Source organism: Pseudidiomarina aestuarii (assembly GCF_048263735.1).
Classification (GTDB): domain Bacteria; phylum Pseudomonadota; class Gammaproteobacteria; order Enterobacterales; family Alteromonadaceae; genus Pseudidiomarina; species Pseudidiomarina aestuarii_B.
Map to the genome: position 1 here is coordinate 345,896 of NZ_JBLXDX010000001.1, position 57,442 is coordinate 403,337.

Annotated in this window: 57 protein-coding genes, 5 tRNA genes and 1 other RNA gene (2 of these 63 cut by a window edge); 30 read left to right on the plus strand and 33 right to left on the minus strand. The window is 49.6% G+C overall.

Translation table 11 applies throughout. From position 1 onward, the window contains the following. The 8 genes from ACN0S4_RS01585 to ACN0S4_RS01620 all read right to left on the minus strand — a co-directional run. Positions 1–721: the 5' portion of a DUF692 domain-containing protein gene (locus tag ACN0S4_RS01585; RefSeq protein ID WP_417655992.1), read on the minus strand. Its footprint begins 116 nt before the window's first position; the window shows 721 of its 837 coding nt (coding positions 1–721); the start codon lies at positions 719–721; its stop codon lies off the left edge, out of view. After that, entirely contained in the window at positions 706–1,110 is a 405-nt protein-coding gene (locus tag ACN0S4_RS01590) for a hypothetical protein (RefSeq protein ID WP_417655993.1), read from the minus strand. The genes ACN0S4_RS01585 and ACN0S4_RS01590 overlap by 16 nt, the downstream gene beginning before the upstream one ends. A gap of 183 nt (positions 1,111–1,293) precedes the next feature. Further along, positions 1,294–2,592: a hypothetical protein gene (locus ACN0S4_RS01595; RefSeq protein ID WP_417655994.1), complete on the minus strand. Its 1,299-nt coding sequence runs from the start codon at positions 2,590–2,592 to the stop codon at positions 1,294–1,296. Between the two features lie 3 nt (positions 2,593–2,595). Further along, positions 2,596–3,207, minus strand: coding sequence for an energy transducer TonB (locus ACN0S4_RS01600; RefSeq protein WP_169930078.1), 612 nt, complete (start codon positions 3,205–3,207; stop codon positions 2,596–2,598). Between the two features lies 1 nt (position 3,208). Then, positions 3,209–3,610 carry an ExbD/TolR family protein gene (locus ACN0S4_RS01605; RefSeq protein WP_169930079.1) on the minus strand — a complete coding sequence of 134 codons (402 nt, stop codon included), beginning with the start codon at positions 3,608–3,610 and terminating at the stop codon, positions 3,209–3,211. Between the two features lie 12 nt (positions 3,611–3,622). Beyond that, complete coding sequence (locus ACN0S4_RS01610) at positions 3,623–4,147, minus strand: MotA/TolQ/ExbB proton channel family protein (RefSeq protein WP_169930080.1); 525 nt, start codon at positions 4,145–4,147, stop codon at positions 3,623–3,625. A 4-nt stretch (positions 4,148–4,151) separates the two neighbouring features. Beyond that, positions 4,152–5,519, minus strand: coding sequence for a MotA/TolQ/ExbB proton channel family protein (locus tag ACN0S4_RS01615; RefSeq protein ID WP_417655995.1), 1,368 nt, complete (start codon positions 5,517–5,519; stop codon positions 4,152–4,154). Next, positions 5,516–6,298: a DUF3450 domain-containing protein gene (locus ACN0S4_RS01620; protein ID WP_417655996.1), complete on the minus strand. Its 783-nt coding sequence runs from the start codon at positions 6,296–6,298 to the stop codon at positions 5,516–5,518. Before ACN0S4_RS01620 ends, ACN0S4_RS01615 begins: the two co-directional genes overlap by 4 nt. A gap of 360 nt (positions 6,299–6,658) precedes the next feature. Here ACN0S4_RS01620 and priC point away from each other — a divergent pair, with 360 nt between their 5' ends. Next, positions 6,659–6,952, plus strand: a complete 294-nt coding sequence (gene priC, locus ACN0S4_RS01625; protein ID WP_417655997.1) for a primosomal replication protein PriC — start codon at positions 6,659–6,661, stop codon at positions 6,950–6,952. 10 nt (positions 6,953–6,962) lie between these two features. Here priC and ACN0S4_RS01630 read toward each other — a convergent pair whose 3' ends face one another. From ACN0S4_RS01630 to ACN0S4_RS01645, 4 genes are all read right to left on the minus strand, one after another. Beyond that, on the minus strand, positions 6,963–8,057 hold the full coding sequence (locus ACN0S4_RS01630) for a tryptophan 2,3-dioxygenase family protein (RefSeq protein ID WP_417655998.1): 1,095 nt from the start codon (positions 8,055–8,057) through the stop codon (positions 6,963–6,965). Between the two features lie 145 nt (positions 8,058–8,202). Beyond that, positions 8,203–8,299, minus strand: an RNA gene (gene ffs, locus ACN0S4_RS01635) — signal recognition particle sRNA small type. Positions 8,300–8,378: 79 nt separating this feature from the next. Further along, a complete protein-coding gene (locus tag ACN0S4_RS01640; protein WP_417655999.1) occupies positions 8,379–9,125 on the minus strand; it encodes an enoyl-CoA hydratase in 747 nt (248 codons plus the stop codon). After that, positions 9,118–10,206, minus strand: coding sequence for a ketoacyl-ACP synthase III (locus ACN0S4_RS01645; RefSeq protein WP_417656000.1), 1,089 nt, complete (start codon positions 10,204–10,206; stop codon positions 9,118–9,120). Before ACN0S4_RS01645 ends, ACN0S4_RS01640 begins: the two co-directional genes overlap by 8 nt. A gap of 73 nt (positions 10,207–10,279) precedes the next feature. Here ACN0S4_RS01645 and ACN0S4_RS01650 point away from each other — a divergent pair, with 73 nt between their 5' ends. From ACN0S4_RS01650 to ACN0S4_RS01665, 4 genes are read left to right on the plus strand one after another with little or no spacing between them, the layout of a single operon-like run. Further along, positions 10,280–11,500: a methyltransferase gene (locus ACN0S4_RS01650; protein ID WP_417656001.1), complete on the plus strand. Its 1,221-nt coding sequence runs from the start codon at positions 10,280–10,282 to the stop codon at positions 11,498–11,500. A gap of 46 nt (positions 11,501–11,546) precedes the next feature. Continuing rightward, positions 11,547–12,146, plus strand: a complete 600-nt coding sequence (locus ACN0S4_RS01655; protein WP_417656002.1) for a peptidylprolyl isomerase — start codon at positions 11,547–11,549, stop codon at positions 12,144–12,146. Next, positions 12,143–13,501 carry an AmpG family muropeptide MFS transporter gene (locus ACN0S4_RS01660; protein ID WP_417656003.1) on the plus strand — a complete coding sequence of 453 codons (1,359 nt, stop codon included), beginning with the start codon at positions 12,143–12,145 and terminating at the stop codon, positions 13,499–13,501. The genes ACN0S4_RS01655 and ACN0S4_RS01660 overlap by 4 nt, the downstream gene beginning before the upstream one ends. A 2-nt stretch (positions 13,502–13,503) precedes the next feature. After that, complete coding sequence (locus ACN0S4_RS01665; protein ID WP_417656004.1) at positions 13,504–14,370, plus strand: ketopantoate reductase family protein; 867 nt, start codon at positions 13,504–13,506, stop codon at positions 14,368–14,370. On the opposite strand, the gene ribBA is transcribed toward ACN0S4_RS01665, so the two are convergent. Genes ribBA through glyA form a run of 4 tightly spaced genes read right to left on the minus strand, consistent with a single transcriptional unit; the run spans position 14,367 to position 18,337 of the window. Beyond that, positions 14,367–15,485, minus strand: coding sequence for a bifunctional 3,4-dihydroxy-2-butanone-4-phosphate synthase/GTP cyclohydrolase II (ribBA, locus tag ACN0S4_RS01670; protein WP_417656005.1), 1,119 nt, complete (start codon positions 15,483–15,485; stop codon positions 14,367–14,369). The two genes, ACN0S4_RS01665 and ribBA, sit on opposite strands and share 4 nt — an antisense overlap. A gap of 5 nt (positions 15,486–15,490) precedes the next feature. Next, positions 15,491–16,582 carry a bifunctional diaminohydroxyphosphoribosylaminopyrimidine deaminase/5-amino-6-(5-phosphoribosylamino)uracil reductase RibD gene (gene ribD / locus ACN0S4_RS01675; RefSeq protein ID WP_417656006.1) on the minus strand — a complete coding sequence of 364 codons (1,092 nt, stop codon included), beginning with the start codon at positions 16,580–16,582 and terminating at the stop codon, positions 15,491–15,493. 20 nt (positions 16,583–16,602) lie between these two features. Continuing rightward, positions 16,603–17,052 carry a transcriptional regulator NrdR gene (nrdR, locus tag ACN0S4_RS01680; protein ID WP_169930093.1) on the minus strand — a complete coding sequence of 150 codons (450 nt, stop codon included), beginning with the start codon at positions 17,050–17,052 and terminating at the stop codon, positions 16,603–16,605. 28 nt (positions 17,053–17,080) lie between these two features. Next, positions 17,081–18,337 carry a serine hydroxymethyltransferase gene (glyA, locus tag ACN0S4_RS01685; protein WP_417656007.1) on the minus strand — a complete coding sequence of 419 codons (1,257 nt, stop codon included), beginning with the start codon at positions 18,335–18,337 and terminating at the stop codon, positions 17,081–17,083. 166 nt (positions 18,338–18,503) lie between these two features. Here glyA and ettA point away from each other — a divergent pair, with 166 nt between their 5' ends. After that, positions 18,504–20,171, plus strand: a complete 1,668-nt coding sequence (gene ettA / locus ACN0S4_RS01690) for an energy-dependent translational throttle protein EttA (protein ID WP_417656008.1) — start codon at positions 18,504–18,506, stop codon at positions 20,169–20,171. Positions 20,172–20,219: 48 nt separating this feature from the next. Here ettA and ACN0S4_RS01695 read toward each other — a convergent pair whose 3' ends face one another. From ACN0S4_RS01695 to hemA, 10 genes are all read right to left on the minus strand, one after another. Next, positions 20,220–22,526 carry an acyl-CoA dehydrogenase gene (locus ACN0S4_RS01695; protein WP_417656009.1) on the minus strand — a complete coding sequence of 769 codons (2,307 nt, stop codon included), beginning with the start codon at positions 22,524–22,526 and terminating at the stop codon, positions 20,220–20,222. A gap of 63 nt (positions 22,527–22,589) precedes the next feature. Continuing rightward, positions 22,590–23,225, minus strand: coding sequence for a TetR/AcrR family transcriptional regulator (locus tag ACN0S4_RS01700; RefSeq protein ID WP_417656010.1), 636 nt, complete (start codon positions 23,223–23,225; stop codon positions 22,590–22,592). A gap of 69 nt (positions 23,226–23,294) precedes the next feature. After that, entirely contained in the window at positions 23,295–24,143 is an 849-nt protein-coding gene (gene kdsA / locus ACN0S4_RS01705; RefSeq protein ID WP_417656547.1) for a 3-deoxy-8-phosphooctulonate synthase, read from the minus strand. Positions 24,144–24,177: 34 nt separating this feature from the next. Next, entirely contained in the window at positions 24,178–25,425 is a 1,248-nt protein-coding gene (locus ACN0S4_RS01710; protein ID WP_417656011.1) for a DUF819 domain-containing protein, read from the minus strand. A 60-nt stretch (positions 25,426–25,485) separates the two neighbouring features. After that, positions 25,486–26,289, minus strand: coding sequence for a SirB1 family protein (locus ACN0S4_RS01715; RefSeq protein WP_417656012.1), 804 nt, complete (start codon positions 26,287–26,289; stop codon positions 25,486–25,488). A 60-nt stretch (positions 26,290–26,349) separates the two neighbouring features. Then, complete coding sequence (locus tag ACN0S4_RS01720; RefSeq protein WP_417656013.1) at positions 26,350–26,721, minus strand: SirB2 family protein; 372 nt, start codon at positions 26,719–26,721, stop codon at positions 26,350–26,352. After that, on the minus strand, positions 26,722–27,348 hold the full coding sequence (locus ACN0S4_RS01725) for a response regulator (RefSeq protein ID WP_417656014.1): 627 nt from the start codon (positions 27,346–27,348) through the stop codon (positions 26,722–26,724). 5 nt (positions 27,349–27,353) lie between these two features. Beyond that, the gene (gene prmC / locus ACN0S4_RS01730) at positions 27,354–28,202 is read right to left on the minus strand and encodes a peptide chain release factor N(5)-glutamine methyltransferase (protein ID WP_417656015.1); all 849 of its coding nucleotides are present in this window, start codon (positions 28,200–28,202) and stop codon (positions 27,354–27,356) included. Continuing rightward, positions 28,199–29,287, minus strand: coding sequence for a peptide chain release factor 1 (gene prfA / locus ACN0S4_RS01735; protein ID WP_417656548.1), 1,089 nt, complete (start codon positions 29,285–29,287; stop codon positions 28,199–28,201). Before prfA ends, prmC begins: the two co-directional genes overlap by 4 nt. A 12-nt stretch (positions 29,288–29,299) precedes the next feature. Beyond that, positions 29,300–30,553, minus strand: a complete 1,254-nt coding sequence (gene hemA / locus ACN0S4_RS01740) for a glutamyl-tRNA reductase (protein WP_417656016.1) — start codon at positions 30,551–30,553, stop codon at positions 29,300–29,302. Positions 30,554–30,662: 109 nt separating this feature from the next. Here hemA and lolB point away from each other — a divergent pair, with 109 nt between their 5' ends. The 6 genes from lolB to ychF all read left to right on the plus strand — a co-directional run bounded on the left by lolB (position 30,663) and on the right by ychF (position 35,696). Beyond that, on the plus strand, positions 30,663–31,298 hold the full coding sequence (gene lolB / locus ACN0S4_RS01745) for a lipoprotein insertase outer membrane protein LolB (RefSeq protein WP_417656017.1): 636 nt from the start codon (positions 30,663–30,665) through the stop codon (positions 31,296–31,298). Continuing rightward, the gene (gene ispE / locus ACN0S4_RS01750) at positions 31,298–32,170 is read left to right on the plus strand and encodes a 4-(cytidine 5'-diphospho)-2-C-methyl-D-erythritol kinase (RefSeq protein ID WP_417656549.1); all 873 of its coding nucleotides are present in this window, start codon (positions 31,298–31,300) and stop codon (positions 32,168–32,170) included. The genes lolB and ispE overlap by 1 nt, the downstream gene beginning before the upstream one ends. Positions 32,171–32,178: 8 nt before the next feature. After that, the gene (locus tag ACN0S4_RS01755) at positions 32,179–33,126 is read left to right on the plus strand and encodes a ribose-phosphate pyrophosphokinase (RefSeq protein WP_169930104.1); all 948 of its coding nucleotides are present in this window, start codon (positions 32,179–32,181) and stop codon (positions 33,124–33,126) included. Positions 33,127–33,324: 198 nt separating this feature from the next. Continuing rightward, complete coding sequence (locus tag ACN0S4_RS01760; protein WP_417656018.1) at positions 33,325–34,002, plus strand: 50S ribosomal protein L25/general stress protein Ctc; 678 nt, start codon at positions 33,325–33,327, stop codon at positions 34,000–34,002. 6 nt (positions 34,003–34,008) lie between these two features. Next, positions 34,009–34,602, plus strand: a complete 594-nt coding sequence (pth, locus tag ACN0S4_RS01765) for an aminoacyl-tRNA hydrolase (RefSeq protein ID WP_417656019.1) — start codon at positions 34,009–34,011, stop codon at positions 34,600–34,602. 2 nt (positions 34,603–34,604) lie between these two features. After that, positions 34,605–35,696, plus strand: a complete 1,092-nt coding sequence (gene ychF / locus ACN0S4_RS01770; RefSeq protein WP_169930107.1) for a redox-regulated ATPase YchF — start codon at positions 34,605–34,607, stop codon at positions 35,694–35,696. 104 nt (positions 35,697–35,800) lie between these two features. On the opposite strand, the gene ACN0S4_RS01775 is transcribed toward ychF, so the two are convergent. The 5 genes from ACN0S4_RS01775 to ACN0S4_RS01795 all read right to left on the minus strand — a co-directional run bounded on the left by ACN0S4_RS01775 (position 35,801) and on the right by ACN0S4_RS01795 (position 41,521). Beyond that, positions 35,801–37,171, minus strand: a complete 1,371-nt coding sequence (locus ACN0S4_RS01775) for a YfcC family protein (RefSeq protein WP_417656020.1) — start codon at positions 37,169–37,171, stop codon at positions 35,801–35,803. 96 nt (positions 37,172–37,267) lie between these two features. Continuing rightward, positions 37,268–37,687, minus strand: coding sequence for a group I truncated hemoglobin (locus tag ACN0S4_RS01780; RefSeq protein WP_417656021.1), 420 nt, complete (start codon positions 37,685–37,687; stop codon positions 37,268–37,270). A gap of 15 nt (positions 37,688–37,702) precedes the next feature. Then, on the minus strand, positions 37,703–38,548 hold the full coding sequence (locus tag ACN0S4_RS01785; protein WP_417656022.1) for a DUF3034 family protein: 846 nt from the start codon (positions 38,546–38,548) through the stop codon (positions 37,703–37,705). Next, positions 38,538–40,856, minus strand: coding sequence for a putative bifunctional diguanylate cyclase/phosphodiesterase (locus tag ACN0S4_RS01790; protein WP_417656023.1), 2,319 nt, complete (start codon positions 40,854–40,856; stop codon positions 38,538–38,540). The genes ACN0S4_RS01785 and ACN0S4_RS01790 overlap by 11 nt, the downstream gene beginning before the upstream one ends. Then, a complete protein-coding gene (locus ACN0S4_RS01795; RefSeq protein WP_417656024.1) occupies positions 40,856–41,521 on the minus strand; it encodes a methylamine utilization protein in 666 nt (221 codons plus the stop codon). Before ACN0S4_RS01795 ends, ACN0S4_RS01790 begins: the two co-directional genes overlap by 1 nt. Before the next feature lie 119 nt (positions 41,522–41,640). On the opposite strand from ACN0S4_RS01795, the gene ACN0S4_RS01800 reads away from it, so the two are divergent. From ACN0S4_RS01800 to ACN0S4_RS01830, 7 genes are all read left to right on the plus strand, one after another. After that, positions 41,641–43,011, plus strand: a complete 1,371-nt coding sequence (locus tag ACN0S4_RS01800) for a class II fumarate hydratase (RefSeq protein ID WP_417656025.1) — start codon at positions 41,641–41,643, stop codon at positions 43,009–43,011. Between the two features lie 89 nt (positions 43,012–43,100). After that, entirely contained in the window at positions 43,101–43,760 is a 660-nt protein-coding gene (locus ACN0S4_RS01805) for an SDR family oxidoreductase (RefSeq protein ID WP_417656026.1), read from the plus strand. Between the two features lie 154 nt (positions 43,761–43,914). After that, positions 43,915–43,991, plus strand: a tRNA-Met gene (locus tag ACN0S4_RS01810). A 17-nt stretch (positions 43,992–44,008) separates the two neighbouring features. Beyond that, positions 44,009–44,093 (plus strand) — tRNA-Leu (locus ACN0S4_RS01815). A gap of 29 nt (positions 44,094–44,122) precedes the next feature. Beyond that, positions 44,123–44,197: transfer RNA gene (locus ACN0S4_RS01820), tRNA-Gln, on the plus strand. A 31-nt stretch (positions 44,198–44,228) separates the two neighbouring features. Further along, a tRNA-Gln gene (locus tag ACN0S4_RS01825) sits at positions 44,229–44,303 on the plus strand. Positions 44,304–44,321: 18 nt separating this feature from the next. Continuing rightward, positions 44,322–44,408: transfer RNA gene (locus tag ACN0S4_RS01830), tRNA-Leu, on the plus strand. Between the two features lie 111 nt (positions 44,409–44,519). Here the strand turns inward: ACN0S4_RS01830 and ACN0S4_RS01835 are convergent. Next, positions 44,520–45,659 (minus strand): FAD-dependent oxidoreductase, encoded by a 1,140-nt coding sequence (locus ACN0S4_RS01835; RefSeq protein WP_417656027.1) that lies wholly within the window; start codon positions 45,657–45,659, stop codon positions 44,520–44,522. A 13-nt stretch (positions 45,660–45,672) separates the two neighbouring features. Beyond that, positions 45,673–46,026 (minus strand): DMT family protein, encoded by a 354-nt coding sequence (locus ACN0S4_RS01840; RefSeq protein WP_417656028.1) that lies wholly within the window; start codon positions 46,024–46,026, stop codon positions 45,673–45,675. 26 nt (positions 46,027–46,052) lie between these two features. On the opposite strand from ACN0S4_RS01840, the gene ACN0S4_RS01845 reads away from it, so the two are divergent. From ACN0S4_RS01845 to nadD, 11 genes are all read left to right on the plus strand, one after another. Next, positions 46,053–46,919, plus strand: coding sequence for a DMT family transporter (locus tag ACN0S4_RS01845; RefSeq protein ID WP_417656029.1), 867 nt, complete (start codon positions 46,053–46,055; stop codon positions 46,917–46,919). Positions 46,920–47,009: 90 nt separating this feature from the next. Continuing rightward, positions 47,010–48,467: a tRNA (N6-isopentenyl adenosine(37)-C2)-methylthiotransferase MiaB gene (gene miaB / locus ACN0S4_RS01850; RefSeq protein ID WP_417656030.1), complete on the plus strand. Its 1,458-nt coding sequence runs from the start codon at positions 47,010–47,012 to the stop codon at positions 48,465–48,467. Positions 48,468–48,483: 16 nt separating this feature from the next. Continuing rightward, positions 48,484–49,476 carry a PhoH family protein gene (locus tag ACN0S4_RS01855; RefSeq protein ID WP_417656031.1) on the plus strand — a complete coding sequence of 331 codons (993 nt, stop codon included), beginning with the start codon at positions 48,484–48,486 and terminating at the stop codon, positions 49,474–49,476. Beyond that, on the plus strand, positions 49,473–49,949 hold the full coding sequence (gene ybeY / locus ACN0S4_RS01860) for an rRNA maturation RNase YbeY (protein WP_417656032.1): 477 nt from the start codon (positions 49,473–49,475) through the stop codon (positions 49,947–49,949). Before ACN0S4_RS01855 ends, ybeY begins: the two co-directional genes overlap by 4 nt. Before the next feature lie 24 nt (positions 49,950–49,973). Then, positions 49,974–50,852 (plus strand): CNNM family magnesium/cobalt transport protein CorC, encoded by an 879-nt coding sequence (gene corC / locus ACN0S4_RS01865; protein WP_417656033.1) that lies wholly within the window; start codon positions 49,974–49,976, stop codon positions 50,850–50,852. Beyond that, positions 50,852–52,393, plus strand: coding sequence for an apolipoprotein N-acyltransferase (gene lnt / locus ACN0S4_RS01870; RefSeq protein WP_417656034.1), 1,542 nt, complete (start codon positions 50,852–50,854; stop codon positions 52,391–52,393). Before corC ends, lnt begins: the two co-directional genes overlap by 1 nt. 49 nt (positions 52,394–52,442) lie before the next feature. Then, on the plus strand, positions 52,443–52,637 hold the full coding sequence (locus ACN0S4_RS01875) for a hypothetical protein (RefSeq protein ID WP_169930123.1): 195 nt from the start codon (positions 52,443–52,445) through the stop codon (positions 52,635–52,637). Between the two features lie 95 nt (positions 52,638–52,732). After that, positions 52,733–55,318, plus strand: a complete 2,586-nt coding sequence (gene leuS, locus ACN0S4_RS01880; protein WP_417656550.1) for a leucine--tRNA ligase — start codon at positions 52,733–52,735, stop codon at positions 55,316–55,318. A 23-nt stretch (positions 55,319–55,341) separates the two neighbouring features. Continuing rightward, positions 55,342–55,848: an LPS assembly lipoprotein LptE gene (gene lptE / locus ACN0S4_RS01885; RefSeq protein WP_417656035.1), complete on the plus strand. Its 507-nt coding sequence runs from the start codon at positions 55,342–55,344 to the stop codon at positions 55,846–55,848. A gap of 12 nt (positions 55,849–55,860) precedes the next feature. Continuing rightward, positions 55,861–56,895 (plus strand): DNA polymerase III subunit delta, encoded by a 1,035-nt coding sequence (gene holA, locus ACN0S4_RS01890; protein ID WP_417656036.1) that lies wholly within the window; start codon positions 55,861–55,863, stop codon positions 56,893–56,895. Next, positions 56,892–57,442: the 5' portion of a nicotinate-nucleotide adenylyltransferase gene (nadD, locus tag ACN0S4_RS01895; RefSeq protein WP_417656037.1), read on the plus strand. The gene runs 106 nt beyond the window's last position; only the first 551 of its 657 coding nucleotides appear in the window; the start codon lies at positions 56,892–56,894; the stop codon falls past the right edge of the window. Before holA ends, nadD begins: the two co-directional genes overlap by 4 nt.

Consider the following 57,442-nt stretch of genomic DNA (forward strand, 5'->3'; position numbering starts at 1 on the left):
GCAATGTCGGGAATATACCGTGCTGTTGATAGGCAAACCTGAGTAAATCGAAAACTTCATCACGGACATCCGCGCCGTGCGTATCCACTAACAGGTCTGGAGCTTCCTCCGTGTGCCCGGCAATATGGCCATAGACAATTCGATCACTCGGCAATCCAGCAATGAAGTCATAGGGATCGTAGCGATGGTTTACACTATTCACGAAGACGTTATTGACGTCTAACAATAATTGGCAGTCGGCTTGTTCGAGCACTGAACGGATGAACTGAAGCTCGGATATTTCCTGCCCAGGGGCTGCATAATAGGACACATTTTCGAGAACCAAGGGCCGTTCGATGATTTCCTGCACACGCCGAACGCGCTGCGCTACATAATCAGCAGCTTCATCGGTAAATGGGATTGGTAACAAATCATAGAGGTGACCGTTCCCAGAGCAGTAGCTCAAGTGTTCGGAATACAGGGCAATGTCGAAGCGATCTAAAAATGCTTTTACCGACATAACTAACTGCTCGTCCAACGGGTCAAAACTGCCGATGGACAACGACAAACCATGCGTAGTTAAAGAGTAGCGTTCCCGTATGGCATCGAGTTGGCGATACGCATCATTACCACGTGGAAGCCAATTCTCCGGGGCTATTTCCCAAAACCCTACGGCGGGAGCCTCTGCCTCAACTTGTGACAGAAACTCCCTCCGTAAGCCAATTCCTACGCTGCGCCGCATTTACCCTCGCCGCATTTGCCTTCACCACACTTGCCTTCTTTAGCTTTGTCTTTCATTTTATCTTTGTGCTCGGCACCGCATTTGCCTTCGCCACATTTACCCTCGCCACACTTCCCTTCCTTGGCTTTGGCTTTCATCTTTTCTTTGTGCTCGGCACCGCATTTGCCTTCGCCACATTTACCTTCACCACACTTCCCTTCTTTGGCTTTTTCTTTCATCTTTTCTTTGTGCTCAGCTCCGCATTTTGCTTCTTGTTGCTGCGCGTCTTGCTGATAGCCTGCGGCGAGCACACTATAGCCGAACGGATTCGCTTCAGCAGGAAGTGACGTTGCTGCTGTTGCCAACAGCGCACCGGCTGCAATAGATAATGATTTGTTCATGGCTTTCATGATGATTTCCTTCTTTGTCCTGCGAAAATAACTTACGCTAAGCGCGTTTATTGAGTTTAGTCTACTGCATCAGTATAGACATTGCTCTTTATTCAAACCTTACAACACTTGCTACCGTTAAAAATCAGACATTAAAAAACCCCAGAAGTTGCCTCATGGGGTTTTTTCAATGACTCGATAAATCTACAGGTCTATGCCTTTATTACTCGCTTTAGAGCGAATGTAGTTTTCCCAACTGCGCGCTGTACGCGCTTGGTTGCGATCTTTCTTCGCTTCGAGCACATAACGCAGAGCATCTGGATACTTCGATTGATAGAAATAAGATTCTGCCAACGACATGTAAACAGGGCCTGGTTCTTCGATTCCGAAATCAATCGCTTTCAAATACGCATCAGCTGCGTTCGAGAATTGTTCGGCACGCAAAAATGCGGTGCCTTGACGACGATAAAACTTCGCTTTCTCTTCACGCTCTTCTTCTAATTCGGCTGCTTTACCATAGAGCTCAGCTGCCTTTTCGTATTCTTTCGCGATTTCGTAGCTGCTTGCGCCGCTTTGATAGTTTCGAGCCGTCTTCTCAATATCACCAGAATTCAGATGTTTCTCCATCAGCATTCCCGCTTTAAACGGAATTTCGCTGTTTGAGTACAACTGGACTAGTGCTTTGAATTGACTTTCTTTATCAAAATAACCAGCTAAATACGCAATCTCGAGTGTCTGTAATGCTTTATCGATCTTCTCTTCGAGCATGTAAAGCATGCCTAACTGATTCCACCACGTCTTCTCACCTGGTAAAACCTGCAGACCTTCCTCTAATACACGAATCGAATCACTATACATTTTCCGCTCGTAGTACGAAGCAACCTTCAAGATATACGGATTTTTATTTGGCTCTTCATAGTATTGAATCGCCATGTCCGCCGGCTTGATGATCTTGTCATACTGTTGCGTCTCATAGTATGCAGTAGCAATACGTGAAAACACTTCAGGGTCATATTCACCAGTAAACTGCAACCACTTACCGTAGTATTCCACCGCATCTGAATATTTCTCTAATGCTAGTGCAAGGTCGGCAGTTAGTTTCAACGCTGACGCTTGATCAGACCACCCGAGGGCATCGTAATCAGCCGCTTCTTTACTGACGCGATAAGCTTCTTCAGTGCGCTCGTCTGCTGCATACAAGTTACCCAAGAATCGCATGACATAAGCTCGATCAAACGGGTCACGCGGATCCGCTTCTTCTAACTCAGCAATTGCGCCCTTGATATCTTCTTGCTCGCTGTAAAGCTCAAAAGCACCCATGATGCGACGACCAACACGGTCAGAAACCGCTTGATTGCGTCGTGAGTCCTTCCGCGCTTGCACAGCTTCAGCAGACGGCAGGTTGTAATTAACCTCTTGCGCAACGACGGAGCTGGACCCCATCATCAACGCGCCACACAAAAGACTTGCACTTATCAGCATGGATAATTTGTTGTGGTTCATCGGTTATTGCTCCTGCTCCAAGTTGAAATCAAGCTGAACCGTTTGACCAGGCTGACGAACAGCCTTACCGTCTACAATCTTCGGCTTATACTTCCAACGTAATAGCGCTCGGCGAGCTTCTTGGTCGAAAACACGACGTGGCTCTGAGTCGATAACTTCGACGTCAGTTACACCACCGGTTTCATCGATCGTGAAACGCAGTAATACCCAACCATTAATACCATCGCGAGCTGCAGCTGGTGGGTAACGCGGATTAATACGTACAATCGGCGTCGCTTCACCATCAGTCATCATTCCACCAGCATCAAAGCCAGTTTCCGTACCACCTACATCGACTTCAAAACCTAAATCAAGGTTCATCCCTTCGTTGTCCGCGTTATCCGGCTCATTCGGCGGAGTTTCCGGCGGTTGAGCTGGGGGCGGCGGTGGCGGTGGAGGCGTCCGGCGACGCTGATCCACGTCTGACTCAGGCGGATTCGTTACAATCTCAATGACTGCAGACGGTGGAGGCGGTGCGTTACGCCCGTCTCCTCCGCTGATCAAGAATGCCATGAACGCAAACAGGAGGAACGTAGCTGCAGCACCTAATAGTATTGATACTATAAAGCGCACCATATTAATCGTCCTCTGCGGCTATGGATATTTTGTCAATACCCGCTTCCTTAATTTGATCCATGACTTCTACGACAACACCATGTTTGGCTTCTTTGTCTGCCTGAATCACTACGATATCAGTAGGCTGTTCTGCCAATAGGCGTTCAATGTTCGCGCCTACTCGCTCAACGTCAACCATACGCTTGTCCATCCATACTTCGCCATTCTCACGAATAGCAATAAAGATGTTGGCAGAAGGTTTCTTCTCTGCCTGACTCGCTTCCGGCTTGTTCACGTCAATACCAGCTTCTTTGACGAAAGAGGTCGTTACGATGAAGAATATCAACATGATGAACACGATATCGAGCATCGGCGTCATATCGATCGCTGCATCTTCCTCTTCACGAATACGTTTACTTGCCATAATTCTTCTCTCTTAATGATGTGGCAAACTGTCGATCAGCTTGTTCTTCGCACGTTTGACCCGCGCTTCGAGGCGTGTTGCGAAGAACATGCCAGACAGCGCTGCAACCATTCCCGCCATTGTCGGGATTGTCGCCATTGAGATACCAGAAGCCATCAAACGTGGATTACCAGTACCTTGTGTCGCCATTGTTTCGAATACTGCAATCATACCGGTAACAGTACCGAGCAGTCCGATCAAGGGACATAAAGCGACGCAGGTTTTAATCAAGAAAATACGTGCGTCTAATTTTTCAGCTGCTTCAGAAATCCATGCATCACGGATTTTGTGCGCGTACCAGGAGGTGGTGTCTTCACGAGCGTTCCATTTGGTGATGATGTCTTGCTTCACCTTTGGAAATACACCCGTGAGGAACCAAAACCGCTCTACCATGAGTGCCCACATGAGAAAGAGCGTCCCCATGACGATGTACAAGACATCGCCACCGGTACCCAGAAAATCCCTGATAGATTCCCAAAGCTCCATCAGGTAAATCATAGGATTACCCCTTCTTCTCCGCGTGCTGGGCAACGATACCCGCAGCTTGCTCATCAAGGACGTGGAAGATTTTCTTCGCACGGCCGTGCACTAAAGCATGTGCCAAAATCAAAGGAATTGCAGCAATCAGACCCATAGCGGTGGTTACCAACGCCATTGAGATGTCACCAGCCATGATCTTCGGATCACCAGTACCAAACAAAGTGATTGATTGGAAGGTACCAATCATACCGACAACCGTACCTAATAGACCGAGGAGAGGCGCGATAGCAGCAAAGATCTTGATGATATTTACACCACTTTCGATGGTTGGCGTTTCGCGCATGATGGCTTCATCAAGTTTCAACTCGAGGTTCTCTACATCAGTGTTCGCGTTCTCTTGGTAAACTTTCAAGATACGACCTAATGCGTTCTTCTCAGAAGGATTGCTGGTGTTTTTCAGCTGTGCACGGATTTTCGCACCTTGCGCGCTGAGTGAAACAATCTTGAAGACTGCAATAAGTAGACCGATGATCATGACGACGGTGATTACATAACCAACTGTACCACCTTGGTGATAACGCTCAGACAATGTTGCTTTCTGAGTCGCAAGACCAAGAATCTGGCCACGCGCAGGGTCAATGTAAACACTGGCAAAGCCAGACTCGGTGCTTAAGAAGTTTTCAGCCGCTGATAAGACGTAGCCTTCTGGCTGACGACCTAATGGCTGGATTTCTTCAGCTGTATCGTTGTAAACGAAGTATTCACCGTCAGATAACAAGTTGAACACACCGATACGAGTCACGTCACGAGTTTCGCTAGAACCGTCGAGCAAGGTTACTTCTGAGTTGAAAGTGACCACGCGGCCAGACTCTTTCATTTCAGTTAACCATGCTAACCACAGTTCTTCTAACTCTTGAATACGCGGTACTTCACTCGCTTCAGCAATAGATTCCAACACGTCTTCACGACCTGGGAACTGAGAGCTTACGATTGAAGTTGCAATACGACCGATGGTATCGCCTGCTGCACCACGTGCAACACCAACGATTTCACCTAAGGTACCCAAGGCGTTTTGCAGTTCAGTTTCTTTATTTGCCAAAGAAATTTCATTCTCAGCAAACTGCGCTTGTAAACGCTCACCACGAGCCTTCTCATCAGCCAACTGACGCTCAGCACGATTCAACAGTGCTTGCTTGTCAGCACGCTCTGATGTGAATTCGGCTTCACGTTCAGCATTGATGCGCTGTGACGAGGCACGGTTTTGTTGAACGAGTTCAAGGAGCTCATCCAGTGATTGCGCTTGTTGCTCTTGTGCATAAACTGCAACTGACGAGCCTGCAGCAAAGGTAAAGGTTGCTGCCACCAATACGGATTTCAGGAGATGTTTCATTCTGCACGCTCCGCTGCAAAGATTGGCAGTTTAATCAGATCAGGGGCGGTTTGCTTACGCGCCATACGAATTGCTTTGGTCAGATCGCCTAAATAAGCGTCATCCAGAGCATCCCACTCATTGGTTTCTTTGTTATAGATCCAGCCATTCGCTAAATCCAAAGATTGCGCCATCAAAGCAGCACGACCCAAGTGGAAAAAGTCTACTGAGATTTCTTCACCTTGGAAGCTCAGTTTACCTTCGTATGCAATCAAGCCTGAACCGTAGTCCATTTCAGCTTGGTATGCTTCTGTGATCTGGCGGAATTGCTCAGAAGTCGTGACGTTAGCGTTTTCCATGACGTCGCGAAGACGATCAACACGTGCTAAACGACGCTCTTTGTGAATTGGAATATCCAAGTTCACAAATTGCTCGAGCGAGTCGATCATTTTGTACATCAAAGGAACGACGCCTTGCTTCGTTTCTTCGATACCATCGATTTGACGCTGCAAAGATGCCAACGAGGCGTTCTGGTCATCGACCAAACGCTGTACGTGGTCATTGTAAACTTTTAAGTTTTCATATTCGTCTACAACAGCGCGATATTCGTATAGCAGCTCTTGGCTCTGCTCGTACAAAGAATCGATTTTCGTTTGTGAGCGGACATCAGCCGCATGGATTTTTGCTTCTTCGTTTTGCAACGTAGAAACGTCTTGAGCGGCAACGCTTGCGCTACCTGCAACCGCGAACATACCAACAAGGGCAGCTGCGACTTTGCTTTTATTGATTACTTTGGTCATAGTTCCCAACCAATTTGACTTAACTTTATGCAGAACGACACTACGTCGTCAGCATCCCAGTTATTTGAGTGACGAAAAGAGTTTAATCAACACTTGCAGCTATTGCAGCTAATAATAAAGCTGCAATAATGCTTCAATACTCCCACGATTGAACTGAACCTGTCAACAGCCGATATCGTATCCAAACAGACTATTTTAGCTTACTCAAAAGCTTCACAGATTTATAACAGAGCGTGGATTTACTGGAGCGCTACTGATGCATATTTGAACACTTGTATAAAACAAAGTTCCACGTCTTTACAATTTACTGACGGTGGTTGAGAACTGGTTTAAGCTGCAATGCAGAATTGGGAGACATTGATGACAACAACTATAGCGGTCGAGTTAATCCAGCGGCTTGAGCAAGCTCTGGGACAGTTTGAACGACAAATTAATGCGCTGCAGATCCATCGCGATAATTTCACACCTTGGTTTGATGATGATTTATTTCATGGGGACGCTGAACACCCGTTGGACTATCCACGTGAAATACGCCGTCATTTGCAGCGTTTAGAGCGCACTGAAGATGCGACTCAGCGAGAGTGGTTGGCCACCAAAGTCAGTGACCAACTCACCGCGCTGCACCAAGCACTGAGTCTCAAACAAAAGAAATAAATACTGCGCTTTAACGGCGTTTGGTTCGCGCAAAACCCAGTTCACTGCGTACCGAATTCGGCAAGTCTGGTAGTGCACTTTTGGGAAGTAAATAAGTGGCCATGGCAAAGAAGTCTTTAAATACCCTATTCTGCTCGGTTGTGCGTCTCAAATAATCATGCCCCGAAGAACCACCGGTCCCAATTTTCGTACCGAGCATCCGCTGCACCATCATGGCGTGCTTGTATCGCCAAATCGTCAACTTTTCATCTAATTCAGCAAATGCTGTGATGACTTGAAATGCCAATTGAAATGCAGGTTCCTCGCGATATTGAGTAATGAATAAGGCACTCAGCATAGCCGACTGCGACAATCGGACTGAACCTTCTTTTTGCAAGTCCATATAACGATTGTTATCGAACAGCGCTTCAAACATGCTTCGGTTGGACTCTAACGTTGCCAATTCCTGAGCCAGTTGTTCTTCACTACCTGAATTTTCTCGAATAATCGCTTCATCACGAGCAAAAGCGTCGGTAACAGCGGCCTGGTAATGTTCCCAAAAACGAAATTCCTCAAATTCGAGGAATGGCATCCGTGCTAACCAAGCGTCCACACAATCGAATAAACTCGGCAATTGTTCGAGCGCCTCGAGATGCTCTTGGTCTGCCGGTTTCAAGCGGTTGTAAAAAGACTCTTGATCAAAAGCTATGCGCTTGCCACGAGTAAGCCCGAGAATGATTTCGAGCTCTTTAAATTGAACACTTTGGAAACCGGATGCAGGTACAAGATAATCCCGAAACTCAAGGAATTCCTGCGGCGTCATCGTTTCAATGACACCAACTTGGTCATTCATCAAATCTTGAATCGTCAGAACTCGCTGCAACCGATGTCCAACCATGTACAAATCAGCATCACCTAATTCGGGTTGTTGAAACAAACGGTGAATCGAACGCAATTCATGAAGAACTTGCTTGAACCAGAGCTCATACACCTGATGCACAATAATAAACAACATTTCATCATGCGCCTCAGCACCATAGCGCGGGCTGTGCGGATTCTGTGCGGTCAATAACTGATCGAGCGAGAGGTATTCGCCATAATAGACGGGTTGAGGATTCTTGGGCATAACAGACTTCCCTGCTGTGAACGTAAACAGTGACAGGTGAAAAGTAACAGGAAACAAGCAAGAGCGCTATGAGCTAATGGTTAGTCGTGTGTAGCTCAAGCTATTCACTATTAACCATTCACTATTCGCATTGATTGGGTGGCGGCCCTACCAGCCACACCTCGGCACCCACATCCCCAACTACGGCTGCTCCCTTCCAGGCCTGACCGGGTTCGCTAGTTCGTGTTGCGAGGGGACCAATAGAGCCACCATAACGGCGCGCATTATGCAGTATTGCACCAGAGGACACAAGGCAAGCGCCCTCAACTGCTGGCTTTTTAATCAGCTTTTCTTTTTCATTCGCGCAGCGATAGCTGCTTTCGCTTCCGGTGACACCAGAGCTTTGGCAAACACTTTCGCTTCCCGCGCAATTCGATCAGCGACAGGTTCAGCCGGTTCCTTCATTAATTTCTTGGCCGCTCGAAGTCCAGCAACGGGTCGCTGAGCCAATGCTCCCGCAACATCTGTAACCGTCGCTTCAAGTTCCTCTGCAGCAACGACTCGGTTCACTAAACCATAAGTCAGCGCCGTACTGGCATTAATCGCATCACCTAGCAACAGCATCTCCGCCGCGCGTAAATGCCCAATTTGTTGCGGTAAAAGCAAACTGGACGCTGCTTCCGGCACCAAACCAAGATGAATGAAAGGTAACGAGAACTGCGCATCGCTGCTGGCATAGACTAAATCGCAATGCAGCAATATGGTGGTGCCAATGCCAATGGACAGGCCATGCACCGCCGCAATCACTGGCACTGATAATTGGCTTAGTGTATACAAAAACGCAAACGGTGGCGCTGAATCATCAAGCTTCTCAATCGCCAAAAAATCGTTCAAGTCATTGCCCGCTGTAAAACTATCGCCGCTACCGGTCAAGACGACCGCAGCGACGGATTCGTCCGCTTCGGCATCTTGCAAAGCAGCAGTCATCGCGCGATACATATCTTGAGTTAATGCATTTTTTTTATGGCTTCGGTTCAGTCGAATCCATACAACCGCATCGCGTTTTTCAACGGTAACAAACTCACTCACCACGTTTCTCCCAAGCTGCTTTGGTTTGCAAATGAAGCGGTAAGATCAAATCGAGTGCGCTTTGACCATTGCTAGGGAGTTGCATCGTATTGTCACGTTTTGGCGTGACACGCTGCCCCCACCGAATAATACCTGCGCCACAGGTTAACCCGCCACCGAATACTGCTGAGACAATGGTGTCTCCAGGTTTGACGATGCCCTGTTCAACCGCTTCACAGAATGCAATCGGTAGTGTTGCCGACGACGTGTTGCCGTACTTTTGAATATTGATAACCGTTTTTTCTTCCGGGACATTACACATTTTGGCGAGAAAATCGATCAACCGTTTATTCGCTTGATGCGGAATCAATGAATCAATATCAGCGGTCGTCAACCCGGTTTCAGCAAATACCTTTTCCACCGCAAGGCTCATGCCTTTAACAGCACGCTTGAAGATTTCCTGACCGACAAAATTAAACGGCATAATGCCGTCAAAACCAAAGCGGTCGAAACTCATACCAAACTCGAGGGCTAAAACATCACGAGCGTCCGCATCACAAGTGACATGGGATGCGAGTAATCCGACTTCTTCCGTGGTTGCCTCGAGTACCATGGCTCCAGCACCGTCACCGAACAGCACAGCGCTTTCACGTTGCGTCCAGTCGAGTACTCGGGTCAATCGTTCCGCACCAATAATCAACACTTTCTTGTGCACACCCGTGCGAATCGCTTGGGTTGCGTAGTGCATGCCGTACAGAAAGCTACTGCACGCTGCGTTCAAGTCGAAAGCTGCCGCATATTTGGCGCCGATATCGCGTTGCACAGCGGATGCCACGTTTGGAATAATTTCATCCGCGGTACAGGTACCGACAATAATCAGGTCCAGCTCATTGGGATCCAGATCGGCTGCCGCTAGCGCATTACGTGCCGCAACAGTTGCGAGATGCGAAGTACCAACATGGCTCACTCGGCGCTCTTCAATACCCGTCCGACTGCGAATCCATTCATCGGAAGTATCCAAGAAAGTCGCAAGATCGTCATTGGTCATAATCGCAGGTGGTAAGCATTTGCCCCACCCAGTAATCTCTGCATATATTTTCACGTGATAAAACCTATAGTCACTGGTCGTTTTTCGTTATCATAGCATGATTGTTCCACAGTGAAATGTCCGACCTATGCCAAGATCTCCTGCTCGTCCCCCGCGTCAGCCGAATAAATCGTCGAACCAAAGCGATACTTGGGTGCGCACCGCAGCACCACATCTCTGGGATAGCCCCAGCGGACGATTGGATCTAAAACGCTTTCCGCCTCGAAACAATGCCACTTTGCAGGCATGGGATGCCGGTGATACATGGTTACTCGAAAGCCTGAAAACTGCAGAGCGGCCGGCGCATCTGTTACTGGTCAATGATAGCTGGGGAGCGTTGTTGTGTGGGGCTCAACAGCAATTCTCACCCGCGCACTCGGTCGCCATAAGTCTACTTACCGATTCGTATTTAGCGGGCCAGGCCTATCAACAGAATACCGCAGCGAATGCACTCAAAGGTGCTTATTCGACGTTAAGCCCTCTCGAACCGCTTCCGCAGGACATCGACCATGTGCTGATGAAACTGCCCAAATCTCAGAGTATACTCGAACGCCAGTTAGCACAGCTAAGCCGCGACCTAGAGCCAGGAACTCCGCTGCAAGTGGCCGCCAAGAGTCAGTTATTTACACCAGGTGTTCGGGAACTTTTTGCGCAGTATTGCGATTCGGTTGAGGTCTCACTGATTCAACGTAAACATCGGTTGTTGACCGCACGGGTTCGAACCCAACCCTGGCCCGAACATGACTTTCAAACCACCTGGGAAGAACTGGGGTTAACACTAACCCAGCATGCTGGGGTGTTTGCGCGCAACCAACTCGATATCGGCGCCCGCTTTATGATTGAAGTCATGGAGCAACACCTACCGTCGCACCCAACCGCTTCGAAAGTCGCCGATTTGGGCTGCGGCAACGGTGTTTTAGGTTTAGTTTATGCGAAGTGGTATCCAGACGCTCAGATCACTTGGTTTGACGAATCGACATTGGCCGTTGCCTCCTGCCAAGCGAATATTGAACAGAACTTGGGCGCATCAGACCAATATCAAGTTCTTCTCGATGATTGTCTGAGCAATGTTGCGACGAGCTCCTTTGATCGCGTGTTGTGTAATCCGCCATTCCATCAAGAACACGCTATGACCGATCATATTGCGAAACAAATGATTCGTGATTCGCGCCGAGTGCTGAAACCCGGCGGTGAATTATGGCTAGTCGCTAACCGTCATCTTCCGTATTATTTGATTTTGCAAAAGACATTTCGACTGGTAGAACCGGTTGAACAGAATAGTAAATTCGTGGTGTACCGAGCGGTCTAAGTAGGATTATACGTTCGCCCACATGGTATTAGTGAAGGGAGTATTTATGCGCTATTTAGCAAAGTTAGCGGCCGTTCTAGCTGGACTCATGTTGATATCCTCCGCTACCTCAGCGAATGGAATTCAGCCAGATAATCCATTCCCACGTCTGCGTTTCGTGACCTCTCTTGGCAATCTCGAAATCGAACTAGACCGCTATAAAGCGCCGCTGACTGCGGAAAACTTTCTCGATTACGTCAAAGCGGGTAGTTACAACAACACGATATTTCATCGTTTAGTGCCCGGTTTCGTGGTGCAAGGTGGTGGTTATGACGAAAACTTTGAAGCCAAAACAGTCTTTAAAAAAATTCCAAACGAATCGGGCAACGGCTTGAAGAACGTTTATGGCACTATTGCGATGGCGCGTGAAAGTGACCCGCATACCGCAACGCGGCAATTTTTCTTCAACCTCAACGACAACACCTCCCTCGATCCATCGAGCAAAGGTTGGGGCTACACTGTTTTTGGTTGGATCGTGAGTGGCGAAGAAACGCTGGAAAAACTTGCGGCACTCGAATCAGTGCCCTTCGATGAAAAAACGCTCTGGCGAGATGTACCCAAAGATCCTCCGGTACTCATTCGTATTGAAGTTGTTCCACAACCATGACCGATTCGCAGACCAGCGCTGCACAACCTTGGTATCGAGACCTCGCTGTCTATCGCGAGGCGCGCGTCTGGCAAATTTTTGGCTTCGGGATTATCAGTGGTTTCCCGTGGGTCCTAATTGGCTCAATGTTGTCGGCATGGCTGCAGGAGGAAGGACTATCGCGGGGGTCGATTGGTCTCTTCGGTATCGTTTTTGTCGCCTATAGCATCAATGCACTCTGGTCTCCCCTTGTCGACCGCTTCCAGTTGCCATTGTTACATCGATGGCTTGGCGCCCGCCGTAGCTGGATCGTTTTGTGTTTGAGCGGTCTCGCCTTTGCAACTTTCTTTATGAGCACGCTCGATGTGCAAAGTAACTTATATTGGATAGCGGTTGCTGCTGTTGCGATTAGTTTTTTTTCAGCGACACAAGATGTCGCGATAGACGCCTTTCGAATCGAAAGTTTCGCAGCCAATGAATCGCGCCTGCAGTCAGCAGGAGCAGCCATGGCCACCGCTGGCTGGTGGACCGGTTATAGCGGTCTGGGTGCGATTCCATTCTACTTAGTCGATGGCGTCACCTACTCGTGGCAAGACGCCTACTGGGTTCTACTGGGTGTACTTGCGGTTCAACTGCTATTCGTCATTATGTTTGCTGAAAGCAAACGCTACCACGCCATTGCACCAGTTCGCGTGAAAGGTTTTCGCTGGTGGGCGTGGGTGCAACAAACCTTTGTCGCACCCGTGGTCGAGTTTTTCACGCGCAATGGCTGGCAACTTGCCACAGCGCTGCTGACTTTTGTCTTTGTCTTCAAGCTCGGTGAAGCCTTTTTGGGGCGGATGTCGATTGTCTTCTATAAAGAAATTGGCTTCACCAATGACCAGATTGCGACCTACTCCAAAGTTATTACTTGGTGGGTCACCATTGTTTTTGCGGTTCTGGGAAGTATTGTCAATATTCGTATCGGTATTGTTCGCGGTCTGCTCATTGGTGGTGCAGCTATGGCGGCCAGCAACCTCCTCTTTGCGTGGATTGCTCTAGTCGGCGCCGATACCGACCTGCTCCTCGCCGCGGTACTGATAGATGGTTTTACTAGCGCCTGGTCAACCGTAGCCTTTGTAGCCTTCATAAGCTTGCTCTGTAATCGCACGTTTACCGCATCGCAATACGCATTGCTGGCTTCGCTCGGTAATCTCGGTCGAACCTTACTCTCCTCCTATAGCGGTTTTGTGGTCGATTGGCTGGATGGGAACTGGAGTTTGTTCTTCATTCTCACCAGTGTCATGGTGATACCCGGATTGCTGATTTTGTTGGCGTTGCGAAAACGCCTAAGTGAACTCGAAGCCAATTATCATCGTCACCAAGAGGCTGATTAGGCATGCGTTGGTTGGTGTATGGTGAGGGAGCATTGAGTGGGTTGATTGCGGCAAAATTGCAGCAACAGCATCAATATGTCATGGTCGCTACCCGCTCTGGAACCCCCCCACAAGCCTTTATTCTGAATCAAGAAAGCACCATTGAGCTCAATGCATTCGACCCTGCTCAAACGCCTGATGTGGTGATTGCAGCACTCAAAGCCTATGACATTGAAACCTGGTTAGAACAGGCTCGACAACATGCTTGGTATCGCCAAATACCTCTGATCCTGAGCTATAACGGCATGCTCATAGCCGAGGAGTCTTTGTTACCCGCAAATAGTTTTCATTGGGTTACCACCCACGGAGCTTTTCGGGATGGCGCGCAGCTCAATCATGCTGGTCAGGGCGAGAGTTGGCTCGGAGCTCAGCAGCACGGCAGTATGTTTCCCGCGGCGATGCTGGCTACGTTAAATCGCAGTTTGCCGCCGTTTCACTGGCTACCCAATATTCAGAACAAACGTTGGCACAAGCTGGCGATCAATTGCTTAATCAATCCGTTGACGGTGCTGTATGATTGCAAGAATGGTGAATTACTCAATCACCCCATTGCTAAGCCGCAACAACAGTTAGCCAATGAGTTCGTTGCGCTCGCAAATCAATTGGGGATGCAGTGGACGGCATCTGAGCTAGTCGCAGATGCGCAGAAAGTCATTCAGGCAACCGCACAGAATCGCTCATCGATGCTAAGTGACATCATCCGTCAACGTCGTACTGAAATTGATTATCTGAATGGTTTTGTGGTTCAGCAATGCGAACAACTAGGGTTGTCTGCTCCCACCCATCGCTGGCTGTGGGAGCATGTCAAAGCGGTCGAAAGTCGCTTCTAACTCTCGTCTTCAATGAAGTCAACGACTTCGAGACCAAAGCCAGACAAAGCTGAATAGCGCTTCGGCGAGCTCATTAGATGCATCTGATGAATGCCTAAATCAGCCAAAATTTGCGAGCCAATACCGACATTTCGCGATGCGTTCGAGGCAGCCGCAGATACGCGCTTTTCACCGCGATCTTCAGCAGCGAAACTTTGCACTTGGTCCAAGATATCGGCAGAGCTTTGTTGACGACCAATCACGACCAATACACCACCATGCTCACCGATGTACTGCATAGCGTGACCCAACGGCCAGCTGCGCTTGGCAGCGCGCTCGGTAGCAAACAGGTCGTTGAAGGTGTCTTGCAAATGCACCCGCACATTGACCGGTTCTGCCGCTGAAATCTCACCGTTGACTAGCGCATAATGAACTTGGTTATCGATCGTGTCTTGGTAAGTGATCAGTTCAAATTCACCATGCGCTGTAGGCAATTTACAATGCGCTTTGCGTTCAATCGTTTTTTCTTTTAGCGAACGATACTCAATCAAATCAGCAATGGTACCGATTTTTAAGTCATGTTCCGCAGCAAATTTTTCTAGATCGGGTCGGCGCGCCATGGTGCCGTCTTCATTCAAGATTTCAACAATCACCGCCGCCGGTTCAAAACCTGCTAATCGCGCCAGATCACAACCGGCTTCCGTATGCCCCGCTCGGTTTAACACACCACCGGCTTTCGCTTTCAATGGAAAGATATGCCCTGGCATGACTAAATCAGTTGGCTTCGCATCTTTAGCGACTGCAGCTTGAACAGTGCGAGCACGATCGGCCGCTGAAATACCAGTCGTCACCCCTTCAGCTGCTTCAATGGAAACAGTAAAGTTGGTGGCATAGGGCGAGTGGTTTTGATCGACCATGAGTGGTAAACGCAGCTGTGTGCAACGTTGCTCAGTTAAGGTTAAGCAGATTAATCCGCGCCCAAACCGTGCCATGAAATTAATCGCTGCGGGTGTCACACACTCCGCCGCCATAATCAAATCGCCTTCATTTTCGCGATCTTCGTCATCCATCAGAATGACCATTTTACCTTGCCGGATATCCTCGATAATCTCAGCAGCGCTATTCAGCGTTGTCACGATGTTCATTCTCCTAGGCCAGCATCTGGCTTCGCTATAATGCGGATGTCAGCACCAATTTGGCGAACATCCGTGAAAGTACATAGAGGGGCGTCGGCAATATCGCTAAAAGTGGCTATGTCTACCAGTCCGCGACCTGTTGCACCGAAAAACTTAGGCGCAACATAGATCACCCACTCATCAATGAGGTTTTCTTGTAAGAGACTTCCAGCCAGCTCGGCGCCACACTCGGTCCACACCTCATTGATTTGGCGACGACCCAGTTCTACCAACAATGCCTGTAGATCCACCCGTTTGGCTTTGCTCGGCGCTGTCCATACTTCAACATGCTGGGGCCAATGCATCGCACGTTCTGCGGTTGTGGCTAAATGTACCAGCAAAATTGGTGACGGCTCTTGAAAGAGACTCGCAGTTGGCTCCAATAATCCTTGGCTGTCAATAATGACGCGTAACGGTTGCTGTTCGCATCGATCTGAGCGTGCGGTTAACCGTGCATTGTCACGCAACACCGTTCGCGCTGTACTCAAAATAGCACCGCTACGAGCGCGAAAATCGTGTACATCAGCCCGTGCAGCGCTACCCGTGATCCATTGACTGGCACCATTAGCTAAGGCGGTACGACCATCTAAAGTAGCTGCTAGCTTGCAGCGCAACCAAGGACGACCGCGCTCCATTCGACTCCGAAAGCCGCAATTCAAAGTTCGCGCAGCAGATTCTAAGACGCCCACTTCCACAGATATGCCCGCTGCCTTTAACTTTTCGACACCGCGCCCGGCAACCAATGGATTTGGATCCAATTGCGCAATCACCACATGACCGATTGCGGCATCAATCAATGCGTCAGCACAGGGAGGAGTACGACCAAAATGGCTGCACGGTTCAAGTGTCACATAAGCAGTAGCGCCGCGTGCCAAAGCACCTGCTTCACGCAGTGCGTAGACTTCGGCGTGGGGCTCGCCAGGGCGTTCGTGCCAACCTTGGCCAACAACTTGACCGTCGGCAACAATAACGCAGCCGACTTGTGGGTTGGGAGCAGTTGAGTAGAGACCACGAGCGGCTAAATCGAGAGCCATCTGCATGTACTGCTGATGTGTCATGAATGCGCCCCGTGAATCAATTAGTCGTTTAGCCGTGCAATCTCTTCGCCGAATTCACGAATATCATCGAATGCACGATAAACCGATGCGAACCGAATATAAGCCACTTTATCGATGGCCTTGAGGTTTTCCATAACCAGCGCACCAATCGCTTGACTAGTCACTTCTCGCTCACCAGTGGCCCGCAACGAAGATTTCACATTATTAATGGCCTGCTCCATCATTTCTAAGCTCACCGGACGTTTCTCCAGCGCTCGTAACAGACCATTTCGCAATTTATCTTCGTTGAACGGCTCACGGGTGCCATCCGTTTTAATGACGCGTGGCATAATCAACTCAGCGGTTTCGAAGGTCGTAAACCGCTCTTTGCAATCGGTGCATTCTCGGCGACGACGCACAGACGCGCCCTCAGCAACCAATCGCGAGTCGATGACTTTAGTATCTAACGTGCCACAAAACGGACAATGCATAGAGTTTCTCGTTCTTTAACGCTGACTGTTAACCGTATACCGGAAATCGTTTACACAACGCTTTGACTTCGCCGCGAACGCGTTCAATCACTGCATCGTTGCCGATATCGTCCAACACGTCACAAATCCAATTCGCGACTTGCTCTGCTTCCGCAACTTTAAATCCACGCCGAGTGATGGCTGGTGTTCCTAAACGCAAACCCGATGTAACAAACGGTGACCGCGGATCATTTGGAACCGAGTTCTTATTCACGGTGATGTAAGCATTGCCTAAAGCGGCATCCGCATCTTTACCGGTAATATCTTTATCAATTAAATCGACCAAGAATAAATGGTTCTGGGTGCCACCAGAGACAATCTTGTAGCCGCGTTCTTGCATGACACGAACCATGGCATTGGCGTTATCGAGCACTTGCTGTTGATAGGCTTTGAATGCCGGTTCCATTGCTTCTTTGAAAGCCACTGCTTTCGCAGCAATCACGTGACACAGTGGGCCACCTTGACTGCCGGGGAATACACCGCTGTTGAGCTTTTTGTGCAGTGCTTCATCGTCTTTGCCCGATAAGATCAAGCCACTACGTGGACCCGCTAAGGTCTTGTGCGTGGTCGTGGTGACGACATCTGCAATAGGAACTGGATTCGGATATAGACCGGCAGCGACTAAGCCCGCAACATGCGCCATATCAACTAAGAAGTAGGCTCCCACTTCATCCGCGATATCACGGAAACGTTGCCAGTCCACCACACCTGAGTAAGCGGAAAATCCAGCCACAATCAGCTTTGGCTTGTGCTCTAATGCTAGTTTACGCACTTCAGCGTAATCAATTTCGCCAGTGCTTTCATCTAAACCGTATTGCACTGCTTTATACAATTTGCCGGAAAAATTTACACCTGAACCATGCGTCAAGTGACCACCATGGGCCAGACTCATTCCTAAGACAGTATCACCCGCCTCTAGCAGAGCTAAAAACACAGCGGAGTTGGCTTGTGAACCGGCATGCGGCTGCACGTTGGCATATTTAGCGCCAAACAACTGTTTCGCCCGCTCAATCGCGAGGTCTTCGACCACATCAACGTATTCGCAACCGCCGTAGTAACGCTTGTGCGGATAGCCTTCTGCGTATTTGTTGGTTAACTGCGAACCTTGTGCCTCAAGTACACGTGGGCTGGTATAGTTTTCAGACGCAATGAGCTCAATGTGCTCTTCTTGGCGCTGAACTTCGTTTTGCATGGCTTGCCAAAGATCGGCATCATAATCGGCAATGGTCATTTCATGCTTTAACATCGGGGCTCCTGACATCTTGAGGCGGGTGCCGTAACGCAGGCTCAGTAGCGTTGGCACAATTCATTTAAGAAACTGGTCGCTAGTTTACCAATATACTTGGGTTAGCGCCAACTTCAGGGTTAAAATAGCGCCATTCAATTTGCTGCATAAAGGATTCCTTGTCGTTATGGCACAATACATCTACTCCATGTCGCGGGTGAGTAAAGTCGTCCCACCCAAAAAGACTATTCTTAAAGATATTTCTTTATCTTTTTTCCCTGGTGCAAAAATTGGTGTACTTGGTTTAAATGGTGCTGGTAAATCCACATTGCTGCGCATCATGGCCGGTATCGACACCGAGATTGACGGCGAAGCACGCCCACTTGCGGGTATCCAGATTGGTTACCTTCCGCAAGAACCAAAGCTCGACGAATCGAAAACGGTACGCGAGACTGTTGAAGAAGCCGTTTCTGAAGTCAAGAACGCGCTAGCGGAACTCGATCAAGTTTATGCTGCGTATGCGGAAGAAGACGCAGATTTCGACGCCTTAGCTAAGAAGCAAGGCCAACTCGAAGCCATCATTCAGGCGAAAGACGGACATAACATCGAGAACATGCTCGAACGTGCGGCCGATTCATTGCGCTTACCGCCCTGGGATACCAAAATCAAAGTACTGTCGGGTGGTGAACGTCGGCGTGTGGCGATTTGTCGACTGTTGCTGAGCAAGCCCGATATGTTATTGCTCGATGAACCGACCAACCACTTGGATGCGGAATCGGTTGCTTGGCTTGAACGCTTCCTGCACGACTATGAGGGTACCGTCGTTGCCATCACCCACGACCGGTACTTCCTCGATAATGTTGCCGGCTGGATTCTCGAGCTCGACCGTGGCTACGGCATTCCGTGGGAAGGCAACTATTCGTCATGGTTAGAGCAAAAAGAGAAGCGCCTTGAGCAAGAAGAGAAAGGTGAGCGAGCTCGTCAACGCAGTATTAAACAGGAACTCGAGTGGGTTCGTACGAATCCGAAAGGCCGTCAGGCGAAGAGTAAGGCGCGGATGGCTCGATTTGAAGAGTTACAAAGTGGCGATTATCAAAAACGTAACGAGACCAACGAGCTCTTTATCCCACCGGGTCCGCGGTTAGGCGATAAAGTACTTGAAGTGAACCACCTCAAGAAAGCATACGACGGTCGGGTACTCATCGATGACCTCAGTTTCAGCGTTCCAAAAGGTGCCATTGTCGGTATTATCGGCCCAAATGGTGCCGGTAAATCGACATTGTTCCGCATGATTACTGGTCAGGAACAACCTGATTCAGGGACTGTGGAGCTTGGTGATACCGTGCAATTAGCCAGTGTCGACCAATTCCGTGACAACATGGATGCGAAGAACAACGTGTGGCAAGAAATTTCCGATGGCCAAGACATTATTCGCATTGGCAATTTCGAGATTAACAGCCGTGCGTATGCAGGCCGCTTTAATTTCCGCGGCAATGACCAACAGAAAATTATCGGTGAGTTATCTGGCGGTGAGCGCAACCGCGTTCATTTGGCCAAACTGTTAAAGGCCGGTGGTAACCTGTTGCTACTCGATGAGCCAACCAATGACTTGGATGTTGAAACCCTACGTGCGTTAGAAGAAGCGTTATTGGAGTTTCCGGGTTCGGCGATGGTGATCTCGCACGACCGTTGGTTCCTCGACCGAGTGGCGACACACATCCTCGATTATCGTGATGAAGGTCAGATCAACTTCTATGAAGGGAACTACACTGATTACGAAGAGTACATGAAGAAAACTCATGGCGAGCAAGCTATGGAGCCCCATCGTACTCGTTACAAGCCAATTGGTGTGTAATCCGCATAGGGCGCTGTTGAACCAGCGCCCTATCTTTTTCTAGCGGTCTTAACGAGCCTCTTTCGGCTGTCTACGAAGCGTTTCTGGAGCAAACTGATCAACCGCTACCGCCGTGATCCGCAAGGCCTCACAGGCTTGCAATGATTCAGCGTCGGCGGCGTCAACAATCTTAGCTTCCAGCGCGGCGGCGACCAAAGCCTCGCCATTCAAATCCGGCGGAATATCGCCACGCTTTTCCGCTTTACTGAGCTTTTTATAGAGCTCACGATTCGTCTTCATGGCTCGAAATGCAAGTTCCATATGTCCGGTCACATCATTCGGGTCATCTTTCCAATAACACAGAAAGGTATGCCGCTCACGCGTCACGCTAGGTTCCATCATGCTCTCTGCGATTGCTTGATAGAGCCGATCTGCTGGGCGTTTATAGTGGTTCCCGACTGGGAAAATCAATAGCCGTAGTGTCCATGCCAACCAGCGATTGGGGAAATTTGCGAAGAATTCCTGGAATGCACGACCTATTTCATACAGATGATGCGTCAATGCCCATTTCACATAGTCATGATCGCCGGCCTGACGCCCTTCATCTTCGTAACGTTTTAGCACCGCTGACGCCATATACAAATGACTCAACACATCACCAAGCCTTGCCGAGAGCATCTCTTTACGCTTTAAGTCGCCACCCAGCGACAGCATGGCAACATCGGCCGTCAATGCCAGCGCTCGGCTCATTCGCGTGAGTTGTTGATAGTAGCGGCCAGTCCAACCGCTTACTGGTGATTTCACCCACCGCGCAGCCGTTAAACCCATCAAGAACGACCCGCCAGCATTCGCCAAACCAAAGCGAATATGCCGAAACAGTAAAGCGTCAAAATCGAGCAAACCCTGATCTTGATTCGGATTCGATGCAGCTTCCATTTCAGCAAGCACATACGGGTGGCAGCGCGTCGCTCCCTGTCCAAAAATCATCAAACTACGTGTGAGAATATTCGCACCCTCAACGGTAATCGACACCGGGGTGGCCATAAAACCGTGACCGAGATAATTCTTCGGACCTAACTGAATGCCTTTGCCCGCATGGATATCCATGGCTGCATCCATCACCTGCCGACCCATTTCGGTCATGTGGTACTTAGTCATTGCGGTGATCACCGACGGACTTTTCCCCGCCATCAACGCGGTAACCGTCAAACGCCGCATCGATTCCAATATATAATTGGTCCCACCGATTTTACCCATCGCCGCTTGGACGCCTTCGAACTTCCCTATCGGCAAACCGAACTGCCGGCGCACATAGGCATAAGCACCCGTCATACGCTCGCTCAGATGGCCAGTTGCTGCTGCTAACGCCGGCAACGAAATACCGCGGCCAGCCGATAGACACTCCATCAGCATTTGCCAACCTTTACCGGCATAATCGGGCCCACCAATAATCCAATCCAGCGGTACAAAGACATCTTTACCGTAAGTAGTCCCGTTCATAAATGCTTGATTCAGCGGTAAATGCCGCGCTCCGGTCTCAACGCCCGGATGATTAGTGGGAATCAACGCGCAGGTAATGCCAAGCTCTTTGTCATCGCCAAGCAGCCCATCTGGATCATAGAGTTTAAACGCTAGCCCTAATACGGTAGCGACGGGCGCGAGTGTGATATATCGCTTGTCCCAATTCAGTCGAATACCCACTACCTCTTTGCCGTCATGTTCGCCACGGCAAATGATACCGGTATCGGGAATCGAGCCGGCGTCTGATCCAGCTTCAGGCCCCGTTAATGCAAAACAGGGAATATCTTCACCGGATGCCAGTCGTGGCAGCCAATAATCTTTTTGTTCAGTCGTGCCATAGTGCGTCAGCAGCTCACCGGGCCCCAAAGAGTTTGGTACCATAACAGTCACCGCAGCACTAATAGAGCGCGTTGCGATGCGCGACACGATATGCGAATTCGCCGCTGGAGAGAAATCCAAACCGCCAAACTCGCGTCCGATAATCATCGCAAAGAACTTTTCTTTGCGCAGGTAAGCCCAGACCGCTTCCGGTAAATCACAGTCTTCCTGCACAATCTCAAAATCATCGAGCATGGCAAGCAGTGTTTCTAACTGATTATCGATGAAATCTTGTTCTTCAGGCGTGAAATGTGGTGCATTGGTCTGCAAAAATGCCTGCCAGTTGGGACGACCTTGAAATAACTCCGCATCCCACCAGGTATCGCCAGCTTGCATCGCTTCACGTTCTGTCGGCGACAACGGGGGCAACACACGCTGAAAGAAGGCAAACACGGGTCTCGTGATCAACGCGCGACGAATATCGCCGATGGCAAGAAGCAGCAGCAGTGCAATGAGAACAATAATTAAAATTTCCATGCATAAACCTCTATCGTCAAAACTACGACGGTATGACTGACTTCGTTATTCGGTAAGCATAGCTCAAGCAGGACTAACCGCGTCAACGCCACCGGCTAAAAATGGAATTAATTTATCGACAATTTGATCAGCGCGTACGGTCTCACCAAAGTCTGCTGCCGCAATTTCACGCAGTGCAGGACCCGACACTTGCGTGAATACCGTCGCTCCCAGCACAAAGTGCAACCGCCAAAACATGTCGACAGGGCTCAACTGGGGATTTGCCATATGCAAGACCGCCAATAAGCGCTCCATAACGGCACCGAAATGATCCATGGTATAGCGTCGCAAGTGGCCTTGAATCTCAGCATAAGCAAAACCGAGCAGGCTTAAAAAGAGTGTCGGGCCGCCCTTTCGCACACTACTCAACTGCTTGAGCGGCTCGCGAAAACAATCAAACACTTGCCGAGTGGAAATCAGGGGTTGTTGTTGTAATTGCGCAAGTTGCTGATCTAAGGCTGGCATGAACACTTCAAGATAGCGTGCCATCACCGCTTGAATCAGGGCTTTTTTTGAGCCGAAATGGTAATTGACGGAGGCGAGATTGACCTCTGCTAGGGCAGTGATTTGCCGCAGTGACGTTTGTTCAAAGCCATGTTCGGCGAATAACGCTTCTGCAGCATTGAGGATCTTATCTTTGGTGGTGGCACGCTTCGCCATAATTTACCCATACATAGTTTAAAACATGCGTTTTAATTTATAGTATGTTCAAAGGCGGCGCAAGCGTTGCTACGCGGAGCTCGTATCCAATGGTTGAAAACTTTTCACCAATTGATCAACTGCTTGCATTTGCTGCAAATACGGTTCGAGCTTATTGAGCGGTAATGCGCAGGGACCATCACACAATGCCTCATCCGGGTTCGGATGCGCTTCAATAAAGAGTCCAGCGAGCCCCAATGCTAAGCCTGAGCGAGCCAGCACGGCTGCTTGAGCTCGACGACCATCGGCTGAGTCCGCACGGCCACCTGGACGTTGCAACGCATGCGTTGCATCGAACATCACCGGCGCCATCTGCTTCATGTCATCCATACCCAACATGTCGACGACTAGGTTGTTATAACCGAAACTACTGCCCCGCTCGCACAAAATGACATTGTAATTATCCGCCTCATTAAACTTCTTAATGATATGACGCATTTCGTGCGGCGCTAGGAATTGTGGCTTTTTGACGTTAATCACCGCACCCGTTTTTGCCATCGCAACCACCAAATCCGTCTGGCGTGCTAAAAATGCGGGAAGCTGAATAATATCAGCCACTTCAGCAACGGCCTGCGCTTGGTGTGGCTCATGCACGTCGGTAATGATGGGTACCTGAAACGTTGATTTTAGCTCTTCAAATATTGCCAAACCTTTGTCCAAGCCGGGGCCACGATAAGAGTGAATGGAGGAACGATTGGCTTTGTCGAACGATGCTTTGAACACATACGGAATACCCAAGCGTTGGGTGACCTCAACGTAATGTTCAGCAACACGCATCGCGAGATCACGCGATTCCAAGACATTCATGCCACCAAACAGCACAAATGGTAATTGATTCGCAATACTGACATTGCCGACTTTGATGACTTGCGTATTAATCACTCTACCATTCCTCTCGTTAACGATCGGTCTCTTAACCGACCGCGATGAGTCGTAACACTTGACCACAGAAGTACGCGACGTAAGTACCTACAGCATAGCCTAGCACAGCAAGCAGAACGCCAACCGATGCCAATGAAGGATGGAACGCTGACGCGACCACGGGTGCTGATGCTGCGCCCCCCACATTGGCTTGGCTTGCCACCGCCATGTAGAACGTCGGCGCTTTAATCAGTCGCGCAACGACCACAATCAGACCAGCATGGATAATCATCCAGATGGCACCTAGTACGAAATACTTGGGCACATCGGCAATAGCCGTAATGTCCATGGAGAGGCCAATACTTGCCACTAAGAAGTAAATCATGACGGAGCCGAGTTTTGACGCGCCCGCACCTTCTAACTTACGCACTCGCGTAAACGACAAGGCAATACCAACAGCAGTGGCCACCATAATGACCCACAAGAATTTGGCATCCAAACTCATTTGTTTGAGCGCTGGATAATTTTCACCGATATAAGGTGCAATCAGATCCGCTGCAAAGTGACCAATACCAGCCGCACCGAATGCCGCAGCGAGGATGAAAATATATTCAGGGACGCCAGCATTGCGCTTATGTTCTGCCTCATAGTGCTCAACACGCTGACGAATATCGTCAATAGCAGAGACATCAGCACCAAGATTCGCATCAATGCGTTTGTGATTTGCAGCCAAGTATAAGAGCACCGCCATCCAGATATTGGCGATAATGATATCGACCGTCACCATGGCCGAAAAAATATCATTGCCGACTTCATAGGTCTCTTTCATGGCTAACTGATTCGCACCACCGCCAATCCAACTTCCAGCAATGGTAGTCATGCCACGCCAAACGGCTTCTGGACCATCGACACCAATGAGTTCAGGAAATATCGCCGAACCAATCAATAAGGCAATGGGACCGCCAATGAGTATGCCGAAGGTTCCCACAAAAAAGAGGACAACAATACGCCAACCGAGCTTGGAAATCGCTTTTAAATCAAGACTCAACGTAAGCAGAACCAAACAGGCGGGTAACAAATAGGTTTTCACAACCTTGGCGACACCGGATGTCTCACCGTTGACGATATCGAAGGTATTCAGTAAGGAAGGAATGAAGTAACACAACAATAACGCTGGGACGACGCGATAGAACTTCTGCCAAAATGAATGCGAGCTATTCTGTGTGTAGAATACTGCCGCGAGTATTAGCGCCAGCAACCCAAGAACGATTCCCTCATTCGTAATCAATGCCGTATCCATGGATTCTCCTTATTATTATTCTTAACTGGGCAAACGCATGTCTTCGGCTCAGCCGCTCCGTCAGTGGAGTGTATGAACCGGCGCTGACCAGGTTTCAAGCTGTAAGCGCAACAATTGTGCGCTGGGGTCATCGGGGCATTGTTCGACAAAATACTGGTAGTCGTCAACAGCTGCCTGTTGGCAATCAAGTTCTTCCAACACATAACCGCGATCGCGAATTTCATAAGGATCATCGGGCAGCACAGTCAGTAACATATGTACCGTAGTCAACGCATTGGCGAACTCATGATCATTAATAAAAGCATGTTTCAACTCAGTCAGATAGCGCACCAGAATCGTCTTCTGCTCAGCACTTTCGAGCAAGTCCCAAGCGAAATCAATTTCGTGGTCGGTAACATCTTCAAAGCGCTCTTGTACTTGCTGATCTTCAAGCAACTCGCCATTCATAGGATCGACAAAATAGCTGCTCTCTCCATGATCAAAGCGCAACAAGGGGTAACCGGGAAAATCAACCAAATCTAACTGCAGACCCGCGTAAGCACAGGCTTCTTGTAATAGGATAGCCATACTTACGGGGAGTCCAGTGCGATAACTGATGACCCGATCCAATAAAATGCGTTTCGCACCAACCACAGGCTCAGGCGCATCACTAAAACCGAGCTCTAAATAAAATTGCTCCGTGATGCGTTCTAATTTGTCCAAGCCAACGAGCTCTCGATTCTCTTCCGAGAGTTCTCCAATAAGCTGATAGTAATCGGCAACATAAGTGTCGCTGTCACTATGAAACGTGCGACTGACCTCCCACAGGATTTCTATGGTTGGTAAAATCTCACGCTCAACATGCTGTAAATACGAAAACTGCATTCAATTCCTCATCCATACACCAGCGACTACTTTCTATTACCTGTTCACTATTCACTGTATTTAAATCAAAGCGGTTTTGCTGAACGCCACATGAACCAAGAACATGATCCACGCTAATGCGCCAACGAACCCAACATAACGAATCCAGGCAACAGTGGCTTTCATGGCGATTATGCCGAACACGATATAGCCCACTAGTCCGATTAATTTGTTCGTCAACCATGGGGTTTCCCACGGCCATTGTTGCCAATGCAACAGCAGTCCGACAATCGATAGCAATAACAACGTATCGATAATGTGCGGAACAATTTTCACCCACTTCTTGGCGGCCATGCTAGAACCTGTAGCACGCCAGAAAAAGCGAACCACAAATAATAACACACTTACAGCAACGATGGTGACATGGAGATGTTTCAATGCTTCGTATGGCATTTATGAATCCTTGGTTGGTGGTTGCATCCATAACTCGAGTTCGGGCTGTTGTGATACAGCATCTTCCCAGCAGTCTGGATAGTTGGTTTGGAGTAATTGAGCTAATGCCGTCAACGTCTGTTCACGGCTCTGTAATTGGGCTTCAACGCGGATAATATCGCGATACGACCGTAATGCCGACATGACGCATGTGAATAGTTTCTGAGAGGTCAGTTCGGTCTTCGATTTGTAATCATTGATATCATAATTCAGTACCACGGTGCGTTCAGGCGCTTGCCCGGGTTGTCCGGTGCGTAAAATGATCCGCGCTTTTTGATTGTGTGCCTCATCGCGAATGAACCGAGCGACCTGCAGACCGGCATCATCGGTATCCATGACCACATCCAACAGGACAATGGCGATATCCGGATGTTGCAGCACAAGCTCCTCTGCCTCGGCCCGCGTATGTGCACTCAGAAAATGCAGTCCACGGCCCTCGAAACTCAACTCCATCAGAGCCAGTCGAGTGACCGCATGGACTTCTCGTTCATCATCAACAATGAGTACCTTCCAACCGTCCGCGTTCGAGCGCCGAGGTGGTACAGGCTGATTGTCGATCTCATCGGCAAAGATAAAATCGTTGGACATAGTCCTTACCTCTTGGGCGACCACCTGGTCGCAATTTGTCCGCAGGATACGCGTTCCAGATTACCATAATCTCGGCGACTGTGAACCTGCTCAAAACCGTTCTTCACCAGCAGTTCACGGACGGCCTCAGCTTGCTGCCAGCCATGTTCGAGCGCCAGCCAACCGCCGGGTTCTAAAAAATCAGCGGCCTGCTCCACAATCACACGTAAATCAGCCAACCCAGCTTGTTCCGCAACCAATGCTGAGGCTGGCTCAAACCGCACATCACCCTGTGACAAGTGCGGATCTTCGGCATCAATGTAAGGTGGATTGCTGACGATCAGATCGAACTGTTGACCTGTTAATGCGGTAAACCAATGACTTTCCAGCACCTGAATAGGTAAGTTGAGGCGACGACTATTCGAGCGTGCTAAAGCTACTGCCGCAGGAACTCGGTCGACAGCCGTAACGTTCCACTCCGCTCGCTCAGACTTTAGAGCCAGTGCGATAGCTCCCGTACCCGTGCCTAAATCCAACACCCGTGCTCGCCGCGGTATCTCGAATTCCAGCGCAGTCTCGACCAGCACTTCAGTATCGGGACGAGGAATCAACGTAGTGTTGTTCACTTCGATATCCAGTGACCAAAATTCTCGCGTCCCCAGCAGGTATGCAATGGGTACGCCGCTTTTGCGGCGTTGTACCCAGCGTTGAAGTTGTTCGAGTTCCGCCGCTGACAATTCTTTATCAGGCCAGGTGTGAAGGTAGGTTCGAGAGCGTTGCAAAGCAGCAGCTACCAGCACTTCGGCATCAAGTTGCGGGCTGTCACTGTCTGTGAGTTCCGATCGTACCCATTGCAGCGCTGCTTGAATGATCATTGCTGTTCGGAGAGTGCCGCCAATTGGTCTGCGTGATGCTCCTGAACAATCGCATCCAGCAGCAAGTCCAACGCACCCCCCAGTACCTCATCAAGCCGATACAGAGTCAAATTGATACGATGATCGCTGACACGTCCTTGTGGATAATTATAGGTGCGGATGCGCTCTGAACGATCACCGCTGCCCACCAATGAACGTCGGGTCGATTGCTCCTGTTCACGGACTTTATCGACTTCAGCTTGATTCAAACGTGCTTGCAATACCGACATCGCTTTGGCGCGGTTTTTATGTTGCGAACGTTCATCCTGACACTCAACGACAAAACCTGACGGTATATGCGTAATTCGAATGGCTGAATCCGTCCGGTTAACGTGCTGACCACCGGCACCTGAGGCGCGATAGGTGTCAACCCGCAAATCGGCTGGATTGATCTCAACTGCCTCAGCTTCAGGCACTTCTGGCAACACCGCTACCGTGCAGGCCGAGGTATGAACGCGACCTTGTGATTCCGTTTCAGGTACACGCTGAACGCGATGTCCACCGGATTCAAACTTCATGCGACCATAAGCACCGTCGCCAGAAACATGGGCAATCACTTCTTTATAGCCACCATGCTCGCCGTCACTGGCACTAACAATACTGACTTTCCAGCCTTTCTGTTCCGCGTACCGGCTGTACATCCGGAACAGATCTCCGGCAAAAATAGCAGCTTCATCACCACCGGCCCCAGCTCGAATTTCGAGGTAGCACGGATGGTCATCATTGGGGTCACGCGGCAATAACAAAATTTGCAGTTCATGCTGCAAGGATTCTAATTGCTCTTGCGCAGATTCCAGCTCGATCTTCGCCATTTCACGAATTTCAGCATCATCCTCTTGCAACATCTCTTTGGCGCCAGCTTCATCGCGCTGTGCCCGTTGATAGGCTGTAAAACAATCCACCAGCGCTTCCAGTTGCGAATACTCTCGCGACAACGCTCGAAACTTCTCTTGATCACCAATAATTTGTGGATCACTGAGGAGTTGTTGGACTTCTTCATATCGTTCAAGCAACGCTTCAAGCTTGCGAACGATGGACGGATTCATCATGGAGTTAACCTATTTCGAGTCTTCTTGATTGAGTTGTTGGAGTACAGCTAAGGTTAAATAATCGCCACTTGCTCCGGCATCACGCAGGAGCTTGGTCGGTTGATGCAGGAATTGCTTGGTCAAGCGTTGGCTCAATTCCTCGAGCACCTCACTGGGATCTTTCCCAGCCTGCAACTGCGTACGAGCGCGAGCCAGTTGTTCGCTTGCCATTGCTTCCGTACGTTGCCGAAAATCACGGATCACATCCACTGAGTCGAGGCTACGCAACCATGCTACAAAACCGCCTGTCTGCTCTTTGATGATGGAGCGCGCTTCCGCAGCAGCGTCTTCCCGATTCTTCAAATTTTCTGTAATGATGCCCTGCAAGTCGTCGACCGTGTAGAGATAAGCATCATTTAAATCATTCACTTGCGCTTCAATATCGCGCGGTACCGCTAAGTCGATCAGCAACATCGGGCGGCGCTTGCGGCTCTTCAATGCAGATTCAATCAAGCCCTTACCAATAATTGGCAACGTGCTTGCTGTCGAACTAATCACGATATCCGCTTGCGGCAATAACTCCGGTAGTTCACCAAGCGTATACGCCTGGCCACCAAATGTTGTTGCGACAGCTTCGGCGCGGGCCAAGGTGCGATTCGCCACCAATAACCGAGCAACGCCCTGTTCTTTCAAATGCTGTGCCGCCAGTTCAGCGGTATCTCCCGCACCAACAAGAAGCACAGTCGCACGATCCAGTTCAGCAAAAATGTGTTTAGCCAGATTGACCGCAGCATAGGCAACCGAAACGGCATTTTCGCCGACTCGCGTTTCACTACGCACCGTTTTCGCAACTCGGAAGGTTTGCTGAAACAGGCGTTCCAACACACCACCCACGCTAGTTTGGTTCTTGGCGAACTGATACGCCTGCTTCACTTGTCCGAGTATTTGCGGCTCACCCAACACCAACGAGTCGAGACCACTGGCTACTGCCATCAAATGTTCAATCGCGGCATCATCTTCATAGCTGTAACTGTGGGCTTGTAATTGTTCAGCGCTGATTCCATGGTAACCCGCTAACCACCCCATGAGGAGGTCGCTAGACACGTTGCCATGACAATAGAGTTCTGTGCGGTTGCAGGTTGATAAAATGACCGCTTCTTGCACACCCGTGTCCGCGCGCAGGCGCGCCAGCGCCTGATGCAGTTGCTCAGGCGAGAAGGCGACACGTTCACGCAAATCGACCGAAGCCGTTTTATGGTTAACACCCAATGCAAAAATGGTCATAATATCGGGAAAAGACAAGCCCTTCGCTACTGCAAAACGGTGGTAATTGTACGTGAAACCCCGCATGATGGAAAGCAATCTAGCGCCGCGAACGAACTGGACAACCCGAATGAGAAAGTTGTGGATAGGCATATGGATACTGCTGGTTGCAGCCTGTACCAGTATTCCAGAGAGTGAAATGCTTGATTCGATTCCAGCAATCGATCGCACCGCTTATCAGCGGCATCAACAACATCTTCAAACGATTGAGTCATGGCGGCTGCAAGGTCAGATTGCATTGTTCAATCTGCGTGACGACTCACGTGATGCCGTATACATCGACTGGCGTTGGTCACCATCAGCAACCTCGATGCGTTTCTCTCACCCGCTGAAAGGCACGCTGGCCCGCCTCGAGCAAACCAGCGCCGGTGCAGTATTAATCGATGACGAACAAAACGAGTACCGGGCAGCCACTATGACAACCCTGTTGCAAACCTATTTTGGGATCTCAATTCCCGTTGATGCACTCCCGGGTGTTGTGTTGGGCAGATTACCGCAGCGTGCAAAGAACATTACCGTCGTCCGGCCCGGCTCAACTGACGATGTGGTCGTTTTATCCAGCTACGAGGTGATTGCTGATCAAGAATCTTGGCGAGCCGAATTATCACTCTTTACCGCAGTCAATACCGTTTATGTGCCAAGCAGTATTGAATTAAACGCGACAGACTGGCGCATCAAACTTCGCATCACGGATTGGTCGCTATGATGACACCTTTAACGTTACCCGCTCCAGCCAAGCTGAACCTGTTCTTACATGTGGTTGGGCGTCGTCCTGATGGTTACCATTCATTGCAAACGCTCTTTCAGTTCCTCGACTTCGGTGATTCACTGAATTTTACTCCAATCGCTGAAGCAAAAGTAAGTATTCAATGCAGCCAAACCGACTTGGCTGGGCCAACCAATCTCGTCAATCGAGCCGTCGCTTTGGTGCAAAATGAATTCCCAGAACATTGGCGCGGACTCCGTATCGACATCGATAAGCGCTTACCAACCGGCGGTGGCCTTGGTGGCGGCTCCTCTGATGCTGCAACCACATTGTTAGCGCTACGGCACTTTTGGCAACTACCCGTGAGTGTGGCTGAATTGGCTCGTTTGGGACTGCAACTTGGCGCCGACGTTCCGGTTTTTGTGCACGGCCAGGCGGCTTTTGCCGAGGGTGTTGGCGAGCAACTCATACCCTGTCAACCACCATCGCCTTGGTATTTGGTTATCCATCCCGGCGTGTCCGTTAGCACCCAGTCGATTTTTCAGCATCCTGACCTACCGCGTGATTCAGCACTGATTCAACCACAGCACTGGACTTGGGAAAACACCCGCAATGACTGCGAACAACTGGTCCGTCATTTGCATCCTGAAGTTGCCAACGCCCTCGACTGGTTGGTAGAATACGCGCCGTCACGGCTGACCGGTACCGGAGCCTGTATTTTCGGACGTTTTAACAGCCAGACCGCAGCAACGGATACGCTTGCACAACTGCCTGCACCATGGACAGGGTTTGTCGCCCGCGGGCTCAATGAATCTCCGGTCTGCTCGCTACTGCGGCAGGCTTCAACTGTGAACCTGACCAAACAATATTGAGGTTTAGTGTGCCTGATATGAAGCTTTTTGCTGGCAATGCCACGCCAGAACTCGCCCAGAAAATTGCCGACCGTTTATACATCAAGTTGGGTGACGCCAATGTAGGTCGCTTCAGCGACGGTGAAATCAGCGTTATGATTAATGAGAATGTCCGTGGTTCGGATGTCTTCATCATTCAATCGACCTGTGCTCCAACCAACGACAACCTCATGGAACTTATTGTGATGGTTGATGCGCTCCGTCGCGCTTCGGCGGGTCGTATCACCGCGGTGATGCCCTACTTCGGCTATGCGCGTCAAGACCGTCGCGTTCGCTCAGCTCGAGTGCCAATCACAGCAAAAGTTGTTGCCGACTTCTTGTCTAGCGTCGGTGTTGACCGTGTTTTGACGGTTGATCTCCATGCCGAGCAGATTCAAGGCTTCTTTGACGTTCCGGTCGACAACGTATTCGCAAGCCCGGTTTTGATGGAACATTTACGTCAGCAAGCATTCCACAATCCGGTTGTGGTCTCACCAGACATTGGTGGTGTGGTGCGTGCACGAGCTATCGCGAAACTACTCAACGATGTCGACCTTGCCATTATCGACAAACGCCGTCCGCGAGCGAATGAATCTCAAGTCATGCACATTATCGGTGACATCAACGACCGCGATTGTATTATTGTCGACGACATGATCGATACGGGCGGTACGCTTTGTAAAGCGGCAGATGCACTGAAAGCCAACGGCGCGCGCCGCGTCTTCGCCTATGCAACGCACCCCGTCTTTTCTGGGAATGCCGTCGAGAACATTCGTGACTCGCAAATTGATCAAGTCATCGTCACCGATAGTATTCCATTAAGCCAAGGTATGAAGGCATTGGATAAGGTGCATCAGTTGACTCTTAGTGGCATGTTGTCTGAAGCGCTACGCCGCGTCAGCAACGAAGAATCCATTTCTGCGATGTTTGAATATTAAGATTCAGATAACCATTCGGTTTTGAGCACAAATAGCTCACAACATATCTTGAAAATAAAGGGCGCGAGTGCTAGTATTTCGCGCCCTTTATTTATGGGGTTTTTAAATCTGTAAGTTCATGCCGAATCGTTGGTCGCGACGAGTCGGCTTATATCAATTAATTACCGCAGCGTTCAGTCGCGGTATTGGAGTGACGTTATGTCTACAATCGATTTTACTCTGCAGGCAGAGCTTCGCACTGACACAGGGAAAGGTGCGAGCCGCCGCCTGCGTCGCGAAGACAAAGTGCCGGCAATTATTTACGGTGGCAAAAAAGACGCCGTTTCTATTACTTTGCAACACAGCAAAGTGAACAATATGGCTGACTACGAAGCCTTCTATTCTCACATCCTCACGTTAGTGGTTGATGGCAAGAAGCAACAGGTGATTTTGAAAGACGTACAACGTCACCCGTTCAAGCCAAAATTGACTCACTTGGATTTCCAACGTGTTGAGAAAGGCCAGAAGTTACACACCAATGTGCCACTTCACTTCATCAATGAGAAATCATCGATTGGCGTGAAGACAGAAGGCGGTGTTGTAGTTCACCATATTGCTGACGTTGAAATTCACTGTTTGCCACAAGACTTACCAGAGTTCTTGGAAGTTGATGTTGCGAACATGCACTTGGGTGACACCTTGCACTTGACCGATCTTGCAGTACCTAAGGGTGTTGAATTGGTTGAGCTCACTAAAGGTGAAGATCACGACCAAGCAGTTGTCTCTATCGTCGCTCCACGCGTCGAGAAAGAGGAAACTGATGAAGAAGAAACTTCAGCAGAAGTTCCAACTACGAAAGAAACTGAAGCGAAAGCTGAAGACGACGACGCCGAATAAGGTTTCATGTCAACCATTCGCTTACTCGTGGGCCTGGGTAATCCAGGCCCCGAATATTCTCAAACTCGCCATAACGCCGGCTTTTGGCTGGTAGAAGCATACGCTCGTCAATACGCTGTTTCCTTGCAACCTGAATCTAAGTTTTTCGGTCACACTGCGCGAATCCAACGCGGTGCTCTCGATTTACGATTATTAATGCCGATGACCTATATGAATCGCAGTGGTCAAGGGGTTGCAGCACTCGCGAACTTCTACAAAATTAAGCCAGAAGAAATTTTGGTCGCTTATGACGAATTAGATTTACCACCCGGTACCGCCAAGCTCAAGACAGGTGGTGGCGCTGGTGGGCATAACGGTATTAAAGATATAATTGCGCAGCTCGGAAGTCCGGACTTTCATCGCTTACGCATTGGTATCGGTCATCCTGGCCACAAGAGCAAAGTCACTGGCTTTGTACTCGGTAAAGCACCTGCACTAGAGCAGAGTTGGATGGACGATACCATTGCGCAAGCGTGCCGCAGCGTTGATTTGCTCATTGAGCAAGACATGCGTGCGGCACAACAGCACCTTCACAGTTTTAAAGCACAGAGCGAGAGCTAATCATGGGATTCAAATGCGGCATAGTCGGCCTGCCTAACGTCGGTAAATCGACCCTTTTCAATGCACTAACGAAAGCAGGTATTGAGGCGGCTAACTTTCCATTCTGTACCATTGAACCCAATACGGGTGTCGTTGCCGTTCCTGACGAGCGACTGAATCAATTGGCTGAAATTGTGAATCCACAGCGAATCGTCCCCACAACCATGGAGTTTGTGGATATTGCGGGTTTGGTTGAAGGTGCTTCCAAAGGCGAAGGCCTAGGCAACAAATTCTTAGCGAACATTCGTGAAACCGATGCAATTGGTCATGTCGTGCGCTGCTTTGAGAACGACAATATCGTTCACGTGGCAGGTCGAGTCAGCCCATCTGCCGATATCGAGATTATTAACACCGAATTGGCTCTTGCTGATTTGGATAGTGTTGAGAAAGCCATTCATCGTCAAGGCAAGAAAGCAAAAGGTGGCGATAAACAAGCAGCTGCTGAAATAGCCGTTCTGCAGAAGCTATTACCTGCTCTCGAAAATGGCGATATGGCGCGTTCAGTAGCATTATCAGATGATGAGCGCGCAGTCATTCGCTCCTACAATTTATTGACTCTGAAGCCAACCATGTATATTGCCAACGTCAATGATGACGGCTTCGAAAATAATCCATACCTCGATGAAGTTCGCGCTATCGCGGCTAAAGAGGATGCGATTGTGGTTCCCGTTTGTGCCGAAATCGAATCGGAAATTGCCGAGCTAGACGAAGCTGAGAAAGCTGAATTTATGACAGATTTAGGCTTAACCGAACCAGGTTTGAATCGTGTTATTCGCGGTGGCTATCAACTGCTGAACCTACACACCTATTTCACCGCTGGCGTAAAAGAAGTGCGTGCATGGACCATTCCAATTGGCTCTACAGCACCTCAAGCAGCTGGAAAAATCCACACGGATTTCGAGAAAGGCTTCATCCGTGCCGTAGTCGTCGGATTTGATGATTATGTTCAGTATCGTGGTGAGCAAGGTGCGAAAGAAGCTGGTAAACGCCGTGAAGAAGGCAAAGAGTATATCGTCAAAGACGGCGACGTCATCCTGTTCCGGTTTAACGTCTGAAAACACAGTGAACAGGTAACAGTGAACAGCAAAGACTAAAAAGAGCGCTCTTTTTTGGCTTGGCCTTTTCTATTCACTGTTCACCATTCACTGTTCACTTTCTTTTAGTAACCAATACTGACGGCGATGAGTAGCGCTACCGCACAGGCTGCTAGCAGTTTCAGCATCAACGGCGCGACAAACTTAAACCAGCGCTCGTAGGGTACTCCAGCGAGGCCCAGAATCCCCATCAAGACCGGGTTCGTCGGTACGATCATATTCATCAAGCCATCACCCATCTGAAACGCCATAACGGCGACTTGTCGACCAATACCTGCAGCGTCAGCAATCGGAACCATAATCGGCATAGTCACAAATGCCTGCCCGCTTCCGGATGGGATAAAAAAGTTGAGCATGCTCTGGATGACGAGCATTGCCACCGCACCAAAGTGACCACCCAACGCTTCAACCGGCATTGATAAATAATAAATCACCGTATCCAACACTTGGCCCTGTTCCAAAATCATTGCAATAGAGCGAGCGAAGCCGATCAATAAGGCAGTTGCTGTCAGTTCTGCCGCACCTTCACTAAAACGTTGGGCAGCGTCGCCACTTGGCATTTTGGCGACAATCGCTGCAAACAAACCAAAACCAAGAAACAGCGCACTTAATTCAACCAGATACCAGCCATGTACTTTGATACCCCAGACGAGAACACCGAGTACGACAACGAACCCAGCGAGAATAATTTTGTGGCGATTGGTCAGTGCTGGATATTCGGCAACTGCCGTGCTGTCTTTAGACTGTATATCAGCGAGGAACGAAGCGGATGGATCAGCAGCTACACGTTTGGCGTAGCTGTATACGTGGTGGAACCCGATAGCGATGAAAAATGGCCACAATATCAGCCGATATTCTAATCCTGAGGCTGGTGGAACTTCCGCAATAGATTGCGCGATGAGCAAAGTAAACGGGTTAAACAAAGATAAGCCGTAACCAATACCGTAGCCGACGATGAGAATCCCCATCGCAGTAATCCCATCAAGCTTGAGCGCTCGACACAGGGCCACAAGCATCGCGACAAAAATGAGATATTCTTCAGCGACACCAATGAGCGCGGAGAATATACCGAAAGTCAGCATGCCACCGAGAATCAACCAGCCGGTCTTATCCGCAAATTTTTGCAGTAAGATTCCGATTACTGCGTCCAACATCCCAGTTGCTCGCAAAATCCCCATCACACCGCCAATCAGTAGCACAAAGAAAATTACTCCTTGGGCATCAGCTAATGCTTCTGGAATTACGAGTAGAAGTTGTAATGGACTCAGATAGTCAGCATCGTCTAGTTGCGAGTAACTACCTGGCACAACAGTAGTTTGGCCGATGTCATTGACAGTGCGTTCAAACTCGCCAGAAGGAATGAGCCAAGTCATGACTAAGGCGGCGATCATTAAATAGGCCATCAAGACCAGTGTGTGGGGTACCTTGATTCTCATCTATCTTCCCTGTTGTGATAATAGCTACGAACTATCAGTGAATGGTGAAAAGTGAACAGTTAACTGTTTACCGTTCACTATTTACTGTCAGTTTCATTAGAGGCCCACGACTTCGGGGTGCATTTCAGCCAACGCGGCAAGCAGCCGATTCTGAGTGGTCACCGGAACTTCTTCTTGTTCCATTGCGGTCATCAAGTCTTCGACTAAGGCGTTGAATTCTGCGCGGGTAATATTCATTCCCGTATGGACAGTCACCATATCTTCACCGGTGTATTCACAGGGTCCACCCGCAATCACACAAACCTGTTCGGTCAGCAGTCTATGCAAGCGCTCAATATCGGTTTTTTCGAAGTGATGAATAATACGATCGTCGCTCGCTATTTCAAGTACAAAGGTTTCCATCAGTTGGCTGATGCCAGCCTGTCCACCGAGTTCTTGGTAGAGTGAGTCATCGGCATGACTGGGAGCACTTACACACAGGAGCGCGACGGCAAATAAAATGCTTTTGATAGACATAGTCTCGATTCCTACTTAAAACGTTGCTTGCAAAGATAAATACCAACCCGTTTGATCAGCGAGACCAGCAATGGAATCGAGATCAGCATAAGCCGCGACCACACTCACCGATTTAGTCGGGAAATACGCGACAAAAATATCATACCAATCATGTTCTTCCGCAAAACCCAAGTTATCGGGTTTGGTCCGATATTCAGCGCCAACAGCCCAGTTTCTATTGATAAACATACCCACAGCAACTTCAGGTTGTAACTCGTAGTCATCGTTTTGGTCCCCCCCAAAGCCTAGCAACCCGATTTGATTCGCCTTGGTCGCTCGCAGTGTGATGTTGGCAAGCCACGTCCGATGAAACGGACCATCCAGCCAAACTTTGGCGGCGCTTAAATAATAATCCGTGCCCGAGTCACTTTGCGCGCCAACGGCCGAAGGCAACGCAAACGTGCGATTCCGCTTGTGCTGTAAACCCACGCTGAACTGGGGCAAATCACCATAGATTAAATCACCGGCGACACGGTATTTCACACCAAAGACGTCTTGTTTCAGCTCACCACCAATAGTGCTTAGGTCGAAGGTTTGCTTCGCTGCTGAGAGCTCAATTCTATTGTCATAACTCAGACTAACACCCAACACGCTTAACCGAAAATCATCAACACTGACTTCGGTGACCGCTGCAGTGGCGCCCCACTGCCCTTCTTCCGCGTAACTCGACAGTGTTGCCCACGGCACAATTCCACCACCTGCGCTGCCTTCAATGGAAGTAGCGCCACCCGTCGCGATGAATCGACCTTGATCCGCCACAGCGGGCATCGCAACGAGCGTTGCAGATACCAGCAAACTAGAGATGAGGAGGTTATGTCTCATGAGCTAATCCTTGTTGATAACGTCGTGTCCATTGTTCGAATTCAGTCGCGGTCAATGGCCGACTAAAATAAAATCCTTGCATAGTTTGACAGCCGAGCTGTTGTAACCAACGCCATGCAGCTTCATCTTCCACACCTTCAGCAACGGTTGTCAACTGCATATCTTTGGCCAGTGCCAGCGTCGAGCGCACTATCGTTTGGTCGGCTTGACTGTGTTCCAATTCACGAATAAATGAACGATCCAGTTTTAATTCGTCGACGGGCAGACGTTTCAGCTGCGCCAGCGAGGCATACCCCGTGCCATAGTCATCGATGGAAATCCGCATACCGCTGCTGCGCAATTCGGTCAGACGCTCAATAGCTTGTTCAATATCAGCCATAATCGCCGACTCGGTGACTTCTAAAGTCACCGATTCAGGTTTTAAGCCACGTTGTTCAATCAATCCACGAATAAATGCGGGTAAATCATCTTGCTGCAGATCAATCGCAGAAAGGTTGATCGCGACCATAAAGGGTAAGCCAGCCTCATGCCACATTTGTAGCTGGTCCAGTGCAGCAATACAGACCCATTGCGTAATGCGATGAATTTCGCCCGTTTGCTCAGCAAGTGGAATAAACTCATCCGGTCGAATAATACCAAATTCTGGGTGACGCCAACGGATCAGAGCTTCAGCACCAATGACCTCGCCTGAAGCCACATTTAATTTCGGCTGGAAGTGTAACTGTAGTTCTTGCTTATCAACGGCGTCAGGAAGCGCTTGGAGGATGCGTAGTCGATGCAGATAATCCTCATCCATACCCTCGCGGTACGCTAAAACCGGTACTTTTTGCTGCTTGGCCTGAGCGGCACACATTTGCATACGACGGACTAAGGTATCGAAGCTATCGCCATCATCGGGGAAACGCACGACGCCCGCGCGGAAATGCAATAAATAACGTGAGCCATTTAGATTGAATGGTTGCTCTAACTGGCTCATCAGCTTGATAACGAATTCGCGCCAGTTGTCGTCACGGATGTTCTCGGTAACCAGAATAAACTCATCGCCCGCCAATCGGGATAACCACCAAGCATCCGTCAATTGCTGTTGAAGACGCGTTGCGACCAACTGCAGAATTTGGTCACCAATGCGTTGCCCAAGCCGATCGTTCAGTTCTCGAAAGCGCGCAATATTGATCAGCACCATCACGCCCAATCCGCCGTCGGACAAACGTTCAGTCAGGCGCCGACCGAGTAATGAACGATTCGGTAAATCGGTCAGCAGGTCATACTCAGCTTGATGCACAATTTGCTCTTCACGCTTTGAAATGGCAACTCGCATGCCATCAAATACTTCACCTAAATGACCAAACTCATCGTCACGAGCTAAGCGAATGGGACTTTGATAGTCACCACGTTTTAATTGCTCTGCGGCATCACTTAATTGTGCGAGTGGCTGGTTGATTCGACGCGCTGTGATTCCAGCAAATACTAATGCCATGAGTAAGGTTGCTAAGCCAATCCCGATATATTGTTGGCGCAATACATTAAATTCCGAAGCCGCAGCCTCTCGGTCTGCACTAAAAATTAGAAAGACTTCTCGCTCACTTACATAGGTTAACTTTGCCGCATCCAGTTCCAACCAATGTGCTGCCAGACCTCGCTCATCTAGCCAATTCAACCATGGCTCCATACCCAAGCCAATAATAGGTGTAAGACTCAATTGCAATGATGGCTCGAGACTTGAGGCAATCAGTCTATTCGCGCCCATATCAACTAGCGTAATATCTGCATTCGTTAACTCTCGCAAGGTAGTTGCTAGTTCATCGTCAATGGCAAACCCTAAGGTTGCCCACGCAATTAAATCCGGCGACTGCACAGGCGCTGTGACCAACTGATACATAGTGTCATCAGCAAACACCAATACCGAGGTATTCATTTCTTCAGTGAGAATAGATAGTGGCGGGAGTAACTCTAAATCATGGGTTGCGGCAATTTCTGCACCGGATGGCGATTGCAGCACCATCAAATCAGTATTGATGCGTTGACCGTGATTGACCAGCGCCGAAATAATTGTGTCCTCATCACCACTAGCAACCGCTTCGCGAAAACCAAAGTCGTTCGTTAGCACCTCTGCGGCTTGCAGTAACTGCTCGCCACGCACCGCCATCAATTCGCCAAAGACCCGTTCGGATACCTCGAGCTCACGATTCACGGTTCGATCCGACTGATTGTTGGTCGCCAACCAAACGGCGACCAATGAAATGATCAAAGCGCCCCCAGCTAGGGTGGCGAACAATACAATAAGACGGCCGCGAAACGTTTTAATCATTAGCCACCTTTACGGCGATTAAAACGTTGCTGCAAAGGTGACAACTCAGGTGCTTCCTGACGTTGTACTGACACTGGCAGTTGCACAGTCAACTCCGTTGCAGCGTCGGTCAATTCACGCTGGTATTCCTCAGTAATGGCATCACTGAGTCCCGGATACCACAGTCGCAGCGTGGTCGAATCTGCTTTATCCCAATTCAACTGCGCTTGTCCTGCAGCGTTCGTGACTTGTGATTCCGCATAAGGGCTGACGTAAATGTAGGCGCGCATGTGGTCGTGAATATTGCAGCCTAAGACCACAATACCAGCCTCACTGAAATCGATAGTAGGTGCTTCGCGGTTTGAATAAAGCGGCAATTCAAAGGGTTTTGCGGCAGAAAATGAGTAGACTTGGTGTCGAATATTATCTGAATTTGGAAAACGAACCGTCGTTCCAGTTGGAACCGTCAATACAAATGGATTAAACAGCGTATCGACTTGGTCCATGATAGCGCCACTTGCCGGAGGTTGCTGAGACTGCCCTGTATCGACACTCACAACCGCGTCTGCTAACGGCTGACCTTGTTGATCAACGACAGTCACTGTCAGCGTTTGTGCGTTCACTATCGATATACTGGCCAGAATGAAACCGACCCATACAGTCGAGACTATTTGAAATTTCAGCATAGTGCCCCCATGCTCTGGTGAGAGATGCAATCTTGCGCATCAGCAAACTAGCTACATTTGTTGTACGCTCATTAGAGCAGATGCGATCGCAAGATTCCAATCATTTACAGGGGGAAGCAATGTCAAAATTTCGGACCGAAAGTGACAGTATGGGCACCATAGAAATACCAGCCACTGCACTATGGGGTGCACAAACAGAGCGTGCCCGACAAAACTTCCAGCTCAGCGGTTATCGCTTCCCTTCCGCATTCATCACGGCATTAGCTCGGGTAAAGTATGCGGCTGCCCATGCCAATGCTGAACTCGATGTAATTCAATCTGAGCAAGCCCGGGCGATTAAGACTGCTGCCGGGCAAATCATCGCCGGTCAACATCACGATCAGTTCCCGCTGGACATCTTTCAAACCGGCTCGGGTACCAGCACCAACATGAATATGAATGAGGTCATCAGCCAGCTCGCAAAAAATGCTGGTGCTGCAATCCATCCAAACGACCATGTAAATGCCAGTCAGAGCAGTAATGATGTCATTCCGACCACTATTTTAGTTAGCGTTGCGACGACACTGACTCAAGATTTGATTCCTGCATTGCAACATCTGAGAAGCGTCATTCAAACCAAAGCAGAGTCGGTGCAAGATGTCGTCAAAACAGGACGAACACATTTAATGGATGCGATGCCGATTACGCTGGCTCAGGAACTACTCGCTTGGGACTCGCAAATTGCGCATTGCCAAACGCAGCTAGAACAACAATTAGAGCTCGTATGCACATTGCCACAGGGGGGAACTGCAGTAGGTTCGGGCATCAATGCCGACCCGCAGTTTGGCGAACTCGTTTGTACCATACTGTCGCAAACCACAGGAATACCCTTCAAATCAGCTGAAAATAAATTTGCTGGTATAGCCGGCCAAGAAGTAAATCTGCTGGTGGCGGGTACCTTTAATAGTCTTGCTGCGGTACTGCTCAAAATGAGCAATGATTTGCGTTGGATGAATAGTGGTCCGCTCGCCGGTTTGGGCGAAATCAGTCTCACCGCATTGCAGCCTGGCAGCAGCATCATGCCGGGCAAAGTGAATCCCGTGATTCCTGAAGCGGTTGCAATGATCGCAGCGCACGTCACTGGCAACTATGGAGCCGTCAGCACCGCCGCACAACAAGGTAATTTCCAACTGAATGTGATGCTACCGCTGATCGCTCTGAAACAACTGGAGAGCATCGAATTACTCAGTAATGCGGCGCGGTCGCTGGCTGATCAGGCTATTGCAGATTTCAGCGTTAATCAGGAGCGGATCGATGAAGCCTTGGCACGAAATCCAATCCTTGTCACCGCACTGAACAGTCGTATCGGCTATGACCAAGCGGCCAAAATCGCTAAACAAGCGTATCAACAACAGCGTCCCATCATCGATGTCGCTGCGGAAATGACCGACATCCCGCGCACCGAGCTGGAGCAGCTGCTGGATCCCAAAAAGCTAACCAACAGCCAATAATAGTAAACGGTGAACAGTGAACAGTGAACAGATTTAAGATTTTCTATTCTCTGTTCACCATTCACTGTTCACTCATCAAAGGAGGTTTTATGCATATTTTGATCACAGGTGCCAACCGTGGCATCGGTCTTGCCCTCACGCGTCGCTATCTCGATCGTGGTGACCAAGTAACAGCCGTTTGCCGTAGCGCATCACCAGAACTGCGCGAATTAAACTGCAACGTTATCGAAGGCATTGATGTTACGGACAGTGACGCATTACAGAAGCTCAGCGCCGAGTTAAAAAACGCATCCATTGATGTGCTTATCAACAATGCAGGATTGTTGAACCGAGAATCGCTTGGTGACCTGAATGTCGAGTCCATCCGCAAGCAGTTCGATGTCAATGCCATCGGTCCATTATTGGTCACGGATGCATTACGGCCAAACCTTGGCAAAGGGAGCAAAGTTGCTCTGATCACCAGTCGTATGGGTTCTATGGCTGACAATGGTTCTGGGGCTTACTATGGCTATCGGATGAGTAAAGCTGCATTGAATGCAGCCGGTGTTTCACTAGCGAACGACCTTAAAGATTCAGGTATTGCAGTGGGACTGCTACATCCTGGTTTTGTGCAAACCGAGATGGTCAATAATGCTGGTGATATCAGCGCCGATGAGGCAGCCAAGCGACTGGTAGACCGCATCGATGAACTGACACTCAAAAACACCGGCTCATTTCGCCATAGCAATGGTGAAACTTTACCGTTTTAAGGTTTCACCGTTGATAAAATAATCAATTATTCGCTTTTTTGAGCAATCGCACGTGAGACGCGGTTATTTTGCGAAAAAGAGGTTGACGCTGCGCCCCCTGATTTGCATAATACGCGCCGCACTCACAGAGCGCAGTTTGTGATGTTTTTGATATGGCTACGTAGCTCAGCTGGTTAGAGCACAGCACTCATAATGCTGGGGTCGCAAGTTCGAATCTCGCCGTAGCCACCATTCAAAAAGCCCTTTGGGCGGACGTGGTGGAATTGGTAGACACGCTGGATTTAGGTTCCAGTGCCTCACGGCGTGAGAGTTCAAGTCTCTCCGTCCGCACCAACTCAAACTGATAGGCGATTAACACCAGTTGGGGTATAGCCAAGCGGTAAGGCAGCGGGTTTTGATCCCGCCATTCCCAGGTTCAAATCCTGGTACCCCAGCCATTCGCCATTCTCTTCTTGATGCACCCAGTGTTGGGGTATAGCCAAGCGGTAAGGCAGCGGGTTTTGATCCCGCCATTCCCAGGTTCAAATCCTGGTACCCCAGCCATTTTTACCTCTGCTTGTTGCGGGGGTGGCGGAATTGGTAGACGCACTAGCTTCAGGTGCTAGCGAGCGCAAGCTCGTGGGGGTTCAAGTCCCCCCCTCCGCACCACTTATGGTGGTGATCAACAAGCAAACAAAGAACCGCTCACGCGGTTTTTTTGTACCCGAAGCTCCCTCTTCGCCAGGTTTTATCTCACTATTTACCGTTCACTATTCACTGTCAGTTGTATCCCGTCGCTAGTTCGATCAGCTTTCGTTTCAGCGGTGTCACCTGTTCCAGCACTTTCATTCCGCTCGCTATTGCCAGTCTTGGTAGCAGATGTTGACTACTGAAGCCGAAGTGAATCATATCCATCGCTCGCATCATGCGCTGATTGGCTGAGAACCGTTGTTGACTATATTCCGTGAACGCTCGCTCAAGAGTATCTGGGCTGGCACCTTGCAAGGCTTGCACCAATGCCTGAACGTCGGCGAAACCAAGATTGACACCTTGTCCAGCCAACGGGTGAATACTGTGTGCTGCATCACCAACTAATACCGCACAACCATGGGCGTGGTAGCGCAAGGCTCGTTGTCGGCGCAATGGGAAGTGTCCCCACTGTTGCAACTGAAAATCTCCAATGTGCGAGCGGAATTGTGTTTCTAGTCGCTGTTTGACTTCGCTTTCAGTTTGGGGGTGTTGTCCTTGCGGTGCGTAATCAATTAAGCAAGCTTGATGAGTAGTCAGTGGCAGTAAAGCATACGGCCCCGAATGGCGGAATACTTCCCATGTTGCAGCGGGAATCTCTTGCTCTGTGGTCACATTGGCAAGCAAACAGCGCATGTCATAATCCCAGCCGCGTTGGCCAATACCAGCCAACCGCGCTACCGACGACTGCGCACCGTCCGCTCCAACGACCAGGTCAAAAGCCATGATGTCACCATCAACAGTGCGTAACTGCCGCTGGTTCCAATCAATCGATTCCACCGTAGTTTGAGTCTGCAGCGTGACTGCCGACTCTGCTTGCAGGCGATGCCACAATGCATGCTGCAAAGCGAGGTTTTCAATCATCGCACCAAGAGTTGGCACCGCTATATCTGCAGCATTAAATTCGAGTCGTTGACCATCTACGGACTGCACAGCCAAACTGGAATAGCTGCAGATCTTTTCAGCAGAAACGCTAGCCAAAACACCCAATGCGTCTAACCAGTCTAAGTTGGCGCGATGCACAGATGAAATGCGAATATCCCACTGTTCTGTTGGCGTCGACTCTAAGGGCGAAGCACCAGCTTCAATTACCGTAACCTGATGCCCTGCACGCGCTAGCGCTAGCGCACTTGCAGCACCCACCATGCCACCGCCCACAACAATAATCTGCATGCCTGTCACCCAATTAACCAGCGAGTTTCCCTCGCATAATAAAGAATACCGCTCCTAAAATACACAAGCCTGCCCACAAGTAGTCGAGCGTCAGTTTTTCTTTGAGATAAAATATCGCAAACGGCACGAATACGGTCAGTGTGATCGCTTCTTGCAGTATCTTCAGTTGCGCGACAGTCATGACCTCATAACCAATACGATTCGCTGGTACTTGCAGCAGGTATTCAAACAAGGCAATACCCCAACTTAAAAATGCCGCGATAACCCATGGCTTTTCTGCCATGCTTTTCAAATGCGCGTACCAAGCAAACGTCATGAAAACATTGCTCAAAGTTAGCAACGTTATCGTGATAATATATCGATTCATCAGTGTTTCTCTTCGACAAGGCTGTTATGGACACCCCACAACGCTCGGTGGTGATTGCATCAGTGCTCGTGCTCAGCGCAGAACTTTGTTTTGCGGGTGTGAGTGCGTTGGTGAAATATTTGAGCACCGATTTACCCTCCGAACAACTCGTATTTTTCCGTAGTTTAATGGCGTTTGTCGTACTCTTACCCTGGATTTGGCGCAAAGGAACATCAGCATTCCGCACGCAAGCGTGGCGTTTCCATCTCACGCGAGGCATAGCGGGCGTGGTGGCTATGTACCTATTCTTCTACGCCATTGCCCATATACCGCTAGCACAAGCAACCTTGGTTTTACTCTTATCACCGTTCCTCATTCCAGTGATTGGCAAGTTTTGGTTGAAAGAGTATGTCAGTCGGCAAACATGGTTGGCGATTGCTATCGGCTTTGTCGGTGTGTATTTGTTCTTAAATCCAACCGCAGCTGAATTATCGCCTGTTATTTGGATAGCCTTTATTGCAGCAGTGCTTGCCGCTTACACCAAGACCTTGATCCGCAAAATGTCCGCTACCGAGTCCTCGAGTAAAATCGTGTTTTACTTTTCACTGCTGGCAACGGTTATCTCCGCCATTCCTTTACTGTGGCGCGGCGAATCCATCGCCAACACGCACTGGATAGCCATTCTGTTGATGGGCGCCTTAGCAGTGATTGGTCAGCTGGCCATGACACGCGCATACTCCCTAGCGCCAGCAGCAAGGGTCGGAGTATTTACTTACAGTTCGGTGATCTTTGCGTCCTTGATGGGCTATTGGTTCTGGGATGAACCTATTACCTGGTTCATGCTCGCCGGCGCTATTGTGATCACACTCGCAGGTTACTTGGCCTTGCGCTCACGCCGCAAAGCAGAAATATAGGGTAAAGTTGGCAGTTGAGTGCGGTTCAGGCTAAAATAGCGTCCCTTTGAAGTTCTCCAGCTTGTAGTCAAAATTTGAGTGGCCAAAACGATGAGTAAGAAGTTATATATCAAAACTTGGGGTTGTCAGATGAATGAGTATGATTCAGCCAAAATGGCCGACCTACTCCATGCAACTCACGGTTATGATGTCGCAGCAGAACCAGAAGATGCGGATCTGATCTTGCTTAATACCTGCTCCATCCGAGAGAAAGCACAGGAAAAAGTGTTTCATCAATTGGGCCGGTGGAAAACCCTCAAAGACAAAAACCCGAATTTAGTGATTGGTGTGGGCGGTTGCGTTGCCTCTCAGGAAGGCGAACACATTCGTGATCGCGCTCCCTACGTTGATATCGTCTTTGGCCCGCAAACACTGCACCGCCTGCCAGAAATGGTGAAGCAAGTCCAAACCGACCACCAACCTATGGTCGATATCTCGTTTCCAGAAATTGAGAAGTTTGACCGGTTGCCAGAGCCAAAAGCGGATGGTCCATCGGCCTTTGTTTCTATCATGGAAGGCTGCAGTAAATATTGTACGTTCTGTGTCGTTCCCTATACTCGTGGCGAAGAAGTCAGTCGTCCAGTAGACGATGTCCTCTACGAAATTGCACAACTGGCTGAACAGGGCGTGCGCGAGGTGAATTTACTTGGGCAAAACGTCAACGCTTATCGCGGTGAATCATTTGATGGCGGCATTTGTCGTTTCTCGGAGCTCCTGCATCTCGTTGCGGCGATTGATGGCATCGACCGGATCCGCTACACCACCTCACATCCAGTCGAATTTACTGACGATATTATCGAAGCCTATGCCACCATCCCAGAATTGGTGAATCATCTGCATTTACCCGTTCAAAGCGGCGCGGACCGCATCCTGACGTTGATGAAGCGCGGCCATACTGCGCTGGAATATAAATCACAGATCCGTAAGTTGCGTAAAATTCGTCCTGATATCGCCATGTCGTCAGACTTCATCATTGGCTTTCCCGGTGAGAGCAATGAAGAGTTTGAGCAGACCATGGACCTGATTCAGGCTATCGATTTTGATATGAGTTTCAGCTTTATCTACAGTGCGCGCCCAGGTACACCAGCAGCAGATTTGCCCGACGATGTCACCGAAGCCACTAAGAAACAACGCCTACAGCTGCTGCAACAGCGTTTGAACCAGCAAGCACTGAATCATGCTCGTCGCATGGTCGGCACCGAACAACGTATTCTAGTCACAGGCCCATCGAAAAAAGATCTGATGGAAATGAGTGGTCGTACCGAGAATAATCGCGTGGTCAACTTCGTCGGTTCTCCAGATATGATCGGAACCTTTGTAGACGTGCGTATAACGGATGTTTACGCAAACTCGCTGCGCGGCGATGTCATTCGACGTGAGCACGACATGGGGTTACGTGTTGATACTGCTCCGCAAACTATTTTGTCTCGACAAGCCGTGCAACAACCTGACGAACTAGGTGTAGCCACCTTTGTTCCCGGTTCCGCAAAGTCGAGTCATCTGTCCTAACTAATTTGAGGTTTCATTGAGTCCTGCTATTACTACACAAGATGTAAACTTAGAGCCCGTCGATTCGCGGCGTCTTGCCGATTTGTGCGGGCCTTTTGACGAAAACCTAAAACATATAGAGCGTCGTTTAGGTGTCGAAATCTCTTACCGCCAAAACCACTTTCGCCTATTAGGCCCGCGGCATACCGTTGAAGCTGCCGCGAAGTTGCTTCGCGACCTTTACGTCGAAACAGCCACTGTGAAAGGTGAAGATAGCGCGGTTTCTCCACAAGATGTGCATTTAGCCATTCAAGAAGCGAATGTGCTGGAGCAGGATGACAGTATCGATCCTGCCGCCGAAAAAATGACGCACATCAAAACTAAACGCGGCCTCATCAAACCACGCAACCTCAATCAAGCGGCCTATGTGCGCGCTATTTTGAGCCATGATGTGAGCTTCGGTGTGGGTCCTGCGGGAACCGGCAAAACTTATTTAGCGGTTGCCTGCGCTGTCGACGCGCTTGAGCGACAAGAAATCCGCCGTATCTTACTAACCCGTCCAGCTGTTGAGGCCGGCGAAAAGTTAGGCTTCTTGCCAGGCGATTTAGCGCAAAAAGTTGATCCCTATTTACGCCCTTTGTACGACGCCTTGTTTGAGATGTTGGGCTTCGAGAAGGTCGAAAAGCTAATTGAGAGAAATGTGATTGAAGTGGCGCCGTTAGCCTACATGCGCGGACGCACGCTCAACGATGCCTTCATTATCCTTGATGAAAGCCAAAACACGACTTGTGAACAAATGAAAATGTTCCTGACTCGGATTGGATTTAATTCACGTGCGGTCATTACTGGTGACATCACTCAGGTTGATTTGCCGCGTGGACAGAAATCTGGACTCCGACACGTCATCGAAGTACTTAAAGACGTTGAAGCCGTTCATTTCACCTTTTTCCAAGCCGGTGACGTGGTGCGTCATCCGGTGGTGCAACGTATCGTGCAAGCCTACGATCAATTTGACGAGCGCAACGCATGATCGAACTCGACCTGCAATGCGCCTCAGAGGCGAAACTGCCGAAATTCGACGAATTCGAACGGTGGGTGACAGCCGCCTATCGAGCTGCCGAGCAAGATAGTCCCGCCGAATTAACTATTCGCGTGGTCGATGCTGCCGAAGCGCAAGAGCTCAATCAAACCTATCGGCAACGCGATTACGCAACCAATGTTCTGTCGTTTCCATTTGAAGCGCCAGTGGAGATGCCAGTTCAATTACTCGGTGATTTAGTCATCTGCGCGCCAGTTGTTGAGCAAGAGGCTCGCGAGCAGAACAAAGACCCGGTGAGCCACTGGGCGCATATGGTTGTACATGGAACCTTGCATTTGCTAGGTTATGACCATATAAACGATGCTGACGCGGATACGATGGAGGCGCTCGAAACGACCATCCTAGCAACGCTCGGATTTGCCGACCCTTACATAGACCGCACGGATGAAATGAATCGTGTTTGATAAAAACCGGAGTTACACACACTCATGAGCGATGACCATCCTCACTCTACCAACGGCTCTTCACGTAAAACATGGGCAAATAAATTGCTTCAACTGTTTACCGGAGAGCCGAATAGCCGCGAAGAATTGGTTGATCTAATCCAAGATGCCGAAGAACGTGATCTGATCGACAATGACACCAAAGAGATGATTGAAGGGGTTCTCGATGTCGCCGAACTGAAAGTGCGCGATATCATGGTACCGCGGTCGCAAATGGTGACTATCGATATCAATCAGAACGTCGATTCATTTTTACCTATCGTGATTGATTCTCAGCACAGCCGCTATCCGGTTGTCAGTGAAAATAAAGACCATATTGAAGGCATTCTCCTCGCCAAAGATCTGCTCCCGTACGGTTTCGGAATGGCTGATGACGAGTTCACCCTGAATAAAGTCATACGTCCAGCGGTAATAGTGCCTGAAGGCAAGCGTGTAGACGTTTTGCTCAAAGAGTTTCGCGAGCAACGTTATCATATGGCGATAGTTGTCGATGAATACGGTGGTGTATCTGGACTCGTTACCATTGAAGATATTCTTGAAGAAATTGTCGGTGAAATTGAAGACGAAACCGATATCAATGAAGACAATAAGGCCGATATCCGTCGCATTAACAAATCACGCTACTCCGTCAAAGCGCTGACCACCATTGAAGACTTCAATGATTATTTTGACACCCACTTTGGTGATGAAGAATACGACACCATTGGCGGCATGGTTGCGCATGGTTTTGGTCACTTACCACAACTCGGTGAAGAGCTTTCACTCGGTGGAATCATCTTCAAAGTGACAGCGGCTGATAAACGTCGTATACAACAGCTACAAGTGACGATTCCAGAGCCTCAATCCTCTACCGACGCGGACTAATGAAGACGCTTTTCAACAAGACTATGACTGCTGGTTGGTCACGACTGGCGGCGCTACTTAGCGGCGCTCTGCTTGTCTTTGCTTATGCTCCCTTTCAGCAATCTTGGATGGTCATCCCAGTTCTGACTTTTCTGCTGTGGCTAGGTCGAGATAGCTCACCCCGCCGCGCTTGGCAATTGGGGTACTTATTCGGCATCGGCTGGTTCAGCGCTGGATTGAGTTGGATCTATGTCAGTATCGATACCTTCGGTGGTTTACCGATTGTCGCTACTATAGCCGTGCTTGCTGTATTATTTGTGTACTTAAGCTTATTTCCGGCTCTGGCGTTGTGGGCTTGGCGCTCTGCCGCCGCCCGTGGCTGGCCTTACGCAATCTGGTTAGTTCCGTTGTTCTGGTATCTCGCAGAGTGGTTACGTGGCTCGCTTCTGACCGGGTTCCCGTGGCTCGACTTGGGTTACACGCAGACAGACAGTTACCTCGGCCAGTATGCCTCATGGTTCGGTGGAACAGGCGTTGCCGTTCTGCTGTGGTACTGCGCAGTCACCATTTTTGAATACCTGCGGACTCAGCAAAAACGCTATGCTGGCGGTGCAATTGGCTTACTCGCTCTACCCTTCTTATTACCTTGGTTACATCCAATAGAACGCACAGAGGGTGAAGCCGATGTGTTGCTCGTGCAAGGTAATATTGCCCAGTCGAGTAAGTGGAACCCCGATCAACATTGGCCAAGCCTGATGACGTATCTGGACCTGAGCCGTCCCAATTACGCCGCGCATGACATCATTGTCTGGCCGGAGTCAGCGGTTACTATGCCTGAACCATATACCGACGACGTGCTGGAGAACATTCATAAAGCACTCGTTCAATCAGATACTGCACTGATTACCGGCATTCTCGATTATCGTCAGTTTGACTATTACAATAGCCTCATCGCACTGGGTGTCGATGGTGCTGATGATGTTGAAGAAGCCTATCATCACGGTCATAGCAATCGGTATGAGAAGTACCAGCTGCTTCCCATCGGTGAATTTGTGCCGTTTGAGGACATTCTTCGTCCATTGGCTCCGCTATTTGACCTTCCCATGTCATCGTTCAGCCGCGGGGACTATCAACAAACCAACCTTCGTGCCAAAGGCTTTTCGCTAAGCGCTGCTATTTGCTATGAAATTGCGTTTCCGCGGCAAGTCCGCGCCAATTTAACCGCAACCACTGACTTCCTCCTTACCGTCAGTAATGACACTTGGTTTGGTGCATCCCACGGCCCCGCGCAGCATATGCAAATTGCTCGTATGCGCGCACTAGAATTGGGCCGCCCGCTGTTGCGCGCAACCAACAATGGCATCAGTGCGTTAGTCGATGAAACCGGCCGCGAAATCGCTCGCGCTCCACAATTTGAAGAAGCCACCGTCAGTGCCGCTGTGCCGGTGGTGACTGGAACCACACTCTATGCACGCTGGGGTGAGTGGCTCGCCTTGTGGCTAGCAGCCTGTGGCGCAATTATCGGGCTGATCAGCATAGTCAAACGCCGCCAAAATCAGTAAACTGTTGACCTAGCCGTCCTTCAACTCTTATGAATGCGTGGAACTTATTATGGAAAATATAATTGCAGCCGCTATTTTTGCAGTGCTTGTTGCCGCAGGTACGCTTGGTGTGAGCAGTATTGGAATGTTCATTTTTCATCGTAACCCAGACCAGCCTGAAGCTCAGCAACGCGAGCGTTTTGAGTATGGCTTTTTCGGTCTAGCGGGTATCGTGGTGATGCTACTCATGTGGTACGCCCTGTAATTCAGCGATTCTTCATCGCTTTGCCATCCTTTGATTAGTGTCCAGTGTGACGACACACAATAACCATCGAGTCAGGAATAGACATGTCGACAGCATTGCCCGAACAGTATGATCCAGCCATCATCGAACCAGCCGTCCAACGTCGTTGGGAGCAGGACCAGGTGTTTTCTGTTCAAGAAGATCCGAACCAAGAAAAATTTTATTGCCTCAGTATGTTCCCCTACCCCAGTGGTAAACTTCACATGGGACATGTGCGCAATTACACCTTAGGTGATGTGGTCTCGCGGTTTCAGCGCATGCAAGGCAAAAACGTCCTCCAGCCGATGGGCTGGGATGCGTTTGGTCTGCCAGCGGAAAATGCGGCGATTGCAAATCAAACAGCACCGGCAAAGTGGACGTATCAAAATATTGACTATATGCGTCAGCAGCTGAAGTCCTTGGGCTTTGGTTATGACTGGTCTCGTGAAATCGCAACCTGTACTCCGGAATACTACCGTTGGGAGCAATGGTTTTTCACCAAGCTCTACGAAAAGGGTTTGGTCTACAAAAAGAATGCGACGGTCAACTGGGATCCAGTCGACCAGACTGTACTTGCGAATGAGCAAGTAATTGATGGGCGTGGCTGGCGTTCTGGTGCGAAAGTTGAATTGAAGGAAATTCCGCAGTGGTTTATCAAAATCACGGCCTACGCAGACGAATTATTGAATGACCTCGATACCTTAGATGGTTGGCCTGAACAGGTCAAAACCATGCAAAAGAACTGGATTGGTCGTTCTGAGGGGGTCGAAATTGACTTCTCAGTTGCGGCATCAGACCAGTTACTCACCGTTTACACGACGCGTCCTGACACTCTGTTTGGCGTAACTTACATGGCTGTAGCTGCTCAGCATCCGCTCGCGCAACAGGCGGCACAGACGCAACCTGAATTAGCTTCATTCATCGACACCATCAAAAACACGAAGATGGCAGAAGCTGAACTCGCCACTGCTGAGAAAGTGGGCATGGACACTGGTATTCGCGCCGTTCATCCACTCACCGGTGAATTCATTCCGGTCTGGGTCGCTAACTTTGTCTTGATGGATTATGGCTCAGGCGCAGTAATGGCGGTGCCGGGACATGATGAGCGTGACTGGGAATTCGCAACCAAGTACAACCTGCCGATTCAGCAAGTGATTGAGCCCAGCACAGGCAATGCGGATCTCTCACAAGCGGCCATTACCGAGAAAGGCACCACGATTAACTCAGGAGCTTACTCGGGGTTAAGCAGTGCCGACGCCTTTGAGCAAATTGCCGACTATCTGAGCGAGCAAGGCATTGGCCGCCGCCAGGTGAACTATCGTCTGCGTGATTGGGGTGTCTCGCGCCAACGTTATTGGGGTGCACCTATCCCCATGTTGAATTTACCGAATGGTGAATCAGTACCAGTTCCTGCTGAAGATCTGCCGGTTCGATTGCCGGAAGATGTTGTCATGTCAGGCAATACCTCACCATTGAAAGAGAATCCGGAGTGGCGTCAAACGACCTATCAAGGTCAGCCCGCGGAGCATGAAACCGATACCTTTGATACTTTCATGGAATCATCTTGGTACTACGCACGCTATTGCAGTGCGAACTTCCATGACGGTATGTTAGATCCGAAACAAGCCAACTATTGGCTCCCTGTGGACCAATATATTGGTGGTATTGAGCACGCAATCTTGCATCTGCTCTACTCACGCTTTTTCCATAAACTATTGCGAGACACCGGTTTAGTTGAATCTTCTGAGCCATTCAAACGCTTGTTGACGCAAGGCATGGTGCTAGCCGACTGTTACTATCGTGAAGATGCGAACGGTGGCCAGACGTGGTTCTCGCCATTGGATGTCGAATTTGAGCGCGATGAGAAAGGCAAAATCATCAATCCTCGTTTGCGCAGCGATGGCCAGCCAGTGATCTATGGCGGCATGACTAAAATGTCGAAGTCGAAGAATAATGGTATCGACCCGCAGGTCATGATTGATAAATACGGCGCTGATACCGTCCGCTTGTTTATGATGTTTGCCGCGCCTCCCGAAGCCACTCTTGAGTGGTCAGATTCAGGTGTCGAAGGCGCACAACGGTTTTTGCGTAGGGTCTGGCGCTTAACGCTCGATCTTAAAGCCGCTCAAGCCAATGGTATGTCACAAGATTGGACACAGTTGAACGACGCGCAACAAGGGCTGCGCCGCGAAGTGCACCGTACTATTCAGAAAGTAACCGATGACATGGGCAGACGGCAGAATTTTAATACTGCTATCGCTGCTATCATGGAACTCTTAAACCGCTTACAGAAGGCCGATCTCACTCAGCCGTTGGAATGTGGCATTGTCGCCGAGGCCGTTGACGCTATCGTCCTCATGCTCGCGCCAGTCACTCCGCACTTAAGTGAAGCGCTGTGGCAAGCTTTAGGGCATGAATCCGATGTCGTATTTGCAGCTTGGCCACACTGCGACGAATCGGCCTTGGTCGAATCGAATGTGCTGATTGTCGTGCAAGTGAATGGTAAGGTACGTGGTAAAGTCACCGTGCCAGCTGCGGCATCGCAAGATGATGTGATTCAGGTCGCATTAGCGGATGAAAACGTGACACGATTCCTTGAAGGCGTCACGGTTCGTAAGCAAATCTATGTGCCAGGCAAACTGCTGAACATCGTTGCCAATTAATCACTAGAGAGCATCATATTGTCATGAAAAAACAGCTAGCAACGCTACCATCACTCGTACGATGGATGACTCTTGGACTAGCCGCACTGGTAATCACCAGTTGCGGTTTCCAGTTGCGTGATAGTTATCAACTGCCAACGCAACTGGAAACTGTTTATATTCAAGCAGAACCTTTTAGTGAATTTGCAGAGATTTTGGCATCAAGACTGCAACTCGCTGGTGCACAGCTCGACGAGCAACCCCGGCAAACCGTCATTCAGCTAGTACGCGATAGCCTCGACCGCCGCACATTATCATTGTCCAGCAGTGGCCAAGTGGCTGAATACGAGCTCATTTATACGGTCGAGTATGTGCTGCACAACGGTCCTCAAACCAGTATTCCGCTACAGGTAGAAGTGTTCCGAGACTATCAAGATGATCCTAACTTTGCGCTGGCGAAAACTCGCGAACGTGAAGTATTGGTCACTGAAATGCGCGAGGACGCAGCGCGTCAAATACTGCGCCAAATTTCCGCACAACTCACTCCATAAACTGAGTTCAAAATGGCTACCGTGAATGCGCAACAACTGAATGATGTCCTCGCAAGTCGCGGTCTGCCACCGATTATTTGTATTTTTGGTGACACTCCCCTACTCGTCGACGATGCGGTTCAGTCTATTCGTAACTATGCCAAGTCACAGGGGATCCATGAGCGCCAGCGCCTCGTTCAAGACGCCCAGTTTGATTGGAGTCAGATTTTAGCCTCTGGGGCTAGTATGAGTCTGTTTTCCGAACTACGTCTGGTTGAACTCGAATTACCCGATGCGAAACCTGGGCGAGAGGGAGGTGATGCTCTGCGTAGTTATGCCGAGCAACCCAATGTTGACCAGATTTTCGTTGTTCTTGGGCCAAAATTAAAACAAGAACAACTCAAGGCAAAGTGGTATCAAGTTTTAACTCGTGACGCGCTTGTTGTTGCCGCCAATGCGCCTGATCGAGCTGCCTTGCCGCGTTTCATTGATGCCCGCGCCCGGCGCTATCAGCTTGAGCTGGATCGCGAAGCACTCAACTTATTAGCGGACTGGTACGAAGGCAATCTACTGGCACTCGACCAAGAACTCCAAAAATTGGCACTGATGGGCCTGCCGCAACCGCTCAACCTCGCAACGGTTCGGCAAAGTAGTCAGGACCAAAGTCGGTTTAGCGTCTTTGCGTTGCAAGAAGCTCTACTGCATGGCCAAGTCGATGATGCCCTCCATCGTTTGCATCGATTGTTTGAAGAGGATGTCGAAATCGCCATTCTGAACTGGATGTTCCAACGTGAATGGCAAACGGTTCACGCCTTGCAACAAGCTTTAGGGCGAGGTGAATCGATTGGACAGGCAGCTCGCGCGCTCCCCATTTGGAAGAATCAAGAAGCTGCTTATCATCAAGTCGCCCAGCGTCTGCAAGGACAACACCGTGCGATTATAGATGTCCTGAAACGACTTGAATTTGCATTCAAACGTGACAGCGGTGAGGATTATAAAACGCTCGCAACCCACTTTATCTTGCTGTGGTGTTTGCCTGATCGTGTCACTCGGTTGTCGCTGGCATGACCGACTCGACGCCAACGTGTGGAAAATTACGCCTCATCTTTGGCGGGACTTTTGACCCCATCCACTGGGGACATCTGCGGCCAGCTCTCAATGCTTTGACCTGGTTACAAGCTGATGAATTGCGGCTACTGCCAAGTGCTCAACCCCCTCATCGCGATTACCCTGGAGCAACTGCCGCGCAGCGACTGACGATGACCCAGTTAGCCGCAGCTGCATTCCCACAGGTCCATGCGGATGATTGGGAGCTGCAGCAGGACCGTCCGTCCTACACAGTACAAACACTCGCAGAACTCAAACAACGTTGGCCTCACGATATACTCGTATTTCTATTGGGCGACGACGCCATTGCCAAACTGAATGGCTGGCACCAATGGCAGGCTCTCCTCGACCATGCACATTTTGCGATATTATCGCGACCCGATCAGGCAGCTGACTGGCAACCGGAGGTCACCGACTTCTTCGCCGATCGTTGGTTGACCGAGCCTGCAGAGCTGCGCCAAGCCGCCCAAGGTTGTGCGATTCGTGTTGCGAATGACACCTATCCCAT

Excerpts from the sequence above, each read along its gene's own strand:
- ACN0S4_RS01590 (WP_417655993.1), bottom strand. The coding sequence starts at position 1,110 with ATGAAAGCCATGAACAAATCATTATCTATTGCAGCCGGTGCGCTGTTG.
- ACN0S4_RS01595 (WP_417655994.1), bottom strand. The coding sequence starts at position 2,592 with ATGAACCACAACAAATTATCCATGCTGATAAGTGCAAGTCTTTTGTGT.
- ACN0S4_RS01600 (WP_169930078.1), bottom strand. The coding sequence starts at position 3,207 with ATGGTGCGCTTTATAGTATCAATACTATTAGGTGCTGCAGCTACGTTC.
- ACN0S4_RS01605 (WP_169930079.1), bottom strand. The coding sequence starts at position 3,610 with ATGGCAAGTAAACGTATTCGTGAAGAGGAAGATGCAGCGATCGATATG.
- ACN0S4_RS01610 (WP_169930080.1), bottom strand. The coding sequence starts at position 4,147 with ATGATTTACCTGATGGAGCTTTGGGAATCTATCAGGGATTTTCTGGGT.
- ACN0S4_RS01615 (WP_417655995.1), bottom strand. The coding sequence starts at position 5,519 with ATGAAACATCTCCTGAAATCCGTATTGGTGGCAGCAACCTTTACCTTT.
- ACN0S4_RS01620 (WP_417655996.1), bottom strand. The coding sequence starts at position 6,298 with ATGACCAAAGTAATCAATAAAAGCAAAGTCGCAGCTGCCCTTGTTGGT.
- priC (WP_417655997.1), top strand. The coding sequence starts at position 6,659 with ATGACAACAACTATAGCGGTCGAGTTAATCCAGCGGCTTGAGCAAGCT.
- ACN0S4_RS01630 (WP_417655998.1), bottom strand. The coding sequence starts at position 8,057 with ATGCCCAAGAATCCTCAACCCGTCTATTATGGCGAATACCTCTCGCTC.
- ACN0S4_RS01650 (WP_417656001.1), top strand. The coding sequence starts at position 10,280 with ATGCCAAGATCTCCTGCTCGTCCCCCGCGTCAGCCGAATAAATCGTCG.
- ACN0S4_RS01655 (WP_417656002.1), top strand. The coding sequence starts at position 11,547 with ATGCGCTATTTAGCAAAGTTAGCGGCCGTTCTAGCTGGACTCATGTTG.
- ACN0S4_RS01660 (WP_417656003.1), top strand. The coding sequence starts at position 12,143 with ATGACCGATTCGCAGACCAGCGCTGCACAACCTTGGTATCGAGACCTC.
- ACN0S4_RS01665 (WP_417656004.1), top strand. The coding sequence starts at position 13,504 with ATGCGTTGGTTGGTGTATGGTGAGGGAGCATTGAGTGGGTTGATTGCG.
- ribD (WP_417656006.1), bottom strand. The coding sequence starts at position 16,582 with ATGACACATCAGCAGTACATGCAGATGGCTCTCGATTTAGCCGCTCGT.
- nrdR (WP_169930093.1), bottom strand. The coding sequence starts at position 17,052 with ATGCATTGTCCGTTTTGTGGCACGTTAGATACTAAAGTCATCGACTCG.
- glyA (WP_417656007.1), bottom strand. The coding sequence starts at position 18,337 with ATGTTAAAGCATGAAATGACCATTGCCGATTATGATGCCGATCTTTGG.
- ettA (WP_417656008.1), top strand. The coding sequence starts at position 18,504 with ATGGCACAATACATCTACTCCATGTCGCGGGTGAGTAAAGTCGTCCCA.
- ACN0S4_RS01695 (WP_417656009.1), bottom strand. The coding sequence starts at position 22,526 with ATGGAAATTTTAATTATTGTTCTCATTGCACTGCTGCTGCTTCTTGCC.
- ACN0S4_RS01700 (WP_417656010.1), bottom strand. The coding sequence starts at position 23,225 with ATGGCGAAGCGTGCCACCACCAAAGATAAGATCCTCAATGCTGCAGAA.
- ACN0S4_RS01710 (WP_417656011.1), bottom strand. The coding sequence starts at position 25,425 with ATGGATACGGCATTGATTACGAATGAGGGAATCGTTCTTGGGTTGCTG.
- ACN0S4_RS01715 (WP_417656012.1), bottom strand. The coding sequence starts at position 26,289 with ATGCAGTTTTCGTATTTACAGCATGTTGAGCGTGAGATTTTACCAACC.
- ACN0S4_RS01720 (WP_417656013.1), bottom strand. The coding sequence starts at position 26,721 with ATGCCATACGAAGCATTGAAACATCTCCATGTCACCATCGTTGCTGTA.
- ACN0S4_RS01725 (WP_417656014.1), bottom strand. The coding sequence starts at position 27,348 with ATGTCCAACGATTTTATCTTTGCCGATGAGATCGACAATCAGCCTGTA.
- prmC (WP_417656015.1), bottom strand. The coding sequence starts at position 28,202 with ATGATCATTCAAGCAGCGCTGCAATGGGTACGATCGGAACTCACAGAC.
- prfA (WP_417656548.1), bottom strand. The coding sequence starts at position 29,287 with ATGAATCCGTCCATCGTTCGCAAGCTTGAAGCGTTGCTTGAACGATAT.
- hemA (WP_417656016.1), bottom strand. The coding sequence starts at position 30,553 with ATGACCATTTTTGCATTGGGTGTTAACCATAAAACGGCTTCGGTCGAT.
- lolB (WP_417656017.1), top strand. The coding sequence starts at position 30,663 with ATGAGAAAGTTGTGGATAGGCATATGGATACTGCTGGTTGCAGCCTGT.
- ispE (WP_417656549.1), top strand. The coding sequence starts at position 31,298 with ATGACACCTTTAACGTTACCCGCTCCAGCCAAGCTGAACCTGTTCTTA.
- ACN0S4_RS01760 (WP_417656018.1), top strand. The coding sequence starts at position 33,325 with ATGTCTACAATCGATTTTACTCTGCAGGCAGAGCTTCGCACTGACACA.
- pth (WP_417656019.1), top strand. The coding sequence starts at position 34,009 with ATGTCAACCATTCGCTTACTCGTGGGCCTGGGTAATCCAGGCCCCGAA.
- ychF (WP_169930107.1), top strand. The coding sequence starts at position 34,605 with ATGGGATTCAAATGCGGCATAGTCGGCCTGCCTAACGTCGGTAAATCG.
- ACN0S4_RS01775 (WP_417656020.1), bottom strand. The coding sequence starts at position 37,171 with ATGAGAATCAAGGTACCCCACACACTGGTCTTGATGGCCTATTTAATG.
- ACN0S4_RS01780 (WP_417656021.1), bottom strand. The coding sequence starts at position 37,687 with ATGTCTATCAAAAGCATTTTATTTGCCGTCGCGCTCCTGTGTGTAAGT.
- ACN0S4_RS01785 (WP_417656022.1), bottom strand. The coding sequence starts at position 38,548 with ATGAGACATAACCTCCTCATCTCTAGTTTGCTGGTATCTGCAACGCTC.
- ACN0S4_RS01790 (WP_417656023.1), bottom strand. The coding sequence starts at position 40,856 with ATGATTAAAACGTTTCGCGGCCGTCTTATTGTATTGTTCGCCACCCTA.
- ACN0S4_RS01795 (WP_417656024.1), bottom strand. The coding sequence starts at position 41,521 with ATGCTGAAATTTCAAATAGTCTCGACTGTATGGGTCGGTTTCATTCTG.
- ACN0S4_RS01800 (WP_417656025.1), top strand. The coding sequence starts at position 41,641 with ATGTCAAAATTTCGGACCGAAAGTGACAGTATGGGCACCATAGAAATA.
- ACN0S4_RS01805 (WP_417656026.1), top strand. The coding sequence starts at position 43,101 with ATGCATATTTTGATCACAGGTGCCAACCGTGGCATCGGTCTTGCCCTC.
- ACN0S4_RS01835 (WP_417656027.1), bottom strand. The coding sequence starts at position 45,659 with ATGCAGATTATTGTTGTGGGCGGTGGCATGGTGGGTGCTGCAAGTGCG.
- ACN0S4_RS01840 (WP_417656028.1), bottom strand. The coding sequence starts at position 46,026 with ATGAATCGATATATTATCACGATAACGTTGCTAACTTTGAGCAATGTT.
- ACN0S4_RS01845 (WP_417656029.1), top strand. The coding sequence starts at position 46,053 with ATGGACACCCCACAACGCTCGGTGGTGATTGCATCAGTGCTCGTGCTC.
- miaB (WP_417656030.1), top strand. The coding sequence starts at position 47,010 with ATGAGTAAGAAGTTATATATCAAAACTTGGGGTTGTCAGATGAATGAG.
- ybeY (WP_417656032.1), top strand. The coding sequence starts at position 49,473 with ATGATCGAACTCGACCTGCAATGCGCCTCAGAGGCGAAACTGCCGAAA.
- corC (WP_417656033.1), top strand. The coding sequence starts at position 49,974 with ATGAGCGATGACCATCCTCACTCTACCAACGGCTCTTCACGTAAAACA.
- lnt (WP_417656034.1), top strand. The coding sequence starts at position 50,852 with ATGAAGACGCTTTTCAACAAGACTATGACTGCTGGTTGGTCACGACTG.
- ACN0S4_RS01875 (WP_169930123.1), top strand. The coding sequence starts at position 52,443 with ATGGAAAATATAATTGCAGCCGCTATTTTTGCAGTGCTTGTTGCCGCA.
- lptE (WP_417656035.1), top strand. The coding sequence starts at position 55,342 with ATGAAAAAACAGCTAGCAACGCTACCATCACTCGTACGATGGATGACT.
- holA (WP_417656036.1), top strand. The coding sequence starts at position 55,861 with ATGGCTACCGTGAATGCGCAACAACTGAATGATGTCCTCGCAAGTCGC.